This is a genomic window from Microbacterium sp. NPDC076768 (assembly GCF_040687205.1).
Lineage (GTDB): Bacteria > Actinomycetota > Actinomycetes > Actinomycetales > Microbacteriaceae > Microbacterium.
The window spans coordinates 1,143,361-1,201,031 of sequence record NZ_JBFBMU010000001.1 but is presented as its reverse complement, the minus strand read 5'-3'; the positions used below and the strand labels follow the sequence as shown (position 1 = coordinate 1,201,031).

At 63.1% G+C, this 57,671-nt stretch carries 52 protein-coding genes, 2 tRNA genes and 1 other RNA gene (2 of these 55 only partly in view); 11 read left to right on the top strand and 44 right to left on the bottom strand.

What is annotated here, in order from left to right:
• The 5 genes in view from AB0O87_RS05930 to AB0O87_RS05910 are tightly spaced (at most 59 nt apart) and all read right to left on the bottom strand, a layout consistent with a single transcriptional unit that may run on beyond the window.
• Nucleotides 1-122: the beginning of an Rv3654c family TadE-like protein gene (locus AB0O87_RS05930; protein WP_363512606.1), read on the bottom strand. Its footprint begins 208 nt before the window's first position; 122 of the gene's 330 nt are visible here — the first part of the coding sequence; it begins with the start codon at nt 120-122; the stop codon falls past the left edge of the window.
• Nucleotides 122-496 (bottom strand): TadE family type IV pilus minor pilin, encoded by a 375-nt coding sequence (locus AB0O87_RS05925; protein WP_363512604.1) that lies wholly within the window; start codon nt 494-496, stop codon nt 122-124. Before AB0O87_RS05925 ends, AB0O87_RS05930 begins: the two co-directional genes overlap by 1 nt.
• Nucleotides 497-516: 20 nt before the next feature.
• Nucleotides 517-714, bottom strand: a complete 198-nt coding sequence (locus AB0O87_RS05920) for a DUF4244 domain-containing protein (RefSeq protein ID WP_363512602.1) — start codon at nt 712-714, stop codon at nt 517-519.
• Between the two features lie 59 nt (nt 715-773).
• Entirely contained in the window at nt 774-1,676 is a 903-nt protein-coding gene (locus AB0O87_RS05915) for a type II secretion system F family protein (protein WP_363512600.1), read from the bottom strand.
• Nucleotides 1,670-2,677 (bottom strand): TadA family conjugal transfer-associated ATPase, encoded by a 1,008-nt coding sequence (locus AB0O87_RS05910; protein ID WP_363512598.1) that lies wholly within the window; start codon nt 2,675-2,677, stop codon nt 1,670-1,672. Before AB0O87_RS05910 ends, AB0O87_RS05915 begins: the two co-directional genes overlap by 7 nt.
• A gap of 375 nt (nt 2,678-3,052) precedes the next feature.
• Between AB0O87_RS05910 and acs the strand changes: the two genes are divergently transcribed.
• Nucleotides 3,053-5,020 (top strand): acetate--CoA ligase, encoded by a 1,968-nt coding sequence (gene acs, locus AB0O87_RS05905; RefSeq protein ID WP_363512596.1) that lies wholly within the window; start codon nt 3,053-3,055, stop codon nt 5,018-5,020.
• Between the two features lie 150 nt (nt 5,021-5,170).
• Here acs and AB0O87_RS05900 read toward each other — a convergent pair whose 3' ends face one another.
• The 3 genes from AB0O87_RS05900 to AB0O87_RS05890 all read right to left on the bottom strand — a co-directional run bounded on the left by AB0O87_RS05900 (nt 5,171) and on the right by AB0O87_RS05890 (nt 9,479).
• A complete protein-coding gene (locus AB0O87_RS05900) occupies nt 5,171-8,440 on the bottom strand; it encodes a LamG-like jellyroll fold domain-containing protein (protein ID WP_363512594.1) in 3,270 nt (1,089 codons plus the stop codon).
• A 359-nt stretch (nt 8,441-8,799) separates the two neighbouring features.
• Nucleotides 8,800-9,258 carry a RidA family protein gene (locus AB0O87_RS05895; protein ID WP_363512592.1) on the bottom strand — a complete coding sequence of 153 codons (459 nt, stop codon included), beginning with the start codon at nt 9,256-9,258 and terminating at the stop codon, nt 8,800-8,802.
• On the bottom strand, nt 9,255-9,479 hold the full coding sequence (locus AB0O87_RS05890; RefSeq protein WP_363512590.1) for a hypothetical protein: 225 nt from the start codon (nt 9,477-9,479) through the stop codon (nt 9,255-9,257). The genes AB0O87_RS05895 and AB0O87_RS05890 overlap by 4 nt, the downstream gene beginning before the upstream one ends.
• Before the next feature lie 89 nt (nt 9,480-9,568).
• On the opposite strand from AB0O87_RS05890, the gene AB0O87_RS05885 reads away from it, so the two are divergent.
• The 5 genes from AB0O87_RS05885 (at nt 9,569) to AB0O87_RS05865 (ending at nt 14,489) form a co-directional block, all read left to right on the top strand.
• Complete coding sequence (locus tag AB0O87_RS05885) at nt 9,569-12,139, top strand: transglycosylase domain-containing protein (protein ID WP_363512588.1); 2,571 nt, start codon at nt 9,569-9,571, stop codon at nt 12,137-12,139.
• A complete protein-coding gene (locus tag AB0O87_RS05880; RefSeq protein WP_363512586.1) occupies nt 12,130-13,071 on the top strand; it encodes a metallophosphoesterase in 942 nt (313 codons plus the stop codon). The genes AB0O87_RS05885 and AB0O87_RS05880 overlap by 10 nt, the downstream gene beginning before the upstream one ends.
• A 48-nt stretch (nt 13,072-13,119) precedes the next feature.
• Nucleotides 13,120-13,196 (top strand) — tRNA-Pro (locus AB0O87_RS05875).
• 67 nt (nt 13,197-13,263) lie between these two features.
• Nucleotides 13,264-13,737 (top strand): VanZ family protein, encoded by a 474-nt coding sequence (locus tag AB0O87_RS05870; protein ID WP_363512584.1) that lies wholly within the window; start codon nt 13,264-13,266, stop codon nt 13,735-13,737.
• Entirely contained in the window at nt 13,734-14,489 is a 756-nt protein-coding gene (locus tag AB0O87_RS05865; RefSeq protein WP_363512582.1) for an HAD-IIB family hydrolase, read from the top strand. The genes AB0O87_RS05870 and AB0O87_RS05865 overlap by 4 nt, the downstream gene beginning before the upstream one ends.
• A gap of 7 nt (nt 14,490-14,496) precedes the next feature.
• On the opposite strand, the gene AB0O87_RS05860 is transcribed toward AB0O87_RS05865, so the two are convergent.
• The 18 genes from AB0O87_RS05860 to ffs all read right to left on the bottom strand — a co-directional run bounded on the left by AB0O87_RS05860 (nt 14,497) and on the right by ffs (nt 34,519).
• Nucleotides 14,497-15,777, bottom strand: a complete 1,281-nt coding sequence (locus AB0O87_RS05860; protein WP_363512580.1) for an alpha-hydroxy acid oxidase — start codon at nt 15,775-15,777, stop codon at nt 14,497-14,499.
• Nucleotides 15,778-15,787: 10 nt separating this feature from the next.
• Nucleotides 15,788-16,510, bottom strand: coding sequence for an FCD domain-containing protein (locus AB0O87_RS05855; RefSeq protein ID WP_363512578.1), 723 nt, complete (start codon nt 16,508-16,510; stop codon nt 15,788-15,790).
• A 143-nt stretch (nt 16,511-16,653) separates the two neighbouring features.
• Nucleotides 16,654-17,307, bottom strand: coding sequence for a thymidine kinase (locus tag AB0O87_RS05850; protein WP_363512576.1), 654 nt, complete (start codon nt 17,305-17,307; stop codon nt 16,654-16,656).
• 9 nt (nt 17,308-17,316) lie between these two features.
• The gene (mqo, locus tag AB0O87_RS05845; protein WP_363512948.1) at nt 17,317-18,747 is read right to left on the bottom strand and encodes a malate dehydrogenase (quinone); all 1,431 of its coding nucleotides are present in this window, start codon (nt 18,745-18,747) and stop codon (nt 17,317-17,319) included.
• Between the two features lie 105 nt (nt 18,748-18,852).
• Complete coding sequence (locus AB0O87_RS05840; RefSeq protein WP_363512574.1) at nt 18,853-19,923, bottom strand: aspartate-semialdehyde dehydrogenase; 1,071 nt, start codon at nt 19,921-19,923, stop codon at nt 18,853-18,855.
• A 181-nt stretch (nt 19,924-20,104) separates the two neighbouring features.
• Nucleotides 20,105-21,385: an aspartate kinase gene (locus AB0O87_RS05835; protein ID WP_363512572.1), complete on the bottom strand. Its 1,281-nt coding sequence runs from the start codon at nt 21,383-21,385 to the stop codon at nt 20,105-20,107.
• Nucleotides 21,386-21,648: 263 nt separating this feature from the next.
• Entirely contained in the window at nt 21,649-22,242 is a 594-nt protein-coding gene (gene recR / locus AB0O87_RS05830) for a recombination mediator RecR (protein WP_363512570.1), read from the bottom strand.
• Entirely contained in the window at nt 22,242-24,419 is a 2,178-nt protein-coding gene (locus tag AB0O87_RS05825) for a DNA polymerase III subunit gamma and tau (protein WP_363512568.1), read from the bottom strand. The genes recR and AB0O87_RS05825 overlap by 1 nt, the downstream gene beginning before the upstream one ends.
• A 51-nt stretch (nt 24,420-24,470) precedes the next feature.
• Nucleotides 24,471-26,984 (bottom strand): glycosyl hydrolase family 65 protein, encoded by a 2,514-nt coding sequence (locus AB0O87_RS05820; protein WP_363512566.1) that lies wholly within the window; start codon nt 26,982-26,984, stop codon nt 24,471-24,473.
• On the bottom strand, nt 26,981-27,781 hold the full coding sequence (locus AB0O87_RS05815) for an HAD-IA family hydrolase (RefSeq protein WP_363512945.1): 801 nt from the start codon (nt 27,779-27,781) through the stop codon (nt 26,981-26,983). The genes AB0O87_RS05820 and AB0O87_RS05815 overlap by 4 nt, the downstream gene beginning before the upstream one ends.
• 74 nt (nt 27,782-27,855) lie before the next feature.
• A complete protein-coding gene (locus AB0O87_RS05810) occupies nt 27,856-29,076 on the bottom strand; it encodes an acetate kinase (protein ID WP_363512564.1) in 1,221 nt (406 codons plus the stop codon).
• A 3-nt stretch (nt 29,077-29,079) separates the two neighbouring features.
• Complete coding sequence (gene pta / locus AB0O87_RS05805; protein WP_363512562.1) at nt 29,080-31,203, bottom strand: phosphate acetyltransferase; 2,124 nt, start codon at nt 31,201-31,203, stop codon at nt 29,080-29,082.
• Nucleotides 31,204-31,255: 52 nt separating this feature from the next.
• Entirely contained in the window at nt 31,256-31,687 is a 432-nt protein-coding gene (locus tag AB0O87_RS05800) for a hypothetical protein (protein WP_363512560.1), read from the bottom strand.
• A 370-nt stretch (nt 31,688-32,057) separates the two neighbouring features.
• On the bottom strand, nt 32,058-32,657 hold the full coding sequence (locus tag AB0O87_RS05795; RefSeq protein ID WP_363512558.1) for a hypothetical protein: 600 nt from the start codon (nt 32,655-32,657) through the stop codon (nt 32,058-32,060).
• A 174-nt stretch (nt 32,658-32,831) separates the two neighbouring features.
• Nucleotides 32,832-32,999, bottom strand: a complete 168-nt coding sequence (locus tag AB0O87_RS05790) for a hypothetical protein (RefSeq protein WP_363512556.1) — start codon at nt 32,997-32,999, stop codon at nt 32,832-32,834.
• A 64-nt stretch (nt 33,000-33,063) separates the two neighbouring features.
• Nucleotides 33,064-33,747: a hypothetical protein gene (locus AB0O87_RS05785; RefSeq protein WP_363512554.1), complete on the bottom strand. Its 684-nt coding sequence runs from the start codon at nt 33,745-33,747 to the stop codon at nt 33,064-33,066.
• Between the two features lie 4 nt (nt 33,748-33,751).
• Nucleotides 33,752-34,354 carry a rhomboid family intramembrane serine protease gene (locus AB0O87_RS05780; RefSeq protein ID WP_363512552.1) on the bottom strand — a complete coding sequence of 201 codons (603 nt, stop codon included), beginning with the start codon at nt 34,352-34,354 and terminating at the stop codon, nt 33,752-33,754.
• Between the two features lie 68 nt (nt 34,355-34,422).
• Nucleotides 34,423-34,519, bottom strand: an RNA gene (gene ffs / locus AB0O87_RS05775) — signal recognition particle sRNA small type.
• 66 nt (nt 34,520-34,585) lie between these two features.
• Between ffs and AB0O87_RS05770 the strand changes: the two genes are divergently transcribed.
• The 4 genes from AB0O87_RS05770 (at nt 34,586) to AB0O87_RS05755 (ending at nt 42,041) form a co-directional block, all read left to right on the top strand.
• Nucleotides 34,586-37,495: a DEAD/DEAH box helicase family protein gene (locus tag AB0O87_RS05770; RefSeq protein WP_363512550.1), complete on the top strand. Its 2,910-nt coding sequence runs from the start codon at nt 34,586-34,588 to the stop codon at nt 37,493-37,495.
• A gap of 107 nt (nt 37,496-37,602) precedes the next feature.
• Entirely contained in the window at nt 37,603-38,592 is a 990-nt protein-coding gene (locus AB0O87_RS05765) for a MoxR family ATPase (RefSeq protein ID WP_363512548.1), read from the top strand.
• 10 nt (nt 38,593-38,602) lie between these two features.
• Complete coding sequence (locus AB0O87_RS05760) at nt 38,603-39,793, top strand: DUF58 domain-containing protein (RefSeq protein WP_363512546.1); 1,191 nt, start codon at nt 38,603-38,605, stop codon at nt 39,791-39,793.
• On the top strand, nt 39,783-42,041 hold the full coding sequence (locus tag AB0O87_RS05755; protein WP_363512544.1) for a DUF3488 and transglutaminase-like domain-containing protein: 2,259 nt from the start codon (nt 39,783-39,785) through the stop codon (nt 42,039-42,041). Before AB0O87_RS05760 ends, AB0O87_RS05755 begins: the two co-directional genes overlap by 11 nt.
• Here AB0O87_RS05755 and AB0O87_RS05750 read toward each other — a convergent pair.
• The 13 genes from AB0O87_RS05750 to mpaB all read right to left on the bottom strand — a co-directional run bounded on the left by AB0O87_RS05750 (nt 41,985) and on the right by mpaB (nt 52,495).
• Complete coding sequence (locus AB0O87_RS05750) at nt 41,985-42,908, bottom strand: rhodanese-related sulfurtransferase (RefSeq protein ID WP_363512542.1); 924 nt, start codon at nt 42,906-42,908, stop codon at nt 41,985-41,987. The two genes, AB0O87_RS05755 and AB0O87_RS05750, sit on opposite strands and share 57 nt — an antisense overlap.
• Before the next feature lie 42 nt (nt 42,909-42,950).
• Entirely contained in the window at nt 42,951-43,622 is a 672-nt protein-coding gene (locus tag AB0O87_RS05745; protein ID WP_363512540.1) for a hypothetical protein, read from the bottom strand.
• Complete coding sequence (locus AB0O87_RS05740; protein WP_363512538.1) at nt 43,619-44,344, bottom strand: hypothetical protein; 726 nt, start codon at nt 44,342-44,344, stop codon at nt 43,619-43,621. The genes AB0O87_RS05745 and AB0O87_RS05740 overlap by 4 nt, the downstream gene beginning before the upstream one ends.
• Nucleotides 44,337-45,065 carry an ATP-binding cassette domain-containing protein gene (locus tag AB0O87_RS05735; RefSeq protein WP_363512536.1) on the bottom strand — a complete coding sequence of 243 codons (729 nt, stop codon included), beginning with the start codon at nt 45,063-45,065 and terminating at the stop codon, nt 44,337-44,339. Before AB0O87_RS05735 ends, AB0O87_RS05740 begins: the two co-directional genes overlap by 8 nt.
• The gene (locus AB0O87_RS05730; protein ID WP_363512534.1) at nt 45,062-45,943 is read right to left on the bottom strand and encodes a hypothetical protein; all 882 of its coding nucleotides are present in this window, start codon (nt 45,941-45,943) and stop codon (nt 45,062-45,064) included. The genes AB0O87_RS05735 and AB0O87_RS05730 overlap by 4 nt, the downstream gene beginning before the upstream one ends.
• Nucleotides 45,943-47,610, bottom strand: coding sequence for a daptide biosynthesis intramembrane metalloprotease (gene mpaP, locus AB0O87_RS05725; protein ID WP_363512532.1), 1,668 nt, complete (start codon nt 47,608-47,610; stop codon nt 45,943-45,945). The genes AB0O87_RS05730 and mpaP overlap by 1 nt, the downstream gene beginning before the upstream one ends.
• Nucleotides 47,610-48,401: a daptide-type RiPP biosynthesis methyltransferase gene (gene mpaM, locus AB0O87_RS05720; RefSeq protein WP_363512530.1), complete on the bottom strand. Its 792-nt coding sequence runs from the start codon at nt 48,399-48,401 to the stop codon at nt 47,610-47,612. Before mpaM ends, mpaP begins: the two co-directional genes overlap by 1 nt.
• 103 nt (nt 48,402-48,504) lie before the next feature.
• Nucleotides 48,505-48,612, bottom strand: a complete 108-nt coding sequence (locus AB0O87_RS05715) for a daptide-type RiPP (RefSeq protein ID WP_363512528.1) — start codon at nt 48,610-48,612, stop codon at nt 48,505-48,507.
• Nucleotides 48,613-48,656: 44 nt separating this feature from the next.
• Nucleotides 48,657-48,782 carry a daptide-type RiPP gene (locus AB0O87_RS05710; RefSeq protein WP_363512526.1) on the bottom strand — a complete coding sequence of 42 codons (126 nt, stop codon included), beginning with the start codon at nt 48,780-48,782 and terminating at the stop codon, nt 48,657-48,659.
• 44 nt (nt 48,783-48,826) lie between these two features.
• Complete coding sequence (locus AB0O87_RS05705) at nt 48,827-48,958, bottom strand: daptide-type RiPP (RefSeq protein WP_363512524.1); 132 nt, start codon at nt 48,956-48,958, stop codon at nt 48,827-48,829.
• Nucleotides 48,955-50,160 (bottom strand): daptide-type RiPP biosynthesis dehydogenase, encoded by a 1,206-nt coding sequence (gene mpaC, locus AB0O87_RS05700; protein WP_363512522.1) that lies wholly within the window; start codon nt 50,158-50,160, stop codon nt 48,955-48,957. Before mpaC ends, AB0O87_RS05705 begins: the two co-directional genes overlap by 4 nt.
• The gene (gene mpaD / locus AB0O87_RS05695) at nt 50,157-51,422 is read right to left on the bottom strand and encodes a daptide-type RiPP biosynthesis aminotransferase (protein ID WP_363512520.1); all 1,266 of its coding nucleotides are present in this window, start codon (nt 51,420-51,422) and stop codon (nt 50,157-50,159) included. The genes mpaC and mpaD overlap by 4 nt, the downstream gene beginning before the upstream one ends.
• Complete coding sequence (mpaB, locus tag AB0O87_RS05690; protein WP_363512518.1) at nt 51,422-52,495, bottom strand: daptide biosynthesis RiPP recognition protein; 1,074 nt, start codon at nt 52,493-52,495, stop codon at nt 51,422-51,424. The genes mpaD and mpaB overlap by 1 nt, the downstream gene beginning before the upstream one ends.
• A gap of 150 nt (nt 52,496-52,645) precedes the next feature.
• Between mpaB and AB0O87_RS05685 the strand changes: the two genes are divergently transcribed.
• Nucleotides 52,646-52,733: transfer RNA gene (locus AB0O87_RS05685), tRNA-Ser, on the top strand.
• A 145-nt stretch (nt 52,734-52,878) separates the two neighbouring features.
• Here AB0O87_RS05685 and AB0O87_RS05680 read toward each other — a convergent pair.
• From AB0O87_RS05680 to AB0O87_RS05660, 5 genes are all read right to left on the bottom strand, one after another.
• The gene (locus AB0O87_RS05680; protein ID WP_363512516.1) at nt 52,879-53,481 is read right to left on the bottom strand and encodes a GNAT family N-acetyltransferase; all 603 of its coding nucleotides are present in this window, start codon (nt 53,479-53,481) and stop codon (nt 52,879-52,881) included.
• A gap of 29 nt (nt 53,482-53,510) precedes the next feature.
• Complete coding sequence (locus tag AB0O87_RS05675; protein ID WP_363512514.1) at nt 53,511-54,140, bottom strand: phosphatase PAP2 family protein; 630 nt, start codon at nt 54,138-54,140, stop codon at nt 53,511-53,513.
• Between the two features lie 30 nt (nt 54,141-54,170).
• Nucleotides 54,171-55,565: a multidrug effflux MFS transporter gene (locus tag AB0O87_RS05670; protein ID WP_363512512.1), complete on the bottom strand. Its 1,395-nt coding sequence runs from the start codon at nt 55,563-55,565 to the stop codon at nt 54,171-54,173.
• Nucleotides 55,566-55,660: 95 nt separating this feature from the next.
• Entirely contained in the window at nt 55,661-56,815 is a 1,155-nt protein-coding gene (locus AB0O87_RS05665) for a cystathionine gamma-synthase (protein ID WP_363512510.1), read from the bottom strand.
• A gap of 76 nt (nt 56,816-56,891) precedes the next feature.
• On the bottom strand, nt 56,892-57,671 hold the 3' portion of the coding sequence (locus tag AB0O87_RS05660; protein ID WP_363512508.1) for a cystathionine beta-synthase. The gene runs 609 nt beyond the window's last position; 780 of the gene's 1,389 nt are visible here — the last part of the coding sequence; its start codon lies beyond the right edge, outside the window; its stop codon occupies nt 56,892-56,894.

The window sequence follows — 57,671 nt, the reverse complement described above, 5'->3', positions numbered from 1 at the left end:
GCAGCATCAGCAGCACCCGCCGTTCGTTGAGCTGTCACCGATGCGCCGCCGACGATGGCGAGCCCGAAGGCGAGCGATCCGACGACTCCCAGAATGCCCGCCGCGAGCACAGAACCCGCCATCAGCGACCCCCATCCAGCGCGCAGCTCGATGCTCGCAGCGGCAATCGGATCAACCCACCAACCGATACTTCGATCGAGGTTGTCACGCAGACAAGACCCCCAGAGCGAGACGCGGAGACGCTCGCGCCCGGCTCCGCTGTGCGCACCACTCGCGCCGCCGCGCCTTGGTCTTCACCTCGTCCGAGTAGCCGTGCGGCGTCTGCTGATGCGTCCTGCAGTACTACCTGCCGAGACGCCGCGCCCAGTGCTCCCACACCCAACAAAAGCGTCAACACGACCACCGGCAGCGCGACAGCCAGTTCGGCGGAAACCGACCCCTGGTCTTCTGCGCGTGACGCACCGGTCAGCATCGACGACGGACGATGCCTCCCCATTCGCGATCTTCTGCGTTGCATCACGCCACCGTCAGAGCCCGCCGCACGAGATCAGTGAGAATGCCTCGCACTTCATCTGAACGCATAATGACAACGAGCATCCCCGCGAATGCCACGGCTGCCATCGTGGTGATGGCGTACTCGGCAGTGGCCGCTCCGCTTTCGTCGCTGAACAGATCAGCCGCACGGCGCCGGTTTAGCTGTGGAATTTTTGACATGGTGTTCCTTCTTTCTCTCGGATCGGTTGTTTCGTCTCGTCACGTTTCGTCTCGTCTCGTCACAGCGACAGCGGTGTCGAGGCGAGAACACTGAGCAGAAGCGGAGCCACGCCCAGGAGCAGGAAGGCGGGCAGCGTGCAGACCCCGAGCGGAAACAGCAGCTGGGTGGAGAGTTTCGCGGCGCGAAGTCTTCCCTGCACCCTGGAGATATGACGGTCTTGGGTCGCTGATGCCCGCAGTAGCTCTGTCGCGGGCACGCCAGCCGCGCGGGAGAGGTCGAGCACTGCGCGCACCCGCTCTTCGCCCTGGCTAGACCCGGGGCTCGCCGCCACAAGTCGCACAGCACGTTCAATGGACGCGCCGCCACCCAGCGCAACAGCCACCAGTTCTGCCCGAATTCCTGGAGTACCTGGCGCCGGTTTCGCGCGGAGCAGGAGCCGACGCGTCCACCACCGCGCCACTCCCACGAGCAGTAAACCGGCGATCACGCAGCCGCCGCCCATCGGCGTGCCCATAATCACCCCGAGCGTGTCGAATCCGAGTGCAAACCCCAATAGCAGGCCCGCGAAAGGCATCCACAGCAACAGCCTGGCCGTCCCTGCAGGCTCAGCAAGAGCGATGCGCACATCATCTGCGGCTGACGACGCGTCACGCAGGGTCTCAGCGATCATCCGTAGAACCTCGGCGAGAGGCGCACCGACGGTCGTCGCAATCTCCCACGCGGCGGCGAGGTCTACCCATGGTCCGCCTTCTTCTTCTATCGCTGTGACCAGCGGCACCCCACGACCAATCCGCTCGACCACCGCTTCGGCATGCGGATCACCGGTGTCTGCGACATGCCGCCAAGCAACGACGGGTGCTGCGCCCGCTTGAAGCAGCACGGCCAACGTCTGCACTGAAGTTGCCGTGTCGGAGGCTGCGCTCTCTTCGCGCTTCTCACCGCGACGTAGCGAGATCACCACGGCCGAATCTCCTCGATATCGAGTCGATCGTTTGCGATGATGAGCCGCCCAGCTTGTCGAATGCGGCGCACGCCACCCGGCTCACGATCGAGGTGGAGAACGACCGTGAACGCGCTCACCGCTTGTCGTGCGAGCGCTGTGGCATCCATCCCTGCGAGCGCTCCAAGAGCTTCGAGCCTGGCTGGAACATCGTGAAGGCCGCTGGCATGGAGTGTTCCCGCGCCGCCGTCGTGACCGGTGTTGAGCGCCGTCAGCAGCTCCCGCACTTCTTCGCCGCGGCACTCGCCAACGACGAGACGGTCGGGTCGCATCCGCAAAGATTCCCGCACCAGGCGAGCAAGGCTAATCTCCCCCGCCCCCTCAAGATTTGCCTGTCTGGCTTCAAGCGCAACGTGATGTGGGTGGTGGGGGCGCAGCTCCGCAACGTCTTCGATGGTGACAATGCGTTCGCTAGACGACACTTCTGCAAGGAGCGCAGAAAGCAGTGTCGTCTTACCGGTTCCTGTTCCGCCGGTGATGAGAATGTTCGCCCGCTGCACGACAAGGTCAAGGAGCCATCTTTGTTGGGCGGCATCGAAGGAACCGAGCGCTGCCAGCGCATCGAGATCTGCCGCTCTGACCCTGGGTATGCGAATGGAGAGAGCCGTTCCGGAGGTCGCCACCGGCGCCAACACTGCGTGAACTCGCACGCCCGAATCGAGGCGCACATCTACGCACGGCGCTTGATCGTCAAGGTGACGCCCGCCAAGACCGACGAGCGCAACCGCAAGGTCACGGACTTCTCGCTCTGAGGCACGCCACCCCACCGCTTTTTCGGCGCCGCTCCCCCGATCGAGAAACAGTCCATCCGCCCCATTGACGAAAACATCGGTGACCGCAGAATCAATGTGCCCGATGAGTGGGCCAAAGGCCGGATCAAAGCGGAGCGGCTCCGATGACTCGTCCGTCGCGGACGCGATCTTCGTTGCGCCCCTGGGCTGGATGATAAAGGAATCGGACATACCGCGAAGGTAGGCGGCGAACACCGAAGAAAACCGCCGCTGTCTCGAGGACGAGCATGGCCTGTGCAGAACTCCTGCAGCGCCCGGATCGTGCAGAAGCTCGACCACCCACGCATGGAAAGGGCGGCATCTCACGGGGGGAATGAGATGCCGCCCACGGCGCGCCCCCGTTTGGGGGAACCGGGCGCGCCAAGGCCAGAATGAAAATTCGGCTGTCGTCGAGTGTACGAGAGCAAACCGTCTCAACAAAAACGTATCCGCTACCGACTTTCGGCAGTATGCGCCCCCTGTCAGCACGGATAGATTCGCCGTGGCGAGGTCGCCATGGCGCGATCTTGCTCGAAAGACCCGCAAGCCGCAAAGGAGCGCCTCCCGATGAGCAGCCAGATCGACCACCTTCTCGATGAGAACCGTAAGTTCCCGCCGTCGGAAGAATTCGTCGCCCAGACCATCTCGTCGCCAGAGCTCTACGAACGCGCCGCTTCTGATCGCGAAGCCTTCTGGGGAGAACAGTCCAGCGAACTGGTGCACTGGCACAAACCATTCACCCAGGTGCTGGACTGGACGACACCGCCTTTCGCCAAGTGGTTCGACGATGGTGAGCTGAACGTTGCCTACAACTGCCTCGACCGGCACGTTGAAGCCGGAAACGGCGACCGCGTCGCGCTGCACTGGGAAGGCGAGCCAGGAGACTCACGCAGCATCACGTATGCGGAGCTCACCGACGAGGTCAAGCGAGTCTCTAACGTGCTCGAAGGACTCGGCGTCGGCCAGGGCGACCGCGTCGCCATCTACCTGCCGATGATTCCCGAGGCGATCGCCTCGATGCTTGCCGTCGCCCGCCTCGGAGCGATCCACTCCGTGGTGTTCGGTGGATTCAGTGCCGACAGCCTGCGTTCGCGCATCGATGATGCTGGCGCAAAGCTCGTCATCACCGCAGACGGCGGGTACCGCAAGGGACGAGTCTCCGCCCTGAAACCCGCAGTTGACCAGGCCTTGGCTGACCGTGGCGACGGAGAGCAGCAGACTGTCGAGCATGTGCTTGTCGTCAAGCGCGGCGAGAACGACGTCGATTGGCACGAAGGCCGGGACATCTGGTGGCACGAGGCCGTCCCCGCAGCCTCCGCCGAGCACACCGCGCAAGCGTTCCCCTCCGAGAACCCGCTGTTTATTCTCTACACCTCGGGCACCACCGGAAAGCCGAAGGGCATCCTGCACACCTCAGGTGGTTACCTCACCCAGGTCGCGTACTCGCACAAATACGTTTTTGACCTGCACCCCGAGACAGATGTTTTCTGGTGCACCGCAGACATCGGCTGGATCACCGGGCACAGCTATGTCACCTATGGCCCCCTCGCCAACGGCGCCACCCAGGTGCTGTACGAGGGCACCCCAGACACACCCCACCCTGGCCGTTGGTGGGAGATCATCGAGAAGCACAAAGTCTCGATTTTCTACACGGCACCGACCGCGATTCGCTCCTTCATGAAAACAGGCCGCAGCATCCCGGCGAAGTTCGACCTTTCGTCCTTGCGGCTCCTCGGCTCTGTGGGCGAGCCCATCAACCCGGAAGCATGGATGTGGTACCGCGAAGTGATCGGCGCGGACCTTACGCCTATCGTCGACACCTGGTGGCAGACCGAAACGGGCGCCATCATGGTCTCGGCCCTTCCCGGGGTGACCGCGACCAAACCAGGTTCAGCACAGGTGCCCCTTCCAGGAATCGTGATCGACGTTGTCGACGAGCAAGGCTCCGAAGTCGGCAACGGCAACGGTGGACTCCTCGTGATCACGGAACCGTGGCCCAGCATGTTGCGTGGCATCTGGGGTGACCCCGAGCGTTACCGCGAGACCTACTGGGAGAAGTTCGAAGACCAGGGTTACTACTTCGCTGGCGACGGCGCACGCCTCGACGACGACGGTGACCTGTGGTTGCTCGGACGTGTCGACGACGTAATGAACGTGTCGGGCCACCGACTCTCCACCGCCGAAATCGAGTCGTCGCTCGTCGCGCACGAAGCAACTGCCGAAGCCGCAGTGGTCGGCGCTGCCGACGAGACGACCGGCCAGGCCGTTGTCGCCTTCGTCATCATCAAAGAGAGCTACCTCGCCGAGCATGAGCCCGCAGGACTCGCCCAGCAACTGCGGTTGTGGGTAGGCGAGCAAATCGGTGCGATCGCTCGACCGCGAGACGTGTACATCGTTGGTGAGCTGCCGAAGACCCGCTCGGGCAAGATCATGCGCCGGTTGCTGCGCGATGTTGCCGAGGGTCGCGAGGTAGGCGATACGACAACGCTCGCTGACACAGCGGTGATGAGCATCATTTCGGCGCAGGTCAAGTAGACCCTTCGACAGGCTCAGGGACCTGGGGTCGCTGAGCCTGTCGAAGCGTCCGCGACCCGGGGCCACTGAGCCTGTCGAAGCGTCAGGGACCTGGGGTCACTGAGCCTGTCGAAGCGTCCTCGACTGCCGATCTGAGTTCGTCTGATTCGGTCAGCCGGCGAGACCGCGCGTCGTGACCGAATCCACGCTGATCACGTTGGTGCCCGTTGCGCTGCCAGCGCGGTAGGAGAACACCGAAGGGGATCCTTCTCCCTGTAGCGCTGGGGTGCTGTCGGTCGTCGACACCTGCCAGTTCTGCGGCTCGGTCTGACCATCGAGCCAAATCTTCGCCTGGATGGTGGTCGAGCCCGAACCCGATGTTGCGGTGGAAAGGTGGAATACCGAAGTGGAGTCCCACGTGAGGCCCGTGATGCTCTTGCTCGCGATCGCCACTCCATCGCGCTGAATCACCAGCCAGACCGCACCATCGGATCGATGCCAGGCAAGAGCGCGATAGCCAGCGGTATCAGTCCGCCGAGCACCGGCGCCCACATACACCGAACCGGACGAAGGCCCCTCCGAGAAGGAGTACGACACTTCTGTTTCCGAATCTCGCACGGATGCGTCATCGAGGAGCATCTCTCGCGTCTGCCCTGCTGTCAGCGAAATCACGCCAGCACCATCAGCCACCGAGAGCGCCGATGAGCGCCCCTGCAGCGGCGTCCACGATCCGCCTGAGTCCGCTGCGCCCCATCCGGCATCTACAGCGCGGTCGAAGCCATCAGAGGCCACAACCGGACGCGTGTCAGGCTGCTGCACCACGACCTGCTTCTCGGCGGACGAGGAAAGCTGGTTTCCATCCGTGACCGTCAAACGCACGGTGTACGTTCCCGCTGCTGCATACTCATGCGACGCCTCAGCGCCCGAGGCGGTAGCCCCGTCTCCGAAGTCCCACGCGTAGGCCGTGAGAGGTTCTGCATCGCCAGAGGTCGATGCCAGACCGTCGACCTGCACTGTCATCTCACTCATCTGCACGGTCAAGGCTGCCGTCGGCGCTTGCAAGCCGTCGCCAATCTTGAAGTGATTTTGTACCTGATCCGCGCTCAGCGCGTAAGGGTAGACCGCTACTTCATCCAAGGCACCCTTGAAGTAGCTAGACGAAGGCTTCAGCGGCCAACCACCGAAGTTGTCTCCACCGATGCGCCAGTACGCGAGGTACTTCTTCGCTTGGGTCACATCCGGGTCGGATGCCACCAGCTCACCGTCGATGAAGAGCTTCATACCCTCAGCGCTCAGCGAGCCAACCGCGTGATGCCAGGTGTTATCGTTCAGCGCTTCTTCCGACTGGATTACCGACGTCGCACCGTTGTTGAAGGTTCCGAAAACGATCGTTCCCGCGTTTGACATGTACAACTGGCGGTCAAAGCTCGAAGAGTTGCCAGAGGCGAGCGACCCATACCCGATGAGTTTCCCACCTGTGGTTGTGTCGGTCTTGAACCAGATCTCTGTGGAGAATTCCTCTGCTACCGCGAGCTTGCTCGACGACGAGACTCGACCGTTCGATGTCCCATCGAAATTCGATGCGTTGGTCGCAGAGTTGCCCACTCCATCAGTTGCCGCCTTGACTCCAGAGCCGGACGTGGGCAAGTTCGACCCCGCGAGGTCTTGCGTCGCGGTGCCCAGTGGGTAGTACAGCTGAGGACCATCGGCCTCCACGGCATCGGAATACGCCGAAGTGATGGACTCCCCTGCTGCAACGGTCACTCGAACTGACTGACTTTCGACACCGTTCCCGTCGCCATCCCTGGCCACGACAGTGTATGTCTGTTCCGCCCCCGGGTCTCCGCCGTCGTCTTGCAGAGTGATTGTTTGCGAATCCCACCACGTGCTGTCCACCGTTTTCGATGCGATGGGAGCAGCAGTGCCGGCGCGGCGAAGCTCGTAGGTCAGCGCAAGGTCATCGCGATCCCAGTTCGATGGGATCGAGATCTTGACCCGACCGGGAACCGTAGAGGTCGCCGTCGGAACCCAATTCGTCCCCGCCAGCCGAGGTCCGTCTGTCGGGCCATCGGGTGGAGAAGTCGAGAATCGCACTAGTCCGGCAAACTGACCGCCGTTGACGGAGAGAAATTCGCCGCCGATCGAGATCATGTCGCCTGCGCCTGTGATCGACAGGCCAGCTTGATTCATTCCGGTCGCAGTGCCGGTGCCCCAGGTGGGACCCCATGCATACGCCGCTGGGGCCGGGGATCCTGCCCAGTTCTTGAACCTCGTGTTAGTTTGCTCGCCGAGGGTGCCCTGCGCTTCGGTCGTGTATGCCTGCGAATGACGATATGTCGCTGGTTTTTTGTCTGGCTGGAGATCCATCGTCTCGCAACCGTGCATATGGCTCGTTGAGTAGACGACCTTCCCTGTCGAATACACGCCGTAGTTGTCGCCAAGGCAATCAGCAATCCAGCGGACTTCACCCGTCCCAGCTTCAGCCGCGAATGTGCCCTCAAGTTCTACTTGAGTTGGGACGAGGTATGCCCACGCTGTTCCGTACACACCCGTTTCGTCGGCCGCCAGACCGTAGACACCGGTCTTTCCTGACGGATCGCCGTTTTGGATCGTCTTCGAAAGTGCCCAGTTCGTGTCGAGTGCACCCGTTCCCTTGTCGATGGACGCGCTGCCACCGACAGAAGCGTCACCGTTGACCTGTGAGAAACGCCCCCCGATGACGACATTTGAACCCGCGGGGTCCATCACCATCGCATCGACCTGCAGGTCTGTCTTCGGCGACCAATCCAGCACGGCACCGTGCTGATCGTCCAAAGCCGCCAAATTACTGCGGGAGACGCCGTTGACCTGGGTGAACAGTCCGCCCAGGTAGATCTTCGATCCGTCGGTCTGGAGGGAGTACACGCCGCTTCCGCCAACTGCAGGGTAGAACGCGGGGATGAGCTCACCCGTCGTTGCGTCAAGCGCTGCGAAGTTCCATCGCGCTTGGCCATTGACGCTGTTGAACGACCCACCGATGTAGATGCGCGAGCCGTCTGGTGAAGCGGCTACCGCCTTGATCACGCCGTTTACTACCGGCGCGAAAGGCAACAGGTCGCCGGTTTCGATGTCGTAAGCCAAGGCATTCGACCGTGCCGTCTTGGCGGCACCGGGGAGCGCCAGCGGTTCTCTCGCGTTGTCGAACTTGCCGACCGCGTAGACCGTCGTCCCTATCGTGGTCTGTGCCCAGACGTACCCATCGTCGATCTGCACTGTGGGTATCGGGTCTGACGTCACGACATTCTCGTCTCGCTGCAACAACAGCGATCCTGACGGCGTCGTGGAATCGGCAGCTATCGCCGCCGAAGCCCCCACTCCAGAAAACCCTGCGACTAGCAACGCAGCCACTAGCGTCGACGCCACGGCAGTGCGTGCGCGGCGCGCGAAAAGAATACTCCCCATGAAAATCCCCAGATTATTCGTGCAAACAGGGAGAACTGACGGCCAAATGTCACTCTAAATGGCGCGTTCCCAGACGTTGCCATCAAGTTGAGTGGCGCAAAGCGCCAGCCAAAAGTCGTCTCAGTTCCCCAGGCTCGGCCCCCTCGGCCGAGGCCCGCGGCGCAGACTTGCGCCAGCGAGCACCTCATGCTACCAGTTTTTCAACCCGAGGCTTACCACACAAACTGATGCAGCGGAGGGCATGGGGATAACTCGGGCAAAACGTCACCCCCTGCCTATCGCTTCTTAGACCTCCAGCCAGCCGCATCGCCTGCCCGAGATACCCTCGGGCGCCTGTCGAAGCGTCTGAGCCGCTTACATCACGCGAGGAGGAAGGCGACCTCTACCTCGACAGGGCTGCCAAGCGGAAGCTCTGCGACACCGACGGCTGCCCGAGCGTGCCGCCCGGCATCGCCGAAGATCTCGCCGAGAACTTCGCTCGCACCGTTGACGACGCCCGGCTGACCGGTGAATCCTTCTGCCGACGCCACAAAGCCGCCGACGCGAAGAACACCGGCGATCTGGTCGACGCCACCGGCGGCGTCCGCTGCGGCAGCGAGAGCGTTCAATGCGCAGGTGCGCGCATAGACCTTCGCATCTTCCGCAGAAACCTCTGCACCAACTTTGCCGACGGCCGGGAGAGCTCCGTCAACAAATGGCAACTGCCCTGAGGTGTACACGAGTCCGCCATGGGTGACGGCCGGCACATACGCAGCGACGGGCGCGGCTACTGCGGGCAGTTCGATGTTGAGTTCGGCAAGGCGAGCGACGACGCTCATGCGTTTCCTCCATCGAACTGACGCGACGCTTCGGCGGCAGCGGCGAGCCCCGAGTTGGCGGAAGCATCCGTCGTCACCGGACGCTTGAAGTACGCGACAGGTCCGCCTTCTGGGCCCTGCACGACCTGCACGAGCTCCCAACCCTGCTTGCCCCAGTTGTTGAGAATCGCGGCGGTGTTGTGGATCAGCAGCGGCGTGGTGAGGTACTCCCACGTAGTCATGGCTCTCCTGTCAATCGGGGCGCGGCGACGGAAATCCGCAGCGCGCTCGTCAAAGCTGGTATTCAGGGAACTCCCCTACGATCAAGCGTATGCCCCAAAAGAATCGCACGGTGAGAGGCGTGCTCGGCGGACTCGTCGGGCTCGTCGGGTTGAGTGCCGTTGCCGGCCTCCTCGTTGCCGCCAGTGTCACCCCTGTCCTTGCCATGACTGGCCTCGCAGGCACGCAGGCATTGACTCTCTTTGATGAGCTTCCCGAGGTCCTCCAAGTTGACCGCCCAATGGAGCAGTCAACGATCTACGCGACAGGCACTGACGGCAAGCCGGTAGCGCTCGCTTCTTTCTACGAGCAGAACCGCATTCCCGTGACGTACGAGCAGGTCAGCCCCGTGCTCTACGACGCGATCCTCTCTAGTGAGGACAAGAGCTTTTACAGCCACGGCGGTGTCAACCTCGGCGCCACGGTTAAGGCCATGGTCGACAACGTCAGCGGCAGCTCTAACCGAGGTGCCTCTACGATCAGCCAGCAGTTCGTAAAGAACGTGCGGATCCAGGAGTGCGAGCAGAACGTCGACACCTCGTCCGAGACTTATCAGGCTGACCTGAACCAGTGTTGGACAGATGCAACGCAGGCCAAGGGCGTCGATGGCATTGAGCGCAAGCTGCAGGAGATGCGGTACGCGATTCAGATCGAGAAGGACTTCCCGAAGAACGACATCCTGCTCGGGTACCTCAACATCGCTAACTTCGGTGGCACGGTGTACGGAATCGAAGCTGCTTCGCGGTACTACTTCTCGACCACCGCTTCGAAACTCACCGTGGCTCAGGCGGCCACTCTCGCTGGCATCGTGCAGAACCCGAACTTCTACCGTATTGACCTGCCTGAGGGCACCTGGACGGGCGAAGACGGCGTAGCCCGAAACGGCGAGGCCGATGGCTGGGCTGACACCAAAGACCGTCGCGACTACGTGATTAACCGCATGTACGCCGACGGCAAGATCACCGAAGCGCAGCGTGACGATGCGATTGAGTCAGCGATCACGCCTGCTATCAAGGCACCCACACAGGGTTGCGCCGCGGCGGGCACTAACGCCTACTTCTGCCAGTACGTGAAGTCGATCGTCGAGAACGACGAGGCATTTGGAGCCACCAAGGCGGATCGCACCGATCTGCTCCGCCGCGGTGGACTGGAGATCTACACCTCGCTGGACTTCCGCATCCAGAATGAAGCCGCTGCGGCGATGACAGAGATCGTCCCGGCTAACTACGACAACGACTACTTCGGTGCCGCTGGTGTCTCCCTCGAGGCGGATACGGGGCGCATCCTGTCGATCACCCAGAACACGCAGTTCGTCGAGACGCCAACCGAAGACCTCGCGAAGACCTCGCTGGTGTTCGCTGGCGATATGGAAAACGGTAACTCCGGTGGCTTCCAGGTGGGATCGGTGTACAAGCTGTTCACCTTGATTGACTGGCTCGAAAACGGTCGCTCCGTCAACGAGGTTCTCAATGGGAGCGTGCAAACCAACGTGAAGTTCACCGCAGAGTCGTGCGGTGGCGGAACGCTGACTGCCAACACCCAAGAGATTGGTAACTTCGGCGGCAGCAGGGGCTACTCCGCGAACGTGATGGACTTCACCAGAAACTCGCTGAACAGTGGGTACTTCACGATGGCATCGCAGCTTGATATCTGCGAGATCAACAACGTGGCTGACCGGATGGGCGTGACGCTTGCCGATGGCACTAAGACAACCGAGCAGAACGTTCCTTACGATATTCTCGGCTCGAAGAACATCTCCCCTATCGCGATGGCTGGCGCCTACGCCACCGTCGCCAACGGCGGCACCTACTGCACCCCTCGTGCTATCGACCGCGTGGTCGGCGCTGAGGGCGAAGAGCGTGAGCTGCCCGCGTCGTCTTGCACCGAAGGAGTGATCTCGCCGGAGGTCGCTGCGACGGCTGCATACGCGCTTCAGGGCGTCATGACGAGCGGCGGAACAGGTAGCGTCGCGAACCCTTACGACGGCACTCCCCTCATCGGTAAGACCGGAACGCACGACGAGTGGTCGACGATGATGATCGAGTCCAGCACGAAGGTCACCACCGCCGTGTGGGCAGGCCGTTGGAAGGGCCAGAGCAACATCTACAATCAGTGGGCTGGTAACTACAAGCTCAACGAAATGCGTTATCCGTTGGCGCGGATATCGCAGGCTGCCGCGAACGCCGCGTACGGCGGCGACGCCTTCCCACAGCCAGACGGCAACCTGACTCGTCGTGTGCTTACCGACGTTCCAAACGTCGTGGGGCAGACGATCGAAGAAGCGACGTCGACCCTAGAGCGCGCAGGCTTCTCGGTAAGAGAAGGTGCGCCTGTCGACAGCGATCAGCCGACGAACATCGTCGTCGAGCAAGACCCCAGCGGTCAGACGAGCGGTGGCGCGACCATCACCATCTCCCCCAGTAACGGAAAGGGAACGACAGTTCCTGCGGGGTTGGCCGGAATGACGCGATCTGAAGCCGCTGCCGCGCTCAGCGCCGCGGGCTTTACGTCGATCTCGTTCGATAACTCCTGCACTCCGCCGACTGCTGTTGTGAGCTCCACCGATCCGCCGCCCGGCACGGCGACGAGCAAGTCGAGCGCCGTGAGCGTGACGTGCGAGTAGACGCACCCCGCGCAGCACACCCGGCCCTCATTGCGCTTGGCGCGGTGGGGGCCGTTGGTGCGGCTGCGGCGGTGTGGGGCATCGGCATCGAGCGCTATCTCTTCACGGTGCGCGAAGCGACGGCTGCGGCACTTCCTGCTGGCTCCGCCCCGCTGCGCATCTTGCACATCTCCGATGCGCACATGGCTCCGTGGCAACATCGCAAGCAGGACTGGCTCGCATCTCTCGCGCAGCTTGAGCCTGATCTGATTGTGAACACCGGAGACAACCTCGGCCACACCAACGGACTGGACGGCATTCGTCGCGCCTTCGACTCGTTTGCCGGTATCCCCGGGGTGTTTGTGCACGGATCAAACGACGTCACTGCTCCTGCTCCACGCAACCCCCTCCGATACTTTCTGGGTCCGTCGAAGAAACACCACGAGCCAGCGCTTCTGGACACTGACGCCATGGATGCGTACTTCACTGACGAGCTGGGCTGGACTGGACTGAACAACGCGGCCGCGCGACTCACAATTTCAGGCACTGAGGTAGACCTCTTCGGTGTGAACGATGCCCACAGGGACTGGGATCGTCTGGATGTACTGCCCTCCGCGATCGATGGCCTCGGGCCGCGTAACAACGACGCTCCCCTGCTGGGTGTCACGCACGCGCCGTACCAACGCGTCCTCAACACCTTCACTGACCTCGGAGCGCATGCGATCCTGGGCGGCCACACACACGGAGGGCAGGTCTGCCTCCCCGGCTACGGTGCTCTCGTGGCGAATTGCGACATCCCGCTCAAGCAGGCCAAGGGACTCAGCACGTGGTCGCACGACGGGCGTAGCGTGCCCCTCAACGTCAGCGCTGGCTGCGGCCACTCCATCTACGCGCCTGTGCGCTTCGCCTGCCGCCCTGAGGCGACTCTTCTGACGCTCACTGCACGCGGCTGACGGATTCGTCGGACGCACGTTTTCCCTGTAGACTCGGAGGGTTGCAAACGGGGTGTGGCGCAGCTTGGTAGCGCGCTTCGTTCGGGACGAAGAGGTCGCAGGTTCAAATCCTGTCACCCCGACCAGTGACACCGGAAGGCCGCCCTCAGGGGCGGCCTTCTCTGTATCGAGACCGCACGCGAAGGGGAACGCATGAGCTCTCTTCCGCCGCCGCGCGTTTCGACCCGCGTCTGGGCCATCATTCTCGGCATCCCGTTTCTTGCGGGTCTCGCCGCTCTGACGCTCACTCCGTCCCGTGTAGAGCAATCCATGCCGAGCTTTCTCGACCTGATCCTCTCAACCGCGCACCGGCTCGGATGGACCTCGCTGGACTTCGCCGGACTTGAGGTCATCGCGAACATTTTGGTGTTCCTGCCGATCGGGATCCTTGCGTTCGTTCTGCTTCCGCGCCGATTCTGGCTGCTCGCCATACTCATCGGGCCATTGCTTTCACTCGCGATCGAAACAGCACAGCGCGTGGCGCTGCCGCATCGCATCGCTACGCTGAACGATGTGGTCGCGAACTCCGCTGGGGCATTGCTCGGCGTCGCTCTCGCACTGCTGTGCACGCTCGTATTCGCCGCGCGGAGTTCTCCGCGACCACCTTCTAGGCTGGAGACATCATGACCGCGCCCGCACTCGTCGCCTTTGACCTCGATGACACGCTCGCCCCATCCAAAGGCGAGATTGATGATCGGATCGCTGCACTGCTGCTGCGCTTGCTGCAGACCGTTGATGTGGCGATCATTTCGGGCGGAAACGAAGCCCAGTTCCGTTCCCAGGTCGTGGCGCGTCTCGGTGACGCAGACGAGGGTGCGCTTGCACGCCTGCATCTGCTCCCTACCTGCGGCACCAGGTACCTGCGGCACAATGGCACAGGTTTCGCATCAGTGTACGCGCACGATCTCAGCGATGAGCAGAAGCGTGCGGCGCTGACCGCGCTGCGCGAAGAGGCCGAAAGTCTCGGACTCTGGGAGGCTTCCCCCTGGGGTGAGATTCTGGAAGACCGGGGATCGCAGATCACCTTCTCTGCCCTGGGCCAGCATGCCCCGCGCGATGCGAAGCACGACTGGGACCCGACAGGTGAGAAACGCGGCCGCTTGCGCGATGCCGTAGCGGCGCGTCTCCCCGGCCTCGAAGTACGATCCGGCGGATCAACCTCGATTGACATCACTCAAGACGGCATCGACAAGGCCTTTGGCATGCGCCAGCTGGCCGCACACACCGGCATCGCACTCTCCGACATGCTCTTCTACGGCGACCGTCTCGACGAGGGTGGCAACGACTACCCCGTCCGCGCGATCGGCGTTCCATCGGTTGCCGTGGAGGGCTGGGAAGACACCGCGGACAAGCTCGACGCTCTCTTGCTGACGCTGTAGAGCGACCTCAGCGCGTGCGCGCCTCTGCCGCAGCACGCGATACGGGCACAAGTCGCGTGAGTTGGGTGACGTGGCCTGGCTCGAGTTCTGCGAGAGAGGCGACCCCCAGAAGCCGCATAGTGCGCTCGATCTCGCTGCGCAAGATGTCGATGGTGCGGTCTACGCCCTGACGCCCGCCTGCCATCAATCCATAGAGATACGCGCGTCCGATCAGAGTGAAGTCTGCTCCCAGCGCGACGGCTGCAACGATGTCGGCGCCGTTCATGATGCCGGTATCGACCATCACCGTGAAGTCATCACCAACGGCCTTGCGCACCTCTGGCAACAGATGGAACGGGATCGGCGCACGGTCAAGCTGGCGCCCTCCGTGGTTGGAGAGCACGATGCCGTCGACGCCCGCATCTCGCAACCGTACGGAGTCTTCGACGTTCTGCACGCCCTTGATGATGATCTTGCCTGGCCAGATCTCGCGGATGACCTCAAGGTCGTCGTAGCTGATCGTCGGATCCATCGCCGCGTCCAGCAGCTCTCCCACGGTGCCACCAGTGGTGCTCAGCGATGCGAACTCGAGCTTCGGCGTCGTCAAGAAGTCGAACCACCACCACGGGCGCGGGATCGCGTTGATGATCGTCCCCAACGTGAGCTGCGGCGGAATGCTGAAGCCATTGCGCTTGTCTCGGAGGCGCGCACCAGCGACGGGAGTGTCCACCGTGAATTGCAAGGTGTCGAACCCGGCGGCAGCCGCACGGCGGGTGAGTTCGTAAGAGATTTCGCGATCCCGCATCACGTACAGCTGGAACCAGTTGCGGCCAGGAACCGTGCCCTGCGGCTCGCGCAGGGTGGCCGCCTTTACCCCCTCGATCGATGTGGTGCCGAGCGTCGAGAGTGTGAATGGGATGCCAGCGGCGGCGGCAGCCCCCGCGCCTGCGACCTCCCCCTCCGTCTGCATCAGACGAGTGAAGCCGGTCGGCGCGATGCCGAAGGGGAGTGCCGATGGTCCGCCAAGAATATCGACAGTGGTGTCTACGTCGGGTGCGGGCCGAAGGATGCCCGGGTGGAACTCCACATCTTGGAAAGCCTGTCGTGCCCGTGTGAGGGAGAGCTCGCCCTCAGCCGCACCATCGGTGTAGTCGAAGGCAGCTTTCGGCGTGCGGCGCTTGGCGATCAGACGCAGATCGTCAATCGTGAGCGCTGCATCGAGCCGCCGCTTGCGCCCATCGAGCTCGGGCTTTTTGAACTTCATCAAGTCGAGGAGTTCAGCGGGGTTGGGGATCTGGCGCTGCACCATGATGTGCCTCTCAGTTCTGGGAGTGGATGCCGCGGGTGAGGCCCGCAGATGTGTAGTAACCGGTGATGTGGTCGTGGACGAGCGTGCGAGATGTCTCAACGTCTGCGGCATCAATCGCTGCGACAAGGGCACGATGCTCTGTGCGGAGGCGGGTGGCCATCGCCGGCCAATCGGCGATGGCCACGACTCCCGCCTGCACGTAGGACTCGATCGAGGAGCGCAGGCCAGCCATCATCGCGGCGATGACCGTGTTTCCGCTGGCTTCGGCCAGCGAAAGGTGCAACTGCGCGTCGAGGGCAAGGAAATCTGCAGGGGTGAGATCGGTCGCATCCATCGCATCCAACAGTTGATGGGTGCGTGCAGTGTCGCGGGATGCGGAGGCGGCGATCGCAGTGACGACCGCATCTTCGAGCACCAACCGCGTGCGCACGACGTCGTCGAGCGGAAAACCCTGAGCGGCGACCTGTAGGCGCAGCAACGCCGACATTCCGCCGGTCGGAGTGGCGATCACGATCGCTCCAGACTGAGGACCCGACCCGGTGGAGGTACGAATCAGCCCCAGCACCTCGAGCACGCGAAACGCTTCACGCACGCTAGAGCGACCAACCCCGAGGGTCGTCGCCAGCTCGCGTTCAGAGGGCAGGTGATCTCCCGGACCAATGCGCCCATCGAGGAGGTCGCGCTCGATGTGCTCGAGAACGAGCTGCCATGCGCGTGCTGGTTGGTCGGCCATCGATCCCCCTGTGGTCTGACCACAGGCTATCGCGTGTGGTCAGACCACTCAAGCACGTTCACCTGCACACCGCCCCCCGTTCACAACTCAGGAAGTACCTGCCGAACGGGGCGACCGAAAGACGGCAACGACGAGAGGGCGGATCAGCCCAGGCGGCCAGCCGATTCTTCGAGATAGCAAGTGCCGCAGAGGGACTCGTATGTGGTGAGTTCTGGCGCGGCGGAACCCGTTGCCCCTTCGTCGATGGCGACCTGGTCACCATCGAATACGAAGCGTCCGCCCACCACGCGACCGTTGAACACAGCTTTTCGTCCGCATCGGCAGATGGTTTTGAGCTCTTCCAGGGAGTGCGAAATGGCAAGAAGGCGCGCGGATCCGGGGAAGGCATGCGTACGGAAGTCATTGCGAATGCCGTAGGCGATCACCGGGGTGCCATCCTCTACCGCGATGCGAAAGAGATCGTCAACCTGGTGAGGGGCCAGAAACTGTGCCTCATCGATGAGCAGACACGCCACGTCGCGCTGACGCCCCGGAATCAGCTCTTCATCTGTGCGGTGACGCATGCGCTCGCGGTATTCGGCGAATACCAGGCGCGCATCGTCATCCGGCGCGATCAGAAAGTCCACCGGGCGAGTGACGCCCAGTCGGCTCTCGATCTCCCCCGCACCTTTGGTGTCGATCGCTGGTTTGGCCAGCAAGACCTGTTGGCCGCGCTCTTCGTAGTTGTACGCCGCCTGAAGCAGCGCCGTCGACTTGCCAGAGTTCATCGCGCCGTAGCGGAAGTAGAGCTTCGCCACGGTGCAGCCTTATGCGTTGATGCCGAGAGCGGAGGCCGTTGCCGAGGTCGAACGCTCCGCGAGGTCTGCATCGACGTTGAGCTTCTCGCCGAACGTGGGAATCAGCGCACGAAGCTCGGACTCCCACGCAGGGTATTCCTCCGGGAAGCACTTCTTCAGCAGATCAAGCATGATCGGCACAGCGGTCGATGCGCCAGGCGAGGCGCCGAGCAAACCAGCGATCGAGCCGTCAGATGCGGCCACCACCTCGGTGCCGAACTGCAGGATGCCACCCTTCTGGGGATCCTTCTTCATGACCTGCGCACGCTGTCCCGCGTCGATGAGAGTCCAATCCTCATCCTTCGCCGTCGGCATGAATGTGCGGAGGCTTTCCACCTTCTTGGGGTGATTCTTCAGCAGCTCGCCGACCAGGTAGGTGATGAGACTCGGGTTCTTCACCGCCACCTGCAGCATCGGCAACAGGTTGTGCGCGCGCACCTGAGACACGATGTCGAACATCGAGCCGTTCTTCAAAAACTTGGGGCTGAACGTAGCGAACGGCCCGAACATCAGAGACGCTTCCCCATCCACCACACGGGTGTCGAGGTGCGGCACCGACATCGGCGGCGCGCCGACCGAGGCCTGCGAGTACACCTTCGCTTTGTGCTGCGCGACGATGTCGGGGTTCGAGGTCTTGAGGAACTGTCCGCCGATCGGGAAGACACCGTACCCCTTGATCTCGGGGATGCCGGAGTTCTGCAGCAGCTTCAGCGCCCAGCCACCCGCACCCACGAAGACAAAACGTGCCTTCACTTCACTGGGGGTGTGGCCGATGCTGTTGCGGTACTTGACCAGCCAGGTGCCATCCTTCTGCTTCTTTAAGCTGCGGACCTCGTGGTTCGTACGCAGCGCAACACCGGAGCTGGTGAGGTGGTCGAAGAGCTGATGCGTCAGCGATCCGAAATCGACGTCGGTGCCCGCAGGAACACGGGTGGCCGCGAACGGCTCGCCCTTCCGACGCTGTTGCATCAAAAGCGGCGCCCACTGGTTGATGACGCGCGAGTCTTCGCTGTACTCAATGCCAGCGAACAGCGGCTGCGCTTTGAGCACCTCGTAGCGCTTCTTGAGGTAAGCGACGTCTTTCTCGCCCCGCACGAAAGTCATGTGCGGTGTGGCATTGATGAAGGTCGACGGCTCGTCGAGCACGCCCTTCTCCACCAGCGAAGACCAGAACTGACGGCTCTGCTGGAACTGCTCGTTGATCGAGACGGCTTTCGCTGGGTCCAGTGGAGCGTCGCCCTGCTGCGGCATGTAGTTCAGCTCACACAGAGCAGCGTGGCCAGTGCCCGCGTTGTTCCATGGATTTGAGCTCTCTTGAGCCACATCGGAGAGCCGCTCGAACGCGACAATCTTCCACTCAGGCTGCAGCTCGTGCAGGAGTGTACCCAGGGTGGCGCTCATGATGCCACCGCCGATCAGGACGACATCGACGTTTTCAGTCACCGAACCAGTCTAGTTCGGAGCAACGCTCCCGCGGACCATGCTGGCCCCTGCCGCCAGAGAAAATCAGCGCGCGCTGGTGAGCCGCTCTGCGAGTACCTCGGCGATCTGCACGGCATTCAGGGCCGCACCCTTGCGGAGGTTGTCGTTGGTGAGGAAAAGCACCAACCCCTTGCCTTCAGGGGCTGACTGATCGGCACGGATGCGACCGACAAAGCTCGGGTCTTTGCCTGCCGCCTGCAACGGCGTCGGGATCTCATCGAGCACCACGCCCGGAGCGGCATCCAGCACCTCGCGCGCACGTTCAGGCGTGATTTCGCGCGCGAACTCCACGTTGATCGAGAGTGAGTGGCCCGTGAAGACAGGGACGCGCACACAGGTGCCAGCGACCCGGAGATCAGGCAGTTCGAGGATCTTGCGGCTCTCGTTGCGGAGCTTTTTCTCTTCGTCAGTCTCGTTGTCACCGTCATCAACAAGGTTGCCGGCAAACGGGATCACGTCGAAAGCGATCGGCGCGACGTACTTTTCTGGCTCCGGGAACTCCACCGCAGAACCGTCGTGCACCAACCGGAGCGTGTTGCCCTGCGCGAGCACACCTTCGACCTGTCCGAGGAGCTCATGCGCACCTGCCAGCCCAGAGCCGGACACTGCCTGGTAGGTAGAAACGATCAGACGCTCAAGACCAGCCTCGGCATCCAGCACCTTCAGTACCGGCATCGCGGCCATGGTCGTGCAGTTCGGGTTGGCGATGATGCCCTTCGGGCGCTCGTCAATCGCGTGCGGGTTAACCTCGCTCACCACGAGCGGAACCTCTGGGTCCATCCGCCAGGCGCTGGAGTTGTCGACGACAACAGCACCCGCAGCAGCGAAACGTGGTGCGTAGGCACGGCTCGCGGTGGCTCCTGCCGAGAACAGAGCAATATCGATGCCAGCAGCATCTGCCATCTCGACGTCTTCGACGATAACCGTGGTGCCGCCGAACTCGATGGCCGTGCCCGCAGAGCGTGCGGACGAGAACAGGCGCAGGTCGCGGATCGGGAATGCCCGCTCGGCGAGAATCTCGCGCATGACGGTACCGACCTGGCCGGTGGCGCCCACGATGGCGACGGAGATTCCTGTTTCAGAGATGCGGGTCATGATGTTCCTTGGCGTCGTGCGGTAAAGCGTACGAAGCGTCGGGCGCGGCGTCGGGATACGGATGCTGCGCCTGGCGCCGGTGTCAGGGTTTCGGCGAGTCTACCGCGCAAGCGTCCGACCCCGAGTCTGTGGCCGGACGACGAACGTTCGTCGGCAGAAAAACGAAGGCGATTGGCGGAAGTTAGCGGCCGGTGCCCGCGTGAACCTTCGCATCGGCGTCGCCGTCGAGACCGTATGCGGTGTGCACCGTGCGGGCAGCCTCGGTCAGATCAGTGTCGCGCAGCACGACCGAGATACGAATTTCAGAAGTAGAGATCATCTCGATGTTGATGCCACCGGCAGACAGCGCCTCGAACAGCACAGCGGACACACCGGAGTGCGTACGCATTCCGGCACCAACGACGGAGAGCTTGCCGATCTGGTCGTCGTGCACCAGGCTCTGGAAGCCCACCTCCGTCTGATCTCCAGACAGAGCCTTGAGCGCCGCCGTCGCATCCGCCTTCGGGACAGTGAAGGAGATGTCGGTGCGGCCCGTCGCCGAGACGTTTTGGACGATCATGTCAACGTTCGCGCCCGACTTCGCAACAATCTTGAAGATCTCTGCGGCCTTACCTGGAACATCTGGCACACCAGCGACCGTGATCTTGGCCTGGCTAAAGTCGGTGGCAACGCCGGCGACGATCGGTTCTTCCATGACTGCTCCCTCTGCTTCGCGAGGGTTCTTCATGCCCTCACCCAGAACGTATGTGCCCTCGGCCGACGAGAACGTCGACCGAGCGTGAATCAGGACCCCGTGGCGGCGCGCGTATTCAACTGCGCGGATGTACAGCACCTTCGCGCCGTTCGCCGCGAGTTCCAACATCTCCTCGCTGGAAACGTGATCGAGCTTCTGCGCCTTCGGGATCACGCGGGGGTCTGCGGTGAAGATCCCATCAACGTCGCTGTAAATCTCGCAGACGTCGGCATTCAGTGCTGCTGCGAGCGCGACGGCTGTGGTGTCAGAGCCGCCACGACCCAGCGTCGTAATGTCGCGGGTATCGCGGTTGAAGCCTTGGAACCCGGCGACGATCACGATGGCGCCCTCATCGAGCGCTTCGCGAAGACGCACCGGTGTGACGTCGACGATCCGAGCCGCGCCGTGCTGCGAGTCGGTGATCATGCCCGCTTGGCTACCGGTGAACGAGCGTGCTTCGAAGCCCATCGAATGGATGGCCATTGCCAGCAGCGCCATCGAGATGCGCTCTCCGCTGGAGAGCAGCATGTCGAGTTCGCGCGGCGCGGGGATCGGCGCGACCTCGTTTGCGAGCTCGAGGAGCTCGTCCGTTGTGTCGCCCATCGCACTCACAGCGACGACGACATCATGCCCGGCACGGCGGTTGTCAACGATGCGCTTGGCGACGCGCTTGATGCTCTCTGCGTCGGCGACAGACGAGCCGCCGTACTTCTGCACAATGAGGGCCAAGATCACTCCCTGGGATTTCGGGCGGATCCGCCCACGCCCATTCTATGATCGCCCCATATACCGATCTGCACATGTGACGCACTCCCCCATCCCATCTCCCGCATCCCCACTCCTCCGCCGAGTGCACGGCATCGCGCCGAGCGCACGGGATATTCGCGTCGCTAGCCCGTGCACTCGTCACGAAGCCGTGCACTCGCCGATTTTTTATGGCGCGGGGGCGTGGGGGCGTGGGGGGGGGGAGAAGGGGGGAGAGGTGGGGGGGGTTAGAGGGTGCGGCGGCCCTCGAAGGCGCGGCCGAGGGTGACCTCGTCGGCGTACTCCAGGTCGCCGCCGACGGGAAGGCCGGAGGCGAGACGGGAGACCGTGATCTGCATCGTGGTCAGCAGACGGCTTAAGTAGCTGGCCGTTGCCTCCCCCTCAAGGTTGGGGTTTGTCGCCAGAATGACTTCTTGCACGGTGCCGTCAGCCAGACGCGTCATAAGCTGCGCGATGCGAAGATCATCAGGTCCGACACCGGCAATCGGACTGATCGAACCGCCGAGCACGTGGTAAAGCCCCCGGAACTCCCTCGTGCGCTCGATCGCCGCGACATCTTTCGCATCCTCGACCACACAGATCAGTGCTTGGTTGCGACGAGGATCACGGCAAATTCCGCACCGTTCCTGCTCTGCGACGTTGCCGCACACCTCGCAGAAACGCACACGAATACGGATCTCGCTGAGCAGCTCAGCCAAACGCGCCACATCGAACGTCGGCGTCTGCAGAATGTGGAACGAAATGCGCTGAGCGGACTTCGGTCCGATGCCGGGAAGCCTGCCGAACTCATCGATCAGTTCTTGAACAATGCCGTCATACATCAGGAGAACCTCGTCGGGGGCTCGTAGGGCTCTTCGCGCACAAACGTGGCGCCGAGCACCTGGCGGATTACGGCCTCACCATACCTCTGCACTCCCCCCGCAGAGGGCGTGCGCTCGGTGACGACCGGCGGGGTGGCAACCGCACGCGGCGCAGCCGCCCTGGCCTCTGGCACAACTGGCCGAGACATCGGAGGCTCGTACGAGGGGTCGTATGGTGGCTCTTCGTCGTATGCCGGGGCGTCATCGTCGCTCGGGAGCGGAGGCTCGTCCCCATCCACAGCGCCGTCAATAGCACCATCGGATGGCGGAGCGGGTGCGGCCGCTGCTGCCTCGACCTCCTCCGGCTCCTCATCGACAGCGAGGGGCAACGAAGAAGTCGGCGAACTGCCCGTGGGAGTTTCCGGCGCCGTGGGGATAGCGGCGACCGCCCACTCGGTCACCGAAGATGCCGACGCGCTGCGGGCCTGAGATCGAGGTGACCCCGCTGACGCAGGCTCCGATGCGGGAGCGGAATCGTCGGCTGGCGATGGTGCCGACGACGCAGGTTGACGCGGAGCACTGCCGGTGGGCATCGGTGCAGGCAAGTACTTCACCTTGACACCCACCTCCTGCTCGATCGCGGAGCGCAGATGGTCAGATGGCCCCGAACCGGGTGTGGTGCCCTTGAACTTTGCAACGTCGTGTTGGCTGGTGAATCCGAGTGTCAGAACCTCGGTATCCGTCACGTACGCGAGAGGCTGAACGGCTGTAGCCAGCAGCCAAGAGGTGCGGCTGATGCTCTCGAGCCGGGTGAGCACGGCAGGCCACGCCTGGTCGATGCGCTCGAATGTGACAGGCGTCTCCGGTTCGACCGGACCTGCTTCCGCGACCGGAGCAGCTTCCGTGACTGGCGCTGTTTCCGTGACTGGTGCTGGTGCCGGAGCAGATGCTGGTGCGGGAACAGGTGCCGATTCTGGCACCGCGACGGAAACTGCAGGAGGAGCGACCGAACGCTCCGCGTGTGCAGGACTAGGACTAGCCGGTGCGGCGGCTGTCGACGCAGGGATAGACGCAGTGTTCTTCGCGCTGGCGAGAACACGCGCCACCATCAACTCAAGATGCAGCCGCGGAGACGTCGCGCCAGACATATCGTCGAGGGCTGCGCTGACCACATCGGCGGTGCGCGACAACCGTGCCGCACCGAAGATCTCGGCCTGGCCGCGCATTCGCTCCAAGTCATCTTCGGCGATCCCTCGCAGCACTGCGGAGGCACCAGCCCCGACGGCCGCAATGACAATCAGATCACGCAAGCGCTCCAGCAGATCATCAACAAAACGGCGTGGGTCTTGACCGGTCTGCACCACGCGGTCGATGGCGGGGAAAGCCGCAGCGGCGTCGCCAGCGGCGAGCGCATCAACGATCTCGTCGAGGAGCGCCGCGTGGGTGTATCCCAACAGGGCCACCGCACGCGCATAGCCGACAGTGACTGTCTCGGAACCTGCCGGTGCATCGGAGCCAGCGATCAGCTGGTCGAGCAGAGAGAGCGTGTCTCGCGGCGAACCGCCACCGGCGCGCACAACGAGCGGCAATACACCCTGCTCAACGATCACACCTTCTTCACCACAGAGTTTGGCGACGTACTCCAGCATGGCCGCTGGCGGCACCAGCCGGAAAGGGTAGTGGTGCGTGCGGGAGCGGATGGTGCCGAGAACCTTCTCAGGTTCAGTGGTCGCGAAGATGAACTTCACGTGCTCAGGTGGCTCTTCCACGAGCTTCAGCAGCGCGTTGAACCCCTGGGGGGTGACCATGTGAGCCTCATCGAGGATGAAGATCTTGAACCGATCGCGACTGGGAGCAAACGTCGCGCGCTCACGCAGATCGCGAGCATCGTCGACACCGTTGTGGCTCGCCGCATCGATCTCGACGACGTCCAGCGAACCTCCGCCCGCACGCGATAGCTCAACGCAGCTGGGGCAGGTGCCGCATGGCACGTCGGTCGGACCTTCGGCGCAGTTCAAGCAGCGAGCGAGAATACGCGCCGAAGTGGTCTTGCCACAACCACGAGGGCCAGAAAACAGGTAGGCATGGCCGACTCGGTCTCCACGCAACGCTGTCATGAGCGGATCGGTCACTTGAGACTGCCCGATCATCTCGCCGAACGTCTCGGGCCGGTAGCGGCGGTAGAGGGCTGTGGTCACCTCAACAGCCTACGGCGTGCCAGGGACGTTCGTCTGGCCTGAGCCACATGCTCAATCGATCGGCTCGGCCACCGGCGTCGCCGTCGTGATGACAGGGACCGACGCCGACATCTGCGTTCCGTCTTCGCGCATGGCACCGGCGAACTGCTTGATCGTCGGACGCCCTGGAATCAACGGACCCTGATCGGCGAGCGGCACGACAGCTGCTTCTTCGACAGTGGCGATCCACGCCTCATCACGCACAGTGAACGGCACAGGTGGGCCGCTGCGCACCTCGACGCGAAGCTCGCTCTTCGTCAACGTCACATACAGCTCAGAGCCCTGCCACTGGAGCGGGAAGGAAAGCGAGGGCCAATCAGCCGGCAGCCTCGGGTCGAAACTCAGGTCACCCGCGTAGTCACGCATTCCCCCGAACCCGCAGACCAACGCGGTCCACACGCCACCGGCTGACGCGACGTGCACGCCGTCTGCCGCATTGTGGTGCAGGTCGTGGAGGTCGACGAACAGGGACTGCTCGAAGTACGTCTGAGCAAGGTCTTGGTACCCCACCTCGGCGGCGAGAATCGACTGCACAACCGCCGACAGGGTCGAGTCGCCTGTGGTCAGCGGGTCGTAGTAGTCGAAGTCAGCCTTTTTCTCTTCCGGTGTGAAGTGATTGCCCTGCAGGAACAGCGCCAGCACGACATCTGCCTGCTTGAGCACCTGGAACCGGTAGATCACCAGAGGGTGGAAATGCAGCAAGAGCGGGCGCTGTTCTGACGGAGTGTTTGCCAGATCCCAAATCTCCCGCTCGAGGAACAGCGAATCCTGCGGGTGAATGCCCAGGGCTTCGCTGTACGGGATGTACATCGCTTCAGCCGCACGCTCCCACGCTTCAACCTCACCAGGACCGAGGCCAGTACGGTCGACGATCTTCACGTAGTCGTCCGGGAACTCGTCGCGAATTTCACGCACGATTCTGGCGGCGTAACGCAGGTTGTAGCGCGCCATCACGTTTGTGTAGAGGTTGTCGTTGACGACGGTCGTGTACTCGTCTGGACCGGTGACGCCGTGAATGTGGAAGGTCTCGATACCGTCTTCCGCGCCGGTATCGCCGACCACGCGCGACGCACGCCAGAACCCGAGAGTCGCCCACAGGCGCGCGGTCTCGATGGCGATGTCTGCACCCTCGCGGCGCAGGAATTCTTCATCCCCCGTCGCGCGCACGTACTTGCCCAGAGCAAAGCTCACGTCGGCATTGATGTGGTACTGCGCTGTGCCTGCAGCGTAGTAGGCCGAAGCCTCTTCGCCGTTGATGGTGCGCCAGGGGAATAGCGCCCCCGCCTCGTTGAGCTGTGCGGCACGGCGGCGCGAAGCCGGCAACATGCGCGCCCTCGCGCGTAGTGCGTTGTAGGCCCACCGGGGAGAGGTGTACGTCAAGAACGGCAACGCATAGACCTCTGTGTCCCAGAAGTAGTGACCGCTGTAGCCAGAGCCGGATACTCCCTTAGCGGGGACACCTGCGCCGTCGGCTCGCGCTGAGGCCTGCGCGAGCTGGAACAGGCACCAGCGGATGGCCTGTTGGAGGTCGTCACGCCCACCGATCTGCACGTCACTTCGTTCCCAAAACGCATCGAGCCATTCGCGCTGACGCTGGAAAACCGACTCCACACCCTCGGCAGCTGCACGGTCAAGCGACCGGCGACAACGATCAACGAGCTCTCGTGGAGGCACGCCCCGCGACGAGTGGTAGCTGACGAGCTTGGTGAGCGTGATCGGCACACCTGCCTTCGCCTGCACCCTGAACACGTTCTTTGCGATGTCTGGCTCGATGAGCTCGCGGACGTTGTATTCGTTTTCCGTGTCGATAACGTGGTCGGCAACGACTGCGACCGTCATGCCGGAGTTGGCCACACGGTACGACAACGCAGAGCGCAATCCGTCTTGCCAGTGCTCGGCTGGTTCCAACACGCGATCGGCGATCTTTTCTGCCTTGCGAGGGTCAAAACCCTCGGGCGTTGTCCCCAGCGGAGTGCCGGCGTAAACGCCAGCGCCGTCTTGCCTGTTGAGGATCTGGCAGCTGATCGTGACGGGGGCGTCGGCATTTTCGACAACAACCTCAAGTCGAAGTACAGCGAGGTGGCGCTCTTCAAAGCTCACGATGCGCTCGTCGCGCATGCGAATGCGCTTGCCCGATGGTGTCTCCCACACGACGTGGCGCTCCAAGATGCCGGTGCGCATATCGAGCGTGCGGCGGTACTCCCGCACGTCGGCATCGTCAAGGGAGATGGGCTCGTCATCGACGTAGATCCGCATCACCTTCGCATCCGGGGCGTTGACGATCGTCTGGCCAACCTCCGCGAAGCCATACGCCTTCTCGGCATGCCGAATCGGCCAGGTCTCATGCAGACCATTGATGAAGGTGCCGTGTTCGTGAGAACCACGCCCTTCAATGTGGTTTCCACGCAGGCCAAGGTATCCGTTACCCACGGAGAACAGCGTCTCGCTGACGCCCTCTTCCGAATAGCGCGTGTCGATTAGACGCCACGGGTCAACGGGAAAGCGGTCGCGGTCGGGATCGATCATGCGGACTCCGGACTGTTGGTGCTGTCAGTACTGTCTGTGTTGTCTGGGACGAAGACGTCGAGGTCGTCAACGACGACGGTCGCTCCGGCTTCGCGCAGCGCATCTGCGCCTGCGCCTCGGTCAACGCCGACCACCGTCGCGAAACCGGCGGCGGCGGCTGATGCTGCCCCGGAGGTCGCATCTTCAACGGCTACCGCACGTGCAGGATCGACGCCCAGGGCTGCGGCGCCTGCGGCGAACATGTCGGCGGCGGGCTTGGATGAAAGGCCATCACGTTCGGCGACCACACCGTCGACCACAATCCGGAAGAAAGAACGAAGGCCAGCCGCGCCCAATACCTCTTCGGCGTTCTTGGAACTCGACACGACACCGAGCGGAACTCCGGCGTCACGCAAGAGCTCTACAAGAGCCAACGAACCTGCATACGGGGCAATGCCCTCGGCTCGGAGCGACGCAGCGAACGCAGCGTTCTTGCGGTTACCGATACCGCAGATGGTCTCGGCTTCTGGAGCGTCATCGACCTCACCCCACGGAACTTCCACATTGCGACTGCGTAGAAGACTGGCGACGCCGTCGTAGCGCTTTTTGCCATCGACGTACTCGTAGTAGTCCGCGTCGGTATATGGCTCTTTCAAGCCCCACTGTTCGAAAACGTCGTCGAACACGACCTTCCAGGCGCGCATATGCACCTCGGCCGTGGGAGTGAGTACTCCGTCAAGGTCGAAGAGCACGCCGTCGGCGTGGAACATGTCGGGCAGTGCGTCTGGCACAGAGCCTCCAGGAGAAGGGGCGATCATCGGGTCGGCACCTCTCCGTGCCACATTTCCAGCGTAATGGGGTCACGTGCTGGGAGGTAACCCCTGCAAACGGATCAGAGCAACTCGGCTGTCTGCCTGGCGATCTGCAACTCCTCGTTCGTTGGCACAACGAGGACTGTCACCGAAGAGGCATCCGTTGAGATGCGACGAATACCGGACTCACGTTTTTCGTTTCGCGCGTCATCGACCTCGATACCCGCGAATCCGAGGGTCGCCATGGATTCAGCCCGCACTGCGGCGGCGTTTTCTCCCACTCCTGCGGTGAACGAGATCACATCTACTCCCCCCAACTGGGCGATGTAGGCACCGGCGTAGGCGCGGAGGCGATGCACGTACACGTCGAATGCCAAGGTTGCGGCCTCATCCCCCTCGGCCCTTCCTGTCAAGATGTCGCGCATGTCGCTGCGACCAGCAAGACCAGCAAGGCCGCTTCGCGTGTTAAGGAGGGAGTCAAGATCGTCAATCGAATAGCCCGCACGACGCGAAAGATGCAGCAGCGCAGCCGGATCGATATCCCCAGAGCGCGTCCCCATCACAAGACCCTCTAGTGGGGTAAGCCCCATCGAGGTTTCTACTGACCGACCACCATCGATCGCGGTCACAGATGCACCGTTGCCAAGGTGAAAGACCAGCTGCCGGAGCGTGGAGTTGTCGCGACCGAGGAATGCCGCTGCCGCTTCACTCACATACTGGTGACTTGTGCCGTGAAACCCGTATCTGCGCACCCGATGTTCTGCGGCGAGGGCTGCGTCAATCGCATAGGTATATGCCGCCGGTGGGAGCGTCTGGTGGAAGGCCGTGTCGAATACGGCGACATGCGGCACCTCGTCGAAGACGGCGCGTGCGGCGACGATACCCGCGAGGTTTGCGGGGTTGTGCAGCGGGGCAAGCACCGCGAGCTCGTTGATCTGACGTTCCACATCAGCATCAATCAGAGTCGGCGCGTAAAAACGAGCCCCACCGTGCACCACACGGTGGCCGACAGCGACCGGTCGATGCTCGTCAAACGACGGACCGTGCGTGGCGAACTGCTCTCGCATCACGTCGAATGCGGTCGCATGATCGGCGATTGTTTGCTCACTGCGATACGTCGCATCCAGCATTGTTGTCGTCGCATCTGCATCTGCTGCGTTCACGGCCGTGTGCGAGACAGGGCTGGTGCTTTGCCCGATGCGCTCGATAAGTCCATTGGCGAGCACCCGCTCATGCTCGATGTCGAGCAGGCTGTATTTGAGGGAGGATGAACCGCTGTTGATCACCAGGATGGCGCTCATCTGTCAGCTCCCACTCTCGGCGTTTTGGGCCTGAATTGCGGTGATCGCGACAGTGTTGACGATGTCATCTACGAGCGCCCCACGGGAGAGGTCGTTGATGGGCTTGTTGAGTCCTTGCAACACGGGGCCAATCGCTACAGCCCCGGCTGATCGCTGCACTGCCTTGTAAGTGTTGTTGCCGGTGTTGAGGTCGGGAAACACAAAAACCGTTGCTTTGCCCGCGACGGCTGAATCAGGAAGCTTGGCTTTGGCAACCGCCGCATCTGCCGCGGCATCGTACTGAATCGGCCCCTCGACGGGGAGCTCCGGCGCACGCTCGCGGACGAGGGCTGTCGCCTCGCGGACCTTATCGACGTCGGCACCGGATCCGGACTCGCCCGTCGAATAGGAGAGCATCGCGACGCGCGGATCGATACCGAACTGCGTGGCCGTTGTCGCCGATGAGATAGCGATGTCGGCAAGCTGCTCGCTGGTCGGGTCAGGGATCACGGCGCAGTCGCCGTAGACGAGCACGCGGTCGGCGAGCGCCATCAGGAAGACGCTCGAAACGACATTCACCCGCGGCTTCGTCTTGATGATCTCGAATGAAGGACGAATGGTGTGTGCCGTGGTGTGCGCCGCGCCTGAGACCATTCCGTCTGCGAGGCCGAGATGCACCATCATCGTGCCGAAGTACGACACATCGGTAACGGTGTCTGCCGCCTGGGCGAGCGTGATGCCCTTGTGCGCGCGCAGGCCTGCGTACTCGGCGGCGAAGCGCTCGACCAACTCAGGGTCGGTAGGGCTGAGTACCTGAGCCGCCTCAATATTGACCCCAATTTCGCCCGCTCGCGCGCGAATGGCGCCCTCGTCGCCGAGGATCGTCAGATCCGCCACCTCTCGCGCGAGCAGGATGGCGGCAGCACGAAGGATGCGGTCGTCTTCCCCCTCCGGCAAAACAACGCGGCGACGGTCTGCTCTGGCGCGTTCCATCAACCCGTACTGGAACATCAGTGGTGTCACGACGCGCGCCTCAGCGAGCCCGAGTTGGGTCGTGAGCTGCGCAATGTCGACGTGTGCCTGGAACAGCCCGAGTGCACGATCGTAACGGCCTCGAGAGTCGGCGGAAATGCGCCCGCGCGTGCTCATCACCCGCACGGCGGTGTCGTACGTGCCGAGGTCGGTGGTGATGATCGGAACGGAAGACCCCAGCCCGTCGAGCAGCTGCACGATCGGCTCCGGCAACGGAAATGGCCCGTTCAGAATGATCCCGGCGATGCGCGGGAAGGTGCCAGAAGAATCGGCCAGCAGGGCGGCCAACAAAACCTCGGTGCGATCGGCGGGGATTACCACCACTGCTTCTTCAGAGAGCCGAGGAAGCACGTTCACCATCGACATGCCTGCGACCACGATTGTCAGTGCTTCTCTTGTCAAACGGTCATCGTCACCCTGCAGGAGCTTTCCGTCGACGGCGGCCAAGAGGCCGCGAATCGATGGCGCGACGAGTGCGCGATCTTCCGGGATAGCCCAGACCGGCGTGGTCTCGACGGGGAGCGATGCCTGCACCGCTTCGATGATCGTGTCGAGTGCCTCTGGGTCGGCCCTGTTGACAGCGACCGCGAACAGTTCAGCGCGCTCTTGCCCCAGCTCGGCGAGGGCAAGGGCGGCGATCTGGGCGACCGCGGCGGCGGGCCTGGCCGTTGTGGTGCCGAGCTGTTCTGCTTGACGTTGCTGATCGCGACCGCTGAGCACGAGCAAAACCGGAGCGCCCAGGTTTGCGGCGATTCTGGCGTTGAACCCCAGCTCGGCGGGGCTCGCAACATCGGTGTAGTCACTGCCGATGATGACCACCGACTCGCACTGTGCCTCTACTGCTTTGAATCGCGCGACAATCGTCGATAGCGCGGCTTCGGGGTTAGCCCGCACATCGTCGTAGGTCACCCCGATGCAATCGTCGTAATCGAGGTGCACTCCGTCGTGCGCGAGCATCAGCTCGAGGATCTCATCTCGCGCGCTGACCGAGCGGGCGATGGGCCGGAACACCCCCACCCGCGGAGAGACACGCATCAGCGCGTCGAGCGCCCCGAGGGCGATCGTCGACTTGCCGGTATGACCTTCGGCCGAGGTTATATAAATGCTCCGCGCCACGAGCCCAGCTTAGGCGCGGCACCAGACAACAGTCGGCACCGGGGCGGTTTCGCTACTGGTTCGCGCGCGCCTCAACGGCACGAATCGCACCCGGACCGTCCGAGAGATGAATTCTCTCTGCGGGATGCAACCGGTAGTACTCAATAATCGCGGCGACGAAGGTCGGATCTGACCCGATCTGTGTGCCACCAACCACCTTACGACCGCCATCTCGCAACTGAACCATGACCTGCGCTTTGTGGGGTCCGCACGTAGATACACGCACAATGTCATCCCACTCGACATCAATCGACGCGCTCTCACGAACCCCACGCAGCCCCCGCTCATCGAGAGTCAGGCCCAGAGGTTTCCGAAGCTCCCCCACCATCCACCCGAGCAGAACAAGACCAGTGACCCCAAGCACGATGGGCCCACTGACCAAAAACCGGCCGCCCGCCATCGGCAAATCGAACACCGAAACAATAATGATGAGAACGCCGGACACGAGACCCGAGACTGCAAAAAGTATCGTTATCGCTCCGTTCGCTGCCGGGGGGAGAAAGCGCAAAGGACCGGTCCTCGAGATCCGCACAACTCCGCGTTTTACTGCTCGCGATAGCACCACAAAATAAGACGGAAGTGCCAGAGACCCGAGGGCCATCCCGCCCATAAGGAGTCTGAACCCACTGCGGCTATCCCATATCGCAAACGCGATACCGATCAACGCGCAGAGGGAGAAGAAAGCCACTGCCCAGCCGAGGGCGGGCGCAGGCCCACCTGTCGGGACCGACGACGGCGTCGCAGTCGGGATGCGCGGAGACAACCGCACTTTTTGAATCATCGTTTACCTCGGAAGTTGAGGCCACACACGCAACTCAGCAACTTGCGCGCGCCTCAACGACCCGAATCGCACCCGGACCGTCCGAGAGATGAGTTCTCTCTGCGGGATGCAACCGGTAGTACTCAATAACCGCGGCAACGACAGCCGGATCGGAGCCAATCTGAGGTCCGCCAACCACCACGGGTCGGCGGCGATCACGAAAATGGAGGGTCAGCTTCATCCCCATCTTCCCACCCGACTCTGCTCGCACGAGGCCGTCCCACTCGACATCGAAGGAAGTATGCTCGCGGACCCCGCGAAGCCCCCGCTCATCAAGAGTGAGACCCGCAGGCGTACGAACCGACCAAAGCAAAGCACCAAGCCCGCCGATAGCGATGATCGCGAGGCCCAGTGGCCCACTCCTCAGAGAGCGACCATCCGCCATCGGCAGATCGAACACCATGCTGATGACAACAATGACCCCAGGAACCAGGCATACGAGTACGAGGAGCACGAGCATCGCCCGGTTCGTTGGCGGGGAGAGAAAGCGCAAAGGACCAGCCTTCGAGACACGAACCACGCCGCGCTTCACAGAAAGAGACACCACCAGAAAATAGGCCTGAAGTACCAGAAGCCCGAAAGCAAAGCTGCCCATGAGGAGTCTGAACCCACTGCGACTATCCCATATCGCAAATGCGATACAGATCAACGCGCAAATGGAGCAAACAACCACTACCCAGCCGACAGCGGGCGCAGGCCCACCTGTCGGGACCAACGACGGCGTCGCAGTCGGGATGCGCGGAGACAACCGCACTTTATGAATCATCGCTTACCTCGCAAGTTGAGGGCCCTGCCATCCGGACGTCGCGTCATACATCCAGCCGTCAATTGATTCGCGCACGTCGAGCGGGACCAGCGCTTCCCACCCCCACCGAGCACCGGCGCCAACAAGGAGAGCGCCACCGACCGCATCGACAACGAGACCACGCGTTCGCACAGATCGTCGTACGTGCGCAGCTTAGACCTGCTCGGGCGACCACTCTATCGACACGCACGAGCTTTCATGCACACGGACCAGAAAGCGCGTCGACCACGGATGTAGCGCCGGCCTCGAATTGTGCGTAGTAGTCGCGGTCCATGTTGACCTGCACGCTGTGAATGGCCACCGTTGGGTCCATCGACTGCCAGTTGGGAAGGCGACCGAGGCGGTCATAGAACAATGTCGTCGTGGTCTCAGGGTCCATTCGCTGCTCGACGCTCCCCCACCAGTCCTGCTGTTGGAACAGTCCGATACTCGTCGTGCGGGAGCCATCCGGGTTCGTAAAACCTTGCGTCTCCCAGTCGCCGTAGTCGATGTTGCGCAGACTGCTCTCCCCCATCGCCGTCATCACGCCGAGGATCTGGCCCTCGCGGTCGAACCCTAGGGACTGCGCTGTGCGCACGATTGTTGCGGCGTTCTCCAGCTGCTCACCACTCCATCCTTTGACGCCAGCAGCGGGAAACTTCTGCGGCTCAGTGATGCAGTAAGGACCTGCGTCACGGGCGAGCCCCACAGGGATCAAGACGAGCATGCCCACAGCGATAGCGACGACGGCACCGGAGAGGAGGATTCGACGCAGAATACGACGTCGCCTCAGCCTGTGCGCCGCCTTTCGCCGCGCCCCTGGTTTGCGTCGACTGGTCGTCTTCTTGCGTCGCGCTGTCGATTTCTTGGTTGCACGACCGCGCGTGGTTGTCGATCTCATCGAGTCATGCTCCGCGCTTCCCGCGCGGGCGCCGGCCCGCAAGCGCTGCGATCCCGCCACCGATCGCTCCGAACAGGTGCGCCTGCCAAGAGACCCCCGCGGCCACCCCGAAGACCCCTGCGGCCATCGAACCGCCGTACAGCAGAAGGACGATGACAGCGACCACGGCGTATGCAATGCGATGCGCGACTCTTCCTGGGGCGAAGACGCGCATGATGACGTAACCGAAATAGCCGAACACGAGCCCCGACGCCCCCACCGTCAGTGTTCCTGGGGTGTTGAACACCCAGGTGCCGGCCCCACTGATAATCGCCACAATGGCTGTGACAGCCCAGAAGCGCCGGGCACCCTCGACCGCCACAAGACAGCCGAGGATAAGGAAGGGGATGGAGTTGGCGATGAGGTGCTGCCAATTCGCGTGCAGCAGCGGACCGAGCACGATGCCGCCCAGCCCCGAAAAGTCCCATGACCGTATTCCGAAGCCTGTAAACGAACCGGGAAGAATCGCATCAGCGAACTGCACGACCCACATCGCAACGAGCAGAAGCACCGGTGAGGCGAACCGGGCGAGGGGATGCTGCGCCCGCGGCGGCTGAGTGACGGTCACCGGACGATTGTCGCAGGTGCGCCCTTGAGCAGACTGAGACTGCGAGACGAATACAGCGCGTAGGCAAAGAAAAAGACTCTCCGCGCACCCAGCAGAGCCCGGTTACCCTTGCTGCGTTTCCGCCCTGGGGGAATTGGCCTGGATGCCGCCACGCGGAGAGCCGCAACTATTCTAACCCGACAGCAACCGGTGCATCGTCACGCCCCGGGTCTTTGGCAGACTGAGCATGTCATGGATGCCTCCGATCGCCCTCTCGCGTTGTGGCACTTTCGCGGCACCCTGCGCACCTACCAGGCGGAGGTGCTGGAACGCATCGCTGTGGGCACCGAGGAGAAGATGCACATCGTCGCCCCGCCAGGATCGGGCAAGACTCTGCTCGGACTCTTACTGGCCGCGCGAGAGGGACACCGAACCCTCGTGCTCGCGCCTACCGTCACTATTCGGCAACAGTGGTTGCAGACAGCCAGAGGAATCGCGCCAGATGACGCATCGGTCTCTGACGATCCACAGGCGCTCGGCGACCTCACTGCGCTGACATATCAGCTCCTGAGCGTCACCGGAGATGGTGCTCCCTTCGACGAGTTAGCCAGACGCCAATGGGTCGCTGAGCTCACAGAAGCCGGACGCTCCGAAGCAGACGCCGCCACCTGGCTCGCGGTACTGAACGTCGATAATGCCCGCGAGTATCGGGCAGGGATACGGCGTCGAGTGCGCCGAGTACGCCGCCAATTCGCACGCCAGCGACCGGATGAACTCGCTCTCGTCTTGCATCCGAACGCCGTCGCTCTGATCGACGCGATCGTCGATGCGGGCGTTCGCACGATTGTTCTCGATGAGTGTCACCATCTCCTCGATCACTGGGCGCTGGTGGTCGCCTACCTGACGGCACGCATCCGCGCCACGGGAAACACTCCGGTCGTTATTGGGCTCACAGCGACGCTCCCCTCGCCTGAGGATGAAACAGAGTACGAGAACTATTCGCAGCTACTCGGCGAAGTGGACTACGAGGTACCCGCCCCCGCCGTTGTGAAAGAGGGACACCTCGCCCCCTACCGCGACCAGGTGTGGTTCACCCAGCCGGAACCGGCAGAAGCAGATTTCATTCGACGCCACGAAGCGCTCCTGGAAGATCTCATCGTCAACGTCCTGTCTTCCCCAGACGGCCTCTCCTACCTCGAAGCGCAGCTACAACCGGAGGTTGCCGACGTGCGCCCCGAGCTCGAGCAGCGCATGCGGCTAGAACGAGCACTCTCCACTGATTTCGCGCTCACCCGCTCCACTGGAGTGGTACTTGCCACTGTCGCTCCCACACATCCTCTATGTGCACTTCTTTCCCCGACGCTTTTCGGCCGCTGCACCACAGACGACCTGCTGGTTGTGCTCACCCGCTTCGCTCAGACACAGCTCCTCACCGACCCAGCCGCACGCGGACAGTGGGACTATGTGCGGCGAGCGCTCGCCGATTTCGGCCACCACCTCACCGACCGAGGCTTGCGAAAAGGGCGCAATCCGATCGAGAGCACGCTGACCTATTCCGCATCGAAAGATCAAGCGGCCGTCGACATTCTGCGCCGCGAGCTCGAAGGCGACGCTGCGGGGCAGCTACGTGCCGTCGTGGTGACGGACTTTGTCGAGCATGGGAACCATCGCGGTATGGCGGGCGAACCTGCGGGCGCACTGCGGGCGTTCGACCTGATCTCCGACGATGAGGTCACGAGAGGACTGCGCCCAGTTTTGCTGACGTCCCGTCATCTGCGGGTACGCGCCGATGACGCAGTGAATTTCGCGACTCTATTGCGCGAGCTCCTTGCCGCTGACGTCACGATCATCGATTCCCCCGGCACGACCCGCGACCTCCAGGTGGCAGACGCCGGACGCGGCCGGCTGGTCGCCGCCGTCTCCGAACTGATCCGTCGGGGAGAGGTCCGCGTCCTTGTCGGCACGAGGGGTCTACTCGGCGAGGGGTGGGATTGCCCATCGGTAAACACCCTCATCGATCTCACAGCCGTCGCCACCAGCGCTGGCACCCAACAGCTGCGCGGCCGCACCCTGCGACTCGATCCTGCGTGGCCGGAAAAGGTAGCGCACAACTGGTCGGTTGCGTGCCTCATCCCGGCCACTGTCGACCTTGATAGCACCACGGAAGTTCATCGTCTGCGACGCAGGCACAGCCACCTGTGGGGCCTTAGTGCCGATGACCGCAGGCAAATCGTCTCCGGTCTTGAGCACGCGCTTCCTGGACCAGCGCTCGCGGCGCTCGATGCCGTACTCGATAAGACTGAAGGTGCGACGATCGAAGAGATCAACGCCCAGACGTCGATGTTGACGCGCACGAGAGCGCACACGCGGGCGGATTGGCGGGTCGGTGAGCCCTGGATCTCTCGGGAGCGCGACGTGGTGTCGATCCGCACCACCCCAGACGCCCGGCTCTTGCGCACAGGACCCGTGCTCGGCGCCGCCGTTCCGGTGACGTTCGGCATCAGCGCCGCCGGAATCGGTGCGGCGCTCGGCGCGTTCGCCACCGTCGGCGCGCTGTCTATCCCGATCGGCGCCGGTCTGGCCACCGCGGCTGTGGGGGCAGCGGTCTCCACCGCAGCGCTGTGCGGTTCAAGCGTGCTGCGAGCGTTGCGCCGCCTCCGCGATCCGCTCTCCCTCTATCAAGGAGCCGCAATCGCGGTTGCCAGAAGCCTGCACGATGCAGGACACATCGCGGTGGTCGACACCGCAGCGATTCAGGTGCGTCACAATCACCGCGATGAGTTTTGGATCGAAGTCGCCGGCAATCCCCGTGAGCGCGACATGATCGCGAACGCCGTGCAGGAACTCTTCGGACCAGCCGAAACGCCGCGTTTCTTGCTCCGAGTTGACCAGGGCGTATTCGGGCGCCCTACCGCGCTACTCAATGGAATCCGTTCGCTCGTCGACCGTGCAGTGCCAGGGCGACGCCTGCTTCCAGTACCCAAAGCACTCTCACGCCGCCGCGCGGATGCCGAACGGTTCGCCGAACGCTGGCTAGAAAGCGTTGGCCAATGCGAACTTCACGAACTTCAGGGGACGACAGGTCTCGCACTGCTGCAGATCGCGCGAAGCACACCGAGCCTCGTAGAGCGCTCAGAACCACGGCGCAAAATCTGGGGATGAGAGTGCACGCGCTCCAAAAACTTCAAAGCAACCTGCCAGAGCTCCGGCATCTTCACCGGGTTACGATCGACTAACGCGCACCGCAGCGCCGACGCGAGAGGGAATGCATGCCAGAGGACGCCCACCGAATCCCGCCGCTCGTTGGTGCCGAGACTTTCGCCGCCCAAACCTCCGCAATCCTCGGGGCGATGGGCCAAGTGATCGACGGGAAGCCGGATGCGGTGCGTAGCGCTCTCATCTGCTTCCTCGCCGAGGGACACCTGCTAATCGAAGACGTTCCAGGGGTCGGCAAGACGATGCTCGCCAAGGCGCTCGCCGCGAGCGTTGATGCCACAGTGCGGCGCATTCAGTTCACGCCAGATCTACTCCCCGGTGACATCACGGGGGTATCGGTGTACAACCCGGTCGACCGTCAGTTTGAGTTCAAGCACGGAGCGGTTTTCGCTCACATCGTGATCGCCGACGAGATCAACCGCTCCTCCCCTAAGACGCAATCAGCACTGTTGGAAGCGATGGAAGAGGGCCAAGTTACGGTCGACGGCGCGACTCATCTGCTTCCTCAGCCGTTTCTCGTAGTCGCTACCCAGAACCCTTTGGAGATGGAGGGAACTTACGCGCTGCCTGAAGCTCAACGAGACCGCTTCATGATGCGCATCTCCATGGGATATCCGGACGCGGCAGCGGAAACCCTCATGCTCCGTCAGCGAGACACCGTGAGTCCGTTGGCTGCTGTCTCACCGGTCACCGACGCGGCATCTGTCGCTCAACTGATCGCGTGGGCGCGAGCGGTGCACGTAGCGCCAGCGCTGGAAGAGTACGCTGTCGCACTCGCGCAAGCGACCCGCTCCGACCCGAATCTGCACCTCGGCGCGAGCCCCCGAGCGACGCTACAGCTCGTGAGAGCGGCAAAGGTATGGGCCGCTCTAGACGGTCGTGAGTACGTTATCCCCGACGACATCACCGCCCTGATCATCCCGGTTTTCGCGCACCGACTCCTGCCAGCACGAGGTGCTCAGCGCGCTGGCGCGCAGTCTGTCGAGGCCGCGCTCACCCAGCTCATCGAGCGTGTGCGCGTTCCCGTCGCCACCCGCGCCTGACCTCCGTATGATGCGCAGACGCCGCCCCCTCACCAGCCGCGGTGCCGGTGCGCTGGTGGCCGCGCTGAGTTGCCTGGTCGCCGCCAACCTGTTCGGCGCTCGCATTCTGGCCTACGTCGGAGTTCTGCTGATCTCTCTTGTCGTCTTTTCGTTGCTGGCCGTGCGCCTGCCGCGGCGCAGCGGAGTCGTCTCCCGACAGGTACACACCGACCTGCTGACGGTGGGGGCAAAGTCGCGGGTCACCGTGCGGCTCACGTTGCGCACATGGCGTGTGCCCCCAGGGCTCTGGCACGACATGTTGCCCCCCGCATTGTCTGGCGACGCCAGCGGCGAGTACTCGGGCGATGCTGCTCCTCTCAGCTACGAGGCCACCGGCATCAGGCGCGGTGTGTGGCCACTCGGGCCGCTGATGCTCCGCACCGTCGATCCGTTTGGGCTGGCGCAGCGCGAACAAGCATTCGGAGAACCGCGCAGCGTCACCGTCGTCCCGGAAGTCCTTACGCTCACTTCCGCAGCCGTGCGCGTTGGGGCTGCTGGCGGCACCGCACATACCTCCTCGACCAGGCTCGGGCAGGGCAGCGACAACCTCTCGCCTCGCCCCTACATTCCCGGTGACTCGATGCGCCGCATCCACTGGCGAGCGACAGCGCATCGCGACAAACTCATGGTGCGCCAGGAGGAAGAAGAGTCGAGCCCAGACGCAGTCGTCGTGCTTGACCGCAGCAGTCATCGTTGGGATACGCCGGGGCCCGACATCGATCCGAACTTTGAAGCTGCGGTCTCTCTGTGCGCTTCATCGGCCATGCACCTCGCGAGCGAGGGATACAGCGTCGACGTGATCGACAGCGCTGGCAGCTTGCTCGGATCATTGCGCGGTCAGGAAGACGACCGCGACAACCTGCTCGTGGCGCTCGCTCAGGTCTCCCCGCGCGGGGTGAGCCGCGAGCTGCCAGCTCTCTTGGGCGGAACACCGCCCGGCCCACTGATTTACATCACCGGAAACCTGCACGAGGAAGACGCTCGACGACTTCACCCCGCCGGAGCCGCCGCCCCGCTGCTGTTTGCGGCGACTCTGCCGCCTCGCGCGGTAGATACCTGCCGACGGCACGGTTGGACAGTCACACGTGTGGACACCGACATCGCCACAGCGTGGGAAGACGCCATCGCCTCACGGATCGAAGGCGGCGATATTGCACACTGACCAGCAGACCCCAGCGCGCGCCGCTTCCGAGCCTGCCGTCTGGCATCGCGACGGTGAAGAATCGCGAGGCGTATTCGGCGGCGGAGCGCTGGCCGCAGGCGCAGTTCTCACGGCGATGTGGCCGTTCAGCACCGTGATCGCTCCCGGCAGCTGGTCGTTCATCGTCATCGCCGTCGTCACTGTCATTGCCGCCACCGGGATGCTGTCGCGCACGCTGTTGCGGGCCAGCGCAGCGTGGGTGCAAGACGCCTGGACACTTCTGCTGCAAGTCGTGCTCGCCGTGGCTACCCTCACCCTGCTCGTTGCCGGTGATACCGCCCTGCTCGGAGTAATCCCGACATCAGCGACGGTGATGCTCTTCAACAGTCTGGGGGCGGCGGCAATTGAAGTCATCGCCTATGGCGCCGCGCCGCTGGAGCCGTCACTCGCGCTTGCCGCGGTGATGGGGGCTGGCTTCGCACTGGCGGCTATTTTCGTTGACCAGCTCGTCGTGAATCGCTCAGCCATACTCCCCATTTTGCTCACCGGCGTCATCGGAGCAGTGCCGGCGATCGTGACGCTCGACGACATCAATGTGGCGTGGTTTGCGCTGTTCGGCGTGTTCGCACTTCTCATTTTTCGGCACACAGCCCAACAGCATCCCGAGTCACCCCGTCGCTCATCCGTAGCGGTCTCGCTGATGGTGGGCGCTGCCGCGGTTGTGACGACGCTGGTCGTCGCGCCAGCTCTCCCCCTCAACGCCACTTTTGCGGGCAGCGGTGTGGGTGTCGCTGTCGATGCTTCACTTCGGCTCGGCGAAGACTTGCGCCAGCCGATTCCGGTCGAAGTACTGACGGTGGCCACCGAAGCCCAGACGGCGCCCTACCTGCGGCTCACGACCCTCTCGCGGTTCGACGGGAGCGTGTGGCAACCAGACGAAGGGGAACTGCAGTCGCAACGCGACGGATTCGGTCCTCCGGAGTGGGACGAAGGGGTGGAGACGAAAGAACAAACAACATCGATCCGCGTGCTCCGCCTGTCAAGCTCGTGGCTCCCTGTCCCCTACCCCGCTACCGACATTCAAGGCGTCGCCGGATCGTGGCGCATCTCGCCAGACAACCGCACTGTTTTTTCTCGCTCGGCCGACGCTGTGGACAACGACTACACGGTGACCACTGAGCGGCCAGTGCCCACCCTTGAGCAGATTCGTGCGATCGATGCGGCAAAACCCGTGATCGACCCTGACGACGACGAGGTCGAACTTCCGGCGATCATTAGCGACCTCGCCGACGACGTCACCGCAGATGCATCCACGGACTACGACCGTCTCATCGCTCTGCAGGACTGGTTCAGGTCGGAGTTCGAGTACTCCTTAGAAACCCCCGTCGAAGAAGACTTCGATGGCACAGGCGCTGAGGCAGTCGCCGAGTTTCTCGAAGCGCAATCCGGGTACTGCATCCACTTCGCCGGGGCATTCGCTTTGATGGCAGAGAGCCTCGATATGCAGGTTCGCATCGCCGTGGGCTATCTTCCCGGCTCGCTCACTGATGAAAAACGTGGGAAAGAATCAGTCTTCTCGGTGAGCAGCGATCAGCTGCACTCCTGGCCCGAAGTCAGGTTTCCCGGCGTGGGGTGGGTGCCGTTCGAGCCCACCGCCACCCTGGGCATCCCGACGGCGTTTGATGCAGCAGTGACGCAAAATGACAGCACGAATGCTCCAACAACTCCCACGCCGACGACGGCTCCTCAGACGGAAGAGAGCACTGCTCCTGAGGTGGAGCGAGATGACGCGGGCAGCGACTCGACTGGGAGCGACGAGTTGCAAAATCTCGATCCGACACCGGTGGGGCTCATCACCCTTGGCGTGGTGCTCCTGCTTCTTATCCCCGCCTTCCTCCGGCTTGCGCAGCGCCGAATACGCCTCCGGCGAGCGCAACACGGGGACGCCGCCGCCGCATGGGCAGAACTGCGCGACCTTCTCATCGACCTGAAACTGCCGGTGTCAGATGCGGATACCCCGCGGACCCGGGCAGCCGATCTCACAAAGGCGAACAGCGTGGATGCGACGTCGCTGCGCATGCTGACCGATGCCGTCGAACAGGCGAACTATGCACGCGACGGCGACGCAGAATCCGATTTGTCTGAGCCGCTACGAGCAGTGCTCATTCAGGTCAGGCGAAGTGTAGACAGGCCGACGAGAGTGCGGGCAGCGCTACTGCCGCGCTCCCTCTACATCTCCAGAGCTTTGCTGCGCGTGGATGGCACATGAGACGGCATCGCAGGCTTCGCAGACCACAAATTGCGAACGGCAAGACGGGTCTGGGCAGTTGGCTGTGCGGTTTGTCGATGCCCCACAACCGACGCACTCCCCGATGACCTTTGCGTGATCGGTGAAGTCCACGGATCCCCGTCCGTCGAAAACGTAGAGTGATCCATCCCACAGACCGTCGTCACCGTACTTCTCGCCGTAGCGGACGATCCCGCCCTCGAGCTGGTAGACCTCGCCGAATCCCCGGGCCGTCATCAGACTCGACAGCACCTCGCAACGAATGCCGCCGGTGCAGTAGGTGACGATGGGCTTGCCCTTGAGATCGTCATAGGCTCCGGAGTCGAGCAGCTGAACAAAGTCTCTGGTCGTCTCGGTATCCGGAACAACGGCGCCGCGGAATCGTCCGATCTGCGCTTCGAGGGCATTCCTTCCGTCGAAGAAAACCACCTCGTCACCACGCTCATCCATCAAGCCATGCAGCTCTTCCGGATTCAGACGCACGCCTCCGCCCACCACACCGTGCTCGTCGACACGCAGCTCGCCGGGGGCACCAAAAGACACAATCTCGTCGCGTACCTTGACGCTGAGTTTGGGGAAGTCGAGGCTGCGGCCATCGGCGTCGACGCCGGTACCTTCGCTCCACTTGATATCGACGTTGGCGAACGGTGCATAGGAACGAAATGAGCGCAGCCACTTTTTAAGCACGGTGATGTCGCCGCCGAGCGTGCCGTTGACCCCGTCTTTAGAGATCAGCAGTCGTCCACGCAGGCCAAGGGCCTCGCCGAAGTCGCGTTGCCACACGCGGACGGCCTCTGGGTCGGCGAGCGGAGTGAATGCGTAAAAGAGCACGATCTTGGGGGTTGCCACTTAGGGATCCTACGTCGACTCCTGTGGTCGGGATCAAATTGATCAGAGCCGATCGCGGTACCGCACACTAAGCGCAGCAACAATACCCAGCGCAAGAATCCACGCGACCATCGCTGCGGCCGCAATGGTCGGAGCAGCCTCGGCCAGAAGCATCGCAGGCATCAACGTTGCGGGCACAATGAACAGCACCAGAATCGGCTTTCGGGTGAGCACGCCGACGAGGTAACCCCAGATCCCCGCCCCCACGAATGCCGCAATGGTGCGTGTCGTGGTCTCTGCCGAGAGGAGGTGCGCGCCGGTGGCCACCAGAAACGTGGCCTCAACGAGCAGAACACTCACCAGACCAAACAGCGCGCTCACGAAGGCCATCGAAACGGCGCGTGCGGCGAAAACAACTCCGGCTGAGCAGAAGAGCTGATCGCGCGCGAGCACTCCTCCTCGATCTGCGAGCGTCACGCCGATCGCAACGAGCACCGAAGTGATCACCAGTAGTCCGCTAAACGCCGACGTGCTCAGCTCCGCACGGAAACCCTCGACCACCGATGCTGGTGCGGAGCGAAGACCTTGTGGCAGGGAGGCAACTAAGGAGACAGCCAACGATGCGACAGCCAAACCCGCTAGCGGCAGAAACGCCCAGGGCAAAGCATCTCCCCGCGCTCGTCTGAGCTCAGCTGCGAAGCCACGCCTGAGCAGTGCCCTCGCTCCCGACGTCATTTCGCGCGCCTTCGTGTAACGACCGCGGCGAGCGCCGTCGCGAGCGCGACCCATCCCAGCAGTACGATCCCGCTCGCCCACCACGGCAACAAGCCTTCAATCGGCGCTCCGGTTACTCCCGCAAATGCCCCCACAGGAAAGAAGCGTTCCACCTGCGGCGCAGAGAAGAGCAACGGCAATTCGATCATGGTGGGGATCAGCAAGACGACGGCCGACACGGCGTAGTAGTTTTGCACGATCCATCCGAGTGAGGTTCCGATCAACGCTCCGCAGGCGGACGCGAACGCAGACCCCGCAGCTACACTCCAGAAAGCAACATCAGGCTGGAGCACACGGCCGTACGCCGAGAGCACACCTGCGCTGATGGCCGCCCAGACGGCGGCTCCGGTGATAGCCAGCGCGACGCTCGCGAGGGCACTTGACACCATCTTTGCCAGGAACACCCGTCGCAAGGATCCGATCACGATGGTGCGCGACATCGACCGATAGTAGAACTCGCGCGAGACGGAGTAGCTACCGAGGTACATCGCGACGATCCCGCTTGATGCGATGAGGCCGAAGACGATCCGAGTGGCTGTGCCATCGTCGACCTCGCGCAGGCCGTCCAGCGGCGGCCCCACGGTGAGGATCAGCGCGGGGATCAAGATTACGAACGAGCCAACGCCGAGCAGCGCAAGCCCACTGACACTTCGCAGCAGCTCGCTCTTCAAGACATCACGCACGGGGGTGGCTTTCGGTCGCAGCATCGATCAGGTCGAAATAGCCTTCTTCCAGCGAGGCCGCACCATCGGAGGTCAGCTCTTCGACCCGCCCGTGGAACAACATGGTGCGGCGCATCACCACCACTTCATCGACGCTCTGCTGCAGTTCAGCCAGCTGGTGACTGGAGACGAGCACACTGCCACCCCGCACGGCGAAGTCACGCAGAAAGCCTCGAAGCCACCGAATTCCCTCCGGGTCAAGCCCGTTCGCCGGTTCATCCAGAATGAGCAGCTCCGGGTTTCCGAGGAGCGCCGTCGCAAGCCCCAGCCGCTGGCGCATTCCCGTAGAGAACTTCGATACCCGCTTTCCTGCATGCGATGTGAGTCCGACCATCTCTAAGGTCGCCTCGACCTGTGAGGGAGGAGCGCCCACGGCCAAACGATAGATATCGAGGTGGCGTGCGGCGGTGATCCCGGTCTCAAAGCCCAGGCCGTCCATATGCACGCCGACACGGCGCGCGGGAGACGAAAGAGCGGAGAAAGGCTGACCAAACACGTGCGCTGCTCCACGCGTGGGATGAAGCAAACCAACGAGTCCGCGCATCGCCGTACTCTTGCCTGCCCCGTTCGGGCCGAGCAACCCCACCACGCACCCCTCGTGCACTTGAAAGCTCAGGTCTTCGACAACGGATGCGCCGCGGTACGACTTACTGAACCGATCAAACCGGGCAACTACCGTCATGGGGTCGCCCCCGAAGGCAGCGGACGAGGGTGAGGAGCACGGTTCAGGAGCGCGTCTACGCGACGGTGGATCGGTGCGATGAGCTCGGCGTGCTCACCACCGTCTGCGCGAGTCAGCAGCTTGGTGAAGGCGTAAAGCTGAGACGTCACCCCGTCTTGACTGTCGAGGTCGTCACGAAACGTTCGGATGATCTCTGCAGCGACGGCCGGAACGGCCAGGGAATGCGCGAGTAGAAAAGCAGCGTCGTACCCGCGCGGAGCCAACCCCCATGCCTCCCAGTCGACGATGGCCAGCGGCCCGCGGTGGAGGTTGTTCCAGTGCAGATCACCATGGGATGACAGCCAGCGAGACGGATCGATATCAACCTCGTGCCCGAAGAACACCGCAATCCGATGGCGGACATTCCACGGATCAAGCGACATCCTGGTGGTCTGCGTGGTCGCAACGGTGGCGAGGGACGTCGAAAGTGCCGACCACCACACGTCGTCGAGGTGTGGTGCGCTGCGAAGTTCCGGCGTCGCCGAGCAAGGCTCCCCGTGCGCCCAGGTCATCAGTTCTGCCCGAAAGGTGAGTGGCCCTTCCACCCACTCATGTGCTCTCAACGGCGACGGTTTTGTGTCAATCTCGATGTCTGCCGCGTCGTGATTCCCCGTCCACCAGAGACCGCGCGCCCACTCGGAGCGGGCCCACACGATACGGAGCCAGCGTCTGGGGCCTGTGCTCTGCTGAATGGCGGATCCGATGGAGCGATCGTGCCACCCGTATGTCGGCTCGCCGACGGCGTGCATCTGCCACTCGTCTGTCGCGCGCACCAGGGCGGCGCGCAACATTCGCCGCAGTTCACTTTCTGTGTGCACTGCCGAGTGCTCGAAAGACATCAGTTGTCCGATCTAAAGGCTGAGAAGGGGCGGATCACGAAGGTCTGCCAGACCCAGGCGCCGATTGTTTGCGCGCGAGTATCTGCGAACGTCGCCCTGCCGTAGCGCGGCAGAAGCTGGGTAGTTTGCATGTCGACGAGCGTGCTCGTCGACGCTGTGGCTTCGAGTGCAGAGTCATTGAGCGGAACAAGGGCCGCTACATCTACGACTTCGCGCTGCGGCTCCTCGCTGCCAGCCGTCGCTTCTCCGAGCGGACTCCGAAGCAGAATGCCGTTGCTTTCCAGCACAACGCCGACGCCTGCCGTTGGGAGCTCATCTGCGGTGCTGGCGACCAGGCGCACCTCCTCACTGTCCCGCACGAAGCCGACCTCATTCATCGGCTGGATCGGAATCGAGAGAAAAAGTACGCCGAGCACGGCCGCCGTCGTCATGGTCACCGCAGTTCGCCACGGCTTCGGTTTTCGCGCGACGACGGCACGTACGCCTCTGACAAGACTCACCCCCACCACGCCCACCACCAGCGCAAGCGTCAGCAAGTAGGCGGCGGCGGGCACCACGCCGAGCCCCGCCATCGTGAGCGAATATCGAAGCAGTACGAAGCCGACCAGCACGACAGGGAACAGCCGACACCCCACACCGTAGATAACAAGCCACACCGAGGGTGCGGAGTCTCGGTTGGCCGCGGGCTCGCCGTTGCGGGTGCCGAGCAGAAGGCGTCCAAACGTGTGCGAAGCCGCGCGCATGGCGTGCCTGCGCAGATGCGGTCGATCCAGTGCCGACATCAGAGCAAGATAGCCGTCGAGCTGCACGAACGGCAGCAGATTGAGCACGGCGATACAGAGGCACGCGATCGCGTACAGAACCAGCCCGCTGTGCAGAAGAGGTTCTGTGACGAATCGAGATACGACCATGCTCACGGCCGCGCAGAACAAGTGCACAGCCGGGCCCGCGAGAGCGACCGCCACTCGTTGACCACGGCGTCCGAGTCGCCAGCCATCAGTGACGTCACAAAAGAAGGCAGGCGCAAGATAAAACAGCATCGCGCCCAGACGACGAGGCGATCCGCCAAAGCGGCTGAGCGCCGCACCATGACCGACCTCGTGCACGACGGTGGTGAGGATGATCGCCACCCCCAACCCGAGAAGCACCGAAAGCGCGATGGGCTGTTGCAGCACCCTCACAATGTCGCCGGCGCCGACGACCGCCGCCACGACTCCTGCAAGCACCACGACGATGCCGACCACCATCCCCGGCGCCCCCATCACGATGCGTGAGAGCGGTCGAAGCGCCGCGAATAGCGCGCCCGGATTTCCTAGGCTGAACTGCACGGTGAGTGGAGGGTGAAAGCGCCAACGCCGCGGGCGCTCGCGCGACCGCTTCCCCTGAGCGGACACCAGCATTCCTGCACTGCGGAGGCTGTGCGCTACTGCGTCGACATCCCCCTGTTCCCAAGGGCTTCCCAAGTGACGGGCGATCTGCGTCGTCGTCCACTCCCCGGTGAAGTACTGCGCGACCGCCGCAACGGGCTCTGAGATGCGTGCCTTGGGAACGCCATCATGCGCGATGATCCATGCGCCGTCGGCGACGAGCGGCGCATCGACGCTGACCAAAGGGGCGAGTTCTGGGCGCTCGACCCCAGGAAGCGAGGCCACAGCAGGTTCGCGCATTACCGAACGCACTCGAGCATCGACAGGTTTCGGGATGCGTCAGTCAGCCGCACAGAGGTGGAAGCTCGCACCTGCAGCCCCGCGGCGTCGAGCTCCCCCCGCAGTTGGGCTTCGTCAAGGAGCTCTACGCGCGACACAAAGGCCTCTGTCATCTGCGAACTCCCTCTGCGCTGCATATGCAACACGCTGACGTCGCGATGATCGGCCCCTGCCCCCACCTGCTCATGCAAAAGGTAGACGTCTGATTCCATACCTGGCACCGACACCAACTGGGTCGTTTCACCGATCGGATAAGCGCCGGTTGAGTGCACTGAGACGACAAAGACCCCATCGGGTGCGAGGTGTGCGCGCACAGCCAGCAGCATCGCGCGGCGTTGACTCGCAGAGAGCAGCGTGATCGAAGTGGTGGCGAGCACGATGACGCCGAAAAGGCCGTCCAGCTCGAACGCGCTCATATCGGCACACACGGGGTGGATCGTGTCGAGGCCGATGCGACTCGCCGTTTCTGCGAGCATCTCCAACATGCGGGGCGAGCTGTCGAGCGCGACCGTCTCTCGTCCCAACCGCGCCAGCGGAAGAGTGAGCCTGCCGCTGCCGCACGCCAGTTCAAGAATTCTGCCTGGAGCATGGCGTCCAATCCGCAACACTTCCCGCACCTCGCTCCCGTCTCCACGCGTCATCGCGTCGTACACCTCTGATCCGCGATCTCCGTAGAGCTCAGAGACCACCGCATCTGGATCGAGAACGTCGAGCAACCGTGCCATCGATGGATTCAGCTGAGGACTAGTCATGCAGGACTCCGGGTCTGTGAGGCGTGAGGTGTGAAGTGTGAGGCATGGGGCGCAGCAGATGCGGGGTGTTACCCGAGGGGTACACCGACTACGCCCCGCGCTATCAGGTGATGGCTACTACCGCGGCGGTGATGATGATGATGTCGCCGACGATGATGTACCAGGGTTCAGGGGCATCCATCGACTCGATCTCCTCGAAACTCAGATTCATGTGTTCACCTCCTTCAGGGGGATTACGGCACGACAGTGTGCGGATCAGGTGGCGGCGATGCCGACCAAGCCGACAACGACGCCGAGCTTGACCGCGGCGTACCAGGTCCAGAAGTCGGGAGTGTCCATCGTCTCCAGCTCTTCAAACCGCAGTTCTTTCGAAATTTCCATATGTTTTCACCTCCCTTTTGTCTCTGTGTCACGCTCTTCGAGGTTTAGGTGACGGCGGCCGCGATGATCACGGCGATCCCTAACCCCGTACCCATTCCGTTGACGAAATCGGACCACTCGGATGGAGCGTCCATCGTCGGAAGCTCTTCGATCCGTAGGTCTAGTGCACTGTTCATTTCCACATCACCTCCTCTCTTCTTGTCGTAGTTGGCTTCGCGGCAGTCGCGAACGATTCCGCGAAGATCTCTTCGATGGCGCAAGGATCTATCCGACCGAGAGCCGGCAGAGATCCGCCCCATGCCGTGCGTGCCCGCAGTGCGGCTTCGTGCTGTGTCTGCGCACTCGGCGTGGCGATCGGCGACACTCCCCAACGCAGGAACAGTGCGTGGAGTCCCCCGCGAACATCACGCGGGAGCTCGGGAACGACAGCACGCACCCAAGACCAGGCAAGCCCCAGCCGCTCCCGCGATCCCCAGCGACGGTCCCCCTCTGCGATGCGCCCCCAGAGCGCTGGCAGGATCGAGACCGTCGCTGGGATCTTGCGCGCCCCGGTCACCCAGGCGATTTCATTGGCGAGGTACCAGTGCTTTGCGGCATAGGTCTCGCGCCCCACGAGCGCCCAGCTGTGGTGGCTGGCTGCGCTGAGCTGCGCGGCAAGGAGCCGCTCTTCTGGGGCAAGAAAACCGGCCCTGAGACTCTCGGCGAGTCGCGTAGTCCTGGCGACAATCGCTTCTGCATCATGGTCGGCGGCGAGGTTCGCTTTGCTACCGATGGCAGGCCCCATCACCCGAAGGATGACCTCTAACAGCCCTTCCATCTGGAGCGATCGCGGCAGCGTCGCCGTGTGCACGGGGTCGAGTGCCGCATGATTGGGCCGCAGTCCGACACTGAACACAAGCCGCCGCCCCGCAGGTGTGACGACGCACGCGACGCTACTGACTTCCGATCCGGTGCCGATGGTGGTGGGGATCGCGAGAAGTGGAAGCTCAGCACTGCCGTGCGTGGAGACGACCTCAGGCAGGCGGACGAACCCGCTTCTGGCCGCCAACGTGCGCAGCGGCACCACGAGGCGCGGCGTGCTGATTAGGAGGCGTGCGATCTTGGCGACATCCAGTGTCGCCCCTCCCCCGAAGGCCACGACCGCAGTGGCGTGACGGCCTGCCGAGACGAGCTCAGCAATCGAGCTTCCGTCTGCAGACTGCGCATCAAGGCAGACATCGATCGCGCCTGCTGGCATCTCCAGTCCGGTGGGATCAACCGCCGCGTCGCGAAGCACGAGTGGTCGATCCCCCAGTTGGAACCCCGCGATGGCGACCGCCGTCGCGCCTGCCCCCGCTGTGACTCGCACGGGATGATGTGACTCCGTGACCGGGCTCATGCGGCGAGCGCACTGTCGTGAACACCCTGCAGGATCGCTGTTTCCAGCTCTTCGAGTTGAGCGTTCTCGTAGATGTACGCCGGAATCAGCTGGATGCAGCTCGGCCCCGGTTGCACGATCGCGCCCGCACGACGAATCGCGGCCACCACAGCTGTGACCTCCACGGCGTCCATCGGTCGTCCGGCCGTCGTCAGACTCAAAGAACGAAAACAGCCTCGCCCGTGGACCGAACCCGCCCATGGTTGCTCTGCCAAGCGCATGATCATGTGGTCAAGTGCAGCGCCCAGCTCTTGCGCCAGCCGCAGCGCTCCCATCCGATCGAACTCTGCGGCGGTGGCCGTCATGGCCGCGCACGACGCTGGTGTGCCCGCCTGCGTTTCGGCGTGCACGAAGACCGCGTCGTTCCGGTCGAAAACGTCGCATAGCTGCGCCGAGACGAGCACGGCAGATGCTGCTGCTGCCCCGTTTGTTAGCGCCTTAGATAAGACGAGCACGTCTGGCGCCACCGGCCAACTCTCGGTCGCAAAGAGGAGGCCGGTGCGCCCAAACCCCGTCGCTACTTCGTCGGCAATGAGAACCACATCAAATGCTGCCCGCACATCGGCGACCGCCGCGAGGAACTCCTGATCCAGCTCACTCGCCCCCGATCCCAGCACCGGTTCGAGCACGAGGGCGGCGATCCGCTCCCCCTCTCGCGCGAACAGCGCACGCAGTTGAGCACCTCCGTCGTGCGGCGAGACGTGCCGTACGGCTCGCCGATCTGCACCGTACAGAGGCTGTCCGAGGCCATCACCGCTGATGCTGAGGGCACCGTATGTGAGGCCGTGATAACTCCCCTGCAATCCGACAATGATGTTCTGCCGCGGCCGCCCTCGGAGCGCGGCTGTCTGCCGTGCAAGTTTCATGCTCAGATCGTTGGCCGCCGCTCCGGAAGTGGCGAAGACCACGCGAGAATAGTGCGCAGCACCCGCACGGGCCACCAGCATCTCCGCAGCCTCCTGCGCATAGGAATGTGCCGAACGAAAAAGCGAAAGGTACGAGGCAGACTTCAGTGCAGCGCCCACGGCATCAGCGACAACAACGTTTCCGTAGCCGAGAGGGACGTTCCACAGACCACTCGTTGCGCACAGCAGCGAGGCGCCATCGGCGGTCTGCACGCGCACGCCGTGTGCGCTGATGGCCTGTTCTCGCTGACTGCGCCATGTGCTTGGCGCCGTGAGCCCCTCCCAGACCGGTCCGCGGCTGATCGAGACCGCCCCCATCAGAGGGCGCTCGGCGCATAGGCGGTGAGATCGACACCCGCGTCAGAGAAGCGTTCTCGTACCTGTCTCACCACGCCAGCAGCTAGGGAGGTTCGCTGCCCAACCTCGGAGGCGAGCATGGCCGCCGCTGCCGCGTCATCTGGCGTGGCGATTAGGCATTCCGCCGCTCGTGCAGAGTCGCCTCCCAGTCGAAAACGTCTGCGGCTGGCACGGTCGATCAAGATGAAATCTTCACCGTCACCCGTGACCAAGAAAGGAGCCTCCGCCGACGTGATCGACGCTGTGGCATCCGAGCGATCCAAGGCAGTCACCAGGTGTCCGCCGAAACCGGAGATCACGGGATGTCGAGGTGCACCGTCCCACTGGCGGAGCAGATCGAGAGCAGCCACATATCGCTCAAGCCACGGGCGGTCGTCGAGGTCGGAGCTCAGAACGTCTAGATCCATAATGCGTGCGAATCCACGACCGCGGCCGGCGCCGTTTCGCGCTGCCGTCTCGAGTTGATCCCGCGCGTCACCCATGTGGCCTAGGGCGAGCCCGTCTGGGCCATCCCGGTAAGTGCCTTCAGAACTGACGTGCACACGCACCAGGGATTCATCCGATGGCGCGAATGAGAGAAACGATGAGCGGGAGTCGAGCAACACGGAATCACTGAGGAGCTGATCGACAAAGATCCCCGAGTTTCGTGCGGTGTCTGCATCGCTCAGAAATGCTGCCACCCCTTCGGCTGATCCCTGCCGGATGACCGTGAGTCCGACGATCGAGATGAAGGGAGCGGCGAGGTAGTCCTGCAGTTCGAACAGGTGCCGACCGTCGAGGGTCATCTCATCGCCCGGCTCTTCGAAGGCTCCTTCGTATCCGATCACTCGTTGATCGCTATGCCCGCCCGAACCGACCGGAGCGAAGACGGTATCCCCCTGCCTGGCCACGCGGAGCACCTCGTCGAGGTGCTCGAGTTGTTCGACGAAGAACGCTGCACCCTCCACAACCGCGCGTCTACCGCTGACGTATTGTTCGAAGGCCGCCGCTGTGCGGTGACTGCTCTGTGGTGCCGTGATCGCGTTCGCTTGCATGCTGCCCCCAGAAACGCCGCATCCCATTTGAAGACGATACGTCCTTATCTGAGGCTATCTGCGCCCCACATGGCAAGCAATATTTTCTCTGCGGATGTCATGCTGTCATGTCACACCCAGGCGATCGGATAGGATAGACAAGTTGTTCCTGGTGACGTGTCCGAGCGGCCGAAGGAGCACGCTTGGAAAGCGTGTGTTGTGAAAGCAACCGCGGGTTCGAATCCCGCCGTCACCGCCAAAAGAAAAAGAGCCTCCGCATCTGCGGGGGCTCTTTCTCGTTACGAGGCAATCCGTCACATGTCGGGAGAATCCGGCCAAGGGCCTTCAGCAGGGGCATTTATGCCGACAAGCGTGCGTTCTCCCGACATTTGTACCTCGGAAATTTAGTCCGTGAGGCGAATTCCATAGGCCTGCCCACCGGGCTCTGCCGGGAGGCGCGTCATCCCGAGCCGCTCATAGAAGGCGGCAGCGCCGGCGTTGCTCGGGTCGATTCCCAGGTGTAGCCCCCTACTGCCTCGACGCTTCAGCTCTGAGAACAGAGTGTCGACGAGCGCGCGGCCGAGACCCTGGCCCTGAGTCTCTGGCATGAGGTTGATGTGGAGGTGCGCGGGGTAATCCGTTGCATTCTGCCCGACGCCAGGAGCCCTGCTGTATCCATAATCGACCATGCGGTCCTCGCGGCTCGCGACGTCGACGGGCCGAGGAAAGCTCTTTCGCACAGCAGGCCACCACGAGTCATGGAACCAGCCGTAGAACGCGTCTGTATCGTCGGTCGCAACGATGTAGCCAATGACGCGCCCGTCTTCAGCCTCCACGACCCAGGAGAGATCGGGATGACGCTCCGCATACGGAACCGCGAACAGGTCGCCCCAGAGCGCGTCGTTGGAGAGGATCCCCGTCGCGTCCTTTCCCGCATCAGCAGTTTTGGCGCAGACTTCGTACAACGCGGCGCGATCGGCTGGGCGATATGGACGGATCCGAGACACGAAGACTCCTCGAGGATGGATGGTTTTTTTCAGCCTACCGGCGCGCTGATCTCGTGCTTCGTGCGCATTACCCACGGCAGCAACCAGGCGGCGAGCACCAACACAACCCCGGCCCCGACGAGCGCGCCACCAAGAGTGTCACTCGCCCAGTGCACCGAGAGGAAGGTACGCGAGAGCGCCATGGCGAGCACCCAGAGAGCACCGATAATTGCCACCCAGACTCGCGGAAACAAGACCCAGAGCACAAGCGCGATCGTTGCGGCGTTCGCCGTATGCCCCGAAGGGAATGAACCGTAGTCACTCACTACGAGCATGTCGTCTGGGCGCGCCCTGCCGAAGATCTGCTTGAGCAGTTGCACCATCCCCGCACTCGCCGCGAAAGACAGGGCAGCGAAAACGGCACCTCTCCACCAGCGGACGATGACAAGAACGAGGATCGTGAACAGCGGCACAGCGAGAATCGCTACCCACCCGCCACCGATCCAGTTCAGGACGAGCGCAAAGTCGAGCATCCAGTCTGCTCTGGCTCCCGCCACCGCGTCGTTCCACCACTGGTCGAAGCCGGGGATCGCGGGGTACGCCGATACGATGACGGCTCCCAGAACTGTCGCGAGCATCAGGAGGCCCACTCCCCACCACAGCAGCATTCGCCTGTTCATAGGCTCATTCTGGCGCATGTCACCGAGATGTCATGGACTCAGCATGCCGACAGTACGCGGACGCACGATGAACCACAGCGAAAGGATGCCGATCGTCGCACACCCCACCATGACAGCCGCCATCGTGGTGGCGGTGATGCCCGCGTCACGGGAGAGCCATCCGACGACTGGCGAGATGAGCCCGGCGATACCGAAGTTTGTCGCGCCGATGATCGACGCTGCGGTGCCTGCCGCTTTGCCGTGACGATCGAGAGCGAGCACCTGCACATTCGGGAGGGTGAAGCCGCATGCCGTCATAAATACGAACAACGGAATGACAGTGCCCCAGAGCCCGAGACCCAGCTGGTCGGTGACGATGATCGCCACCCCCGCGATGAGCAGCACGGCGGTCGAGTAGGCCATCACCCACTGCGGCCCGAAGCGCGCTGCGAGGCGAGCGGCGGTCTGGACTCCGATGACCACTCCGAGCGAATTGACGGCAAACAGCATGCCGTACTGCTGCGCGTCGAGCCCGTGGGTGACCTGGAAGAGGAAAGGCGAAGCGGAAAGGTACGAGAACAGCCCAGAGAATGTCATTCCGCCGATGATGAGGACACCAATGAACACTCGGTCAGAGAGCACGGAGCGGTAGCGCTCCAACATGGTTGTGCCACCGCGGCCCTGGCGTCGGGCGGGGGGCAGCGTCTCTGGAATGAACAGGATCGTCGAAAGCAGCATCATGATGCCGTAGGCGGCGAGCGCAACGAAGATTCCCTGCCAGGGCATCAGAGTGAGCAACCACGATCCGATCAGCGGCGCGATAACCGGGGCCACCCCGGAAACCAGCGCGAGCCGGGAAAGCATGACCACCAGGCGACGGCCGCCAAACAGGTCCCGCACGATCGCCATCGCCACGACGCCACCGGCCGCCGCACCGACGCCCATGAAGACCCGCGCAACGCTGAGCAGCGCCAGGTCTGGCGCAAAGGCAGCCGCCAGGCTGGCGACGACATGGAGTGCGGTGACGGCGATCAGTGGCACACGCCTACCGACCTTGTCACTGAGGGGGCCGACGACCAGTTGACCGAGTGCAAACCCGATCATTGTTCCGGTCAGCGTCAGCTGGATCGCGGCTGCCGTGGTCTGAAACTCTTCTTCCAGCACCGGAAAAGCGGGCAGGTACAGGTCGATAGTGAACGGCCCAAGTGCCGTCAGCGCGCCCAGCAGAATGATGTACAGCGTGCGCCGTCGGTTCGAGATCGCATCCCCTGGGTGCAACATGATCGGCGCGGTCGCCGGATTCGCCCCGAGTGTGCGGATCGCTCCGGTCGGCATCGAAGTGCGAATGCTGCCTGTCGCGGTGCGCTCAGGGTGCACAGGACGCTCGCCGGAGGCAGTCTCCGGCGAGGTAACGGGGATGGGGTCAGTACGAGGCGCGTCGGACACGAAGTCCTTCCAGAGTTCAGCGGTTCACAGTCGAATCGATTCGACCAGGGGAAACTCTAGATTACAGGCGACCGCCGCTGTGTGGGCGAAAGATCTCAGCGCGAGCTGCGTTCCAGCCCCTCTTGCAGGTCGGCGATCAGGTCACGCACGTCTTCGACGCCCACAGAGAGGCGCACAATGTTCTCCGGAACGGCGAGCTCTGTGCCGCGCACCGAGGCGTGCGTCATGTCGGGCGGGTAGCCGATGAGCGACTCGACGCCGCCGAGCGACTCCGCCAGCTGGAAGAGCGAAGTGCTCTCCGCAAAGGCTCGTGCCGCATCGGCTCCGTCGGCGAGCCCCAGCGAGAGCATCCCACCAAAACCGCTCATCTGCTTGGCTGCAATCGCATGCCCTGGGTGCGTCTCCAACCCCGGGTAGTAGACCTGCGTGAACTCAGGACGGGCAGAAGCCCACTCGGCAATCGCCTGCGCGTTCTCCGAGTGCTGGCGCATCCGCAGCGCCAGCGTCTTGATGCCGCGTGTGGTGAGCCACGCATCCAACGGCGCCGAGACAGCGCCCACAGCAAACTGCTGAAACTTCACATCATCGAAGAAGCGATCGTCTTGGAACACCACTGCGCCGCCCAAGACGTCGGAGTGGCCGCCCAGGTACTTTGTGGTGGAGTACACCACTGCGTCGGCTCCGAGCGCGAGCGGTTGCTGCAACGCAGGAGAGGCGAACGTATTGTCGACCACCACGGTCGCTCCAGCGGCGTGCGCGACCTCGGAGATGAGCGCGATATCGACGACCTTCAACAGCGGGTTGCTGGGGGTCTCGAGCCACACCACCTTCGTTTCAGGACGGATAGCTGCGCGCAGTGCATCGACATCGGAGAGCTCGACAGTCGTCGTCTCAATTCCCCACTTCGAGAGCACCTTCGTGAGCAGCCGGTAGGTGCCTCCGTAAACGTCGTTACCGAGCAGAATGTGATCGCCGGGCTTCAGGATGCCGCGCAGTAGCGCGTCTTCTGCTGCGAGCCCCGAGGCAAACGAGAGAGCGCTTGCGCCCCCGTCCAGTGCCGCGAGCTGAGTCTCAAGCGATGATCGCGTCGGATTGCCCGCCCTGTTGTACTCGTACCCCTCGCGAAAACCACCGATGCCGTCTTGCACGTGAGTGGAAGCCTGGTAGATCGGCGGAATGATCGCACCCGTTCGCGGGTCAGGATCTTGCCCTGCGTGGATGGCTCTGGTGGCGAAAGCGTGGTCGGACATGCCTCTCAGCCTACGTCTGCAAACCTATGTGAGGGCCCGCCTGTTACGCCCCGCGTCGCACACGGACGCGCAGTTCTTAGCGGGAGAGATACGACAACAGATCTTGACGCGTCAACACCGTGTGCGGCTTGCCACCATCAGTGACCAGCAACGCGTCAGCTGAGGCAAGCGCCGATCGCGCCTCCGCCACGGATGCGCGTATACCGACAAGCGGAAGCTGATCGCCCACGTGTGCGCCGACGGCATCTGTCGCCTTCGCCTCACCGCGAAAGAGCAGATCGAGCAAACCCTTCTCGTCGACAGCCCCGACCACCTCGCCCATCATTACCGGGGGCTCAGCGCTCAGCACCACGAGCTGGGATATGCCGTACTCCGTCATCATTCCGATCGCGTCGAGCACGGTGTCGCCCGGGTGCGCATGCACGAGATCTGGAATCACAGCGCCCGGCATCTGCGCCTGCCGACGATCACGCGCGGCGAGCACATCGGCGACGGTCTCCCCCTCTTCGACCTCACTGAATCCGTACGAGCGCATCCAGCCATCGTTGAAGATTTTGGCCAGGTAGCCGCGTCCTCCGTCGGGAAGGAGCACCACCATCACGGCGTCTGCCGGAAGCTCACGGGCAACACGCAGCGCGCCGACAACAGCCATGCCGCTGGATCCGCCAACGAGAATGCCCTCTTCCCTGGCCAGACGCCTGGTCATGGCGAACGCGTCTGCATCGTCGACCGCCACAATCTCATGCGGCACCGTCGGGTCGTATGCCTCCGGCCAGAAGTCTTCGCCGACACCCTCGACGAGGTAGGGGCGCCCACTGCCGCCACTGTAGACACTGCCTTCGGGGTCGACTCCGAC

Excerpts from the sequence above, each read along its gene's own strand:
- AB0O87_RS05815 (WP_363512945.1), bottom strand. The coding sequence starts at position 27,781 with ATGATCGCCCCTTCTCCTGGAGGCTCTGTGCCAGACGCACTGCCCGAC.
- AB0O87_RS05770 (WP_363512550.1), top strand. The coding sequence starts at position 34,586 with ATGGATGCCTCCGATCGCCCTCTCGCGTTGTGGCACTTTCGCGGCACC.
- AB0O87_RS05735 (WP_363512536.1), bottom strand. The coding sequence starts at position 45,065 with ATGACGGTAGTTGCCCGGTTTGATCGGTTCAGTAAGTCGTACCGCGGC.
- AB0O87_RS05785 (WP_363512554.1), bottom strand. The coding sequence starts at position 33,747 with ATGAGATCGACAACCACGCGCGGTCGTGCAACCAAGAAATCGACAGCG.
- AB0O87_RS05910 (WP_363512598.1), bottom strand. The coding sequence starts at position 2,677 with ATGTCCGATTCCTTTATCATCCAGCCCAGGGGCGCAACGAAGATCGCG.
- AB0O87_RS05715 (WP_363512528.1), bottom strand. The coding sequence starts at position 48,612 with ATGAATCTGAGTTTCGAGGAGATCGAGTCGATGGATGCCCCTGAACCC.
- AB0O87_RS05665 (WP_363512510.1), bottom strand. The coding sequence starts at position 56,815 with ATGTCCGACCACGCTTTCGCCACCAGAGCCATCCACGCAGGGCAAGAT.
- acs (WP_363512596.1), top strand. The coding sequence starts at position 3,053 with ATGAGCAGCCAGATCGACCACCTTCTCGATGAGAACCGTAAGTTCCCG.
- AB0O87_RS05900 (WP_363512594.1), bottom strand. The coding sequence starts at position 8,440 with ATGGGGAGTATTCTTTTCGCGCGCCGCGCACGCACTGCCGTGGCGTCG.
- AB0O87_RS05870 (WP_363512584.1), top strand. The coding sequence starts at position 13,264 with ATGAGCTCTCTTCCGCCGCCGCGCGTTTCGACCCGCGTCTGGGCCATC.
- mpaB (WP_363512518.1), bottom strand. The coding sequence starts at position 52,495 with ATGCAAGCGAACGCGATCACGGCACCACAGAGCAGTCACCGCACAGCG.
- AB0O87_RS05925 (WP_363512604.1), bottom strand. The coding sequence starts at position 496 with ATGGGGAGGCATCGTCCGTCGTCGATGCTGACCGGTGCGTCACGCGCA.
- mpaC (WP_363512522.1), bottom strand. The coding sequence starts at position 50,160 with ATGAGCCCGGTCACGGAGTCACATCATCCCGTGCGAGTCACAGCGGGG.
- AB0O87_RS05795 (WP_363512558.1), bottom strand. The coding sequence starts at position 32,657 with ATGGGCAGCTTTGCTTTCGGGCTTCTGGTACTTCAGGCCTATTTTCTG.
- AB0O87_RS05890 (WP_363512590.1), bottom strand. The coding sequence starts at position 9,479 with ATGACTACGTGGGAGTACCTCACCACGCCGCTGCTGATCCACAACACC.
- mpaP (WP_363512532.1), bottom strand. The coding sequence starts at position 47,610 with ATGCGCGAACCTGCTGTGGCCTCGCTTCCTGGGGTCGAGCGCCCAGAA.
- mqo (WP_363512948.1), bottom strand. The coding sequence starts at position 18,747 with ATGAGCGCCACCCTGGGTACACTCCTGCACGAGCTGCAGCCTGAGTGG.
- AB0O87_RS05730 (WP_363512534.1), bottom strand. The coding sequence starts at position 45,943 with ATGTCTTTCGAGCACTCGGCAGTGCACACAGAAAGTGAACTGCGGCGA.
- AB0O87_RS05765 (WP_363512548.1), top strand. The coding sequence starts at position 37,603 with ATGCCAGAGGACGCCCACCGAATCCCGCCGCTCGTTGGTGCCGAGACT.
- AB0O87_RS05745 (WP_363512540.1), bottom strand. The coding sequence starts at position 43,622 with ATGACGTCGGGAGCGAGGGCACTGCTCAGGCGTGGCTTCGCAGCTGAG.
- mpaM (WP_363512530.1), bottom strand. The coding sequence starts at position 48,401 with ATGACTAGTCCTCAGCTGAATCCATCGATGGCACGGTTGCTCGACGTT.
- AB0O87_RS05705 (WP_363512524.1), bottom strand. The coding sequence starts at position 48,958 with ATGAACAGTGCACTAGACCTACGGATCGAAGAGCTTCCGACGATGGAC.
- recR (WP_363512570.1), bottom strand. The coding sequence starts at position 22,242 with ATGTATGACGGCATTGTTCAAGAACTGATCGATGAGTTCGGCAGGCTT.
- AB0O87_RS05820 (WP_363512566.1), bottom strand. The coding sequence starts at position 26,984 with ATGATCGATCCCGACCGCGACCGCTTTCCCGTTGACCCGTGGCGTCTA.
- AB0O87_RS05675 (WP_363512514.1), bottom strand. The coding sequence starts at position 54,140 with ATGAACAGGCGAATGCTGCTGTGGTGGGGAGTGGGCCTCCTGATGCTC.
- AB0O87_RS05860 (WP_363512580.1), bottom strand. The coding sequence starts at position 15,777 with ATGGTGCAGCGCCAGATCCCCAACCCCGCTGAACTCCTCGACTTGATG.
- AB0O87_RS05840 (WP_363512574.1), bottom strand. The coding sequence starts at position 19,923 with ATGACCCGCATCTCTGAAACAGGAATCTCCGTCGCCATCGTGGGCGCC.
- mpaD (WP_363512520.1), bottom strand. The coding sequence starts at position 51,422 with ATGGGGGCGGTCTCGATCAGCCGCGGACCGGTCTGGGAGGGGCTCACG.
- AB0O87_RS05810 (WP_363512564.1), bottom strand. The coding sequence starts at position 29,076 with ATGAGCGCCATCCTGGTGATCAACAGCGGTTCATCCTCCCTCAAATAC.
- AB0O87_RS05895 (WP_363512592.1), bottom strand. The coding sequence starts at position 9,258 with ATGAGCGTCGTCGCTCGCCTTGCCGAACTCAACATCGAACTGCCCGCA.
- AB0O87_RS05865 (WP_363512582.1), top strand. The coding sequence starts at position 13,734 with ATGACCGCGCCCGCACTCGTCGCCTTTGACCTCGATGACACGCTCGCC.
- AB0O87_RS05855 (WP_363512578.1), bottom strand. The coding sequence starts at position 16,510 with ATGGCCGACCAACCAGCACGCGCATGGCAGCTCGTTCTCGAGCACATC.
- AB0O87_RS05760 (WP_363512546.1), top strand. The coding sequence starts at position 38,603 with ATGCGCAGACGCCGCCCCCTCACCAGCCGCGGTGCCGGTGCGCTGGTG.
- AB0O87_RS05920 (WP_363512602.1), bottom strand. The coding sequence starts at position 714 with ATGTCAAAAATTCCACAGCTAAACCGGCGCCGTGCGGCTGATCTGTTC.
- AB0O87_RS05885 (WP_363512588.1), top strand. The coding sequence starts at position 9,569 with ATGCCCCAAAAGAATCGCACGGTGAGAGGCGTGCTCGGCGGACTCGTC.
- AB0O87_RS05710 (WP_363512526.1), bottom strand. The coding sequence starts at position 48,782 with ATGGAAATTTCGAAAGAACTGCGGTTTGAAGAGCTGGAGACGATGGAC.